General features: G+C 60.4%; 49 protein-coding genes and 2 pseudogenes (2 of these 51 only partly in view). 30 read left to right on the top strand and 21 right to left on the bottom strand.

The window, feature by feature from the left end; translation table 11 throughout:
- Nucleotides 1-150 carry the 5' portion of an IS21 family transposase gene (istA, locus tag QWI75_RS17340; protein WP_289266912.1) on the bottom strand. The gene continues 1,188 nt to the left of window position 1, outside the view, so the window shows 150 of its 1,338 coding nt (coding positions 1-150); the start codon lies at nucleotides 148-150; the stop codon falls past the left edge of the window.
- 75 nt (nucleotides 151-225) lie between these two features.
- Here istA and QWI75_RS17335 point away from each other — a divergent pair, with 75 nt between their 5' ends.
- The 7 genes from QWI75_RS17335 to QWI75_RS17305 all read left to right on the top strand — a co-directional run bounded on the left by QWI75_RS17335 (nucleotide 226) and on the right by QWI75_RS17305 (nucleotide 9,063).
- Nucleotides 226-1,758, top strand: a complete 1,533-nt coding sequence (locus QWI75_RS17335; protein ID WP_289270116.1) for an RHS repeat domain-containing protein — start codon at nucleotides 226-228, stop codon at nucleotides 1,756-1,758.
- A gap of 223 nt (nucleotides 1,759-1,981) precedes the next feature.
- Nucleotides 1,982-3,634: an RHS repeat-associated core domain-containing protein gene (locus QWI75_RS17330; protein WP_289270114.1), complete on the top strand. Its 1,653-nt coding sequence runs from the start codon at nucleotides 1,982-1,984 to the stop codon at nucleotides 3,632-3,634.
- The gene (locus QWI75_RS17325) at nucleotides 3,631-3,957 is read left to right on the top strand and encodes a hypothetical protein (RefSeq protein WP_289267250.1); all 327 of its coding nucleotides are present in this window, start codon (nucleotides 3,631-3,633) and stop codon (nucleotides 3,955-3,957) included. Before QWI75_RS17330 ends, QWI75_RS17325 begins: the two co-directional genes overlap by 4 nt.
- 48 nt (nucleotides 3,958-4,005) lie before the next feature.
- The gene (locus QWI75_RS17320) at nucleotides 4,006-5,496 is read left to right on the top strand and encodes an RHS repeat-associated core domain-containing protein (RefSeq protein ID WP_289270112.1); all 1,491 of its coding nucleotides are present in this window, start codon (nucleotides 4,006-4,008) and stop codon (nucleotides 5,494-5,496) included.
- 484 nt (nucleotides 5,497-5,980) lie between these two features.
- Nucleotides 5,981-6,394, top strand: coding sequence for a hypothetical protein (locus QWI75_RS17315; protein ID WP_289270110.1), 414 nt, complete (start codon nucleotides 5,981-5,983; stop codon nucleotides 6,392-6,394).
- A gap of 29 nt (nucleotides 6,395-6,423) precedes the next feature.
- Entirely contained in the window at nucleotides 6,424-8,814 is a 2,391-nt protein-coding gene (locus QWI75_RS17310) for an RHS repeat-associated core domain-containing protein (RefSeq protein ID WP_289270108.1), read from the top strand.
- 9 nt (nucleotides 8,815-8,823) lie between these two features.
- Entirely contained in the window at nucleotides 8,824-9,063 is a 240-nt protein-coding gene (locus QWI75_RS17305) for a hypothetical protein (RefSeq protein WP_289270106.1), read from the top strand.
- A gap of 142 nt (nucleotides 9,064-9,205) precedes the next feature.
- Here QWI75_RS17305 and QWI75_RS17300 read toward each other — a convergent pair whose 3' ends face one another.
- On the bottom strand, nucleotides 9,206-9,358 hold the full coding sequence (locus tag QWI75_RS17300; protein WP_289270104.1) for a hypothetical protein: 153 nt from the start codon (nucleotides 9,356-9,358) through the stop codon (nucleotides 9,206-9,208).
- Here QWI75_RS17300 and QWI75_RS17295 point away from each other — a divergent pair.
- The 7 genes from QWI75_RS17295 (at nucleotide 9,357) to QWI75_RS17265 (ending at nucleotide 15,930) form a co-directional block, all read left to right on the top strand.
- Nucleotides 9,357-9,713, top strand: coding sequence for a hypothetical protein (locus QWI75_RS17295; RefSeq protein WP_289270102.1), 357 nt, complete (start codon nucleotides 9,357-9,359; stop codon nucleotides 9,711-9,713). The genes QWI75_RS17300 and QWI75_RS17295 overlap by 2 nt on opposite strands.
- 170 nt (nucleotides 9,714-9,883) lie before the next feature.
- Complete coding sequence (locus QWI75_RS17290; protein WP_289270100.1) at nucleotides 9,884-10,825, top strand: IPT/TIG domain-containing protein; 942 nt, start codon at nucleotides 9,884-9,886, stop codon at nucleotides 10,823-10,825.
- Nucleotides 10,826-10,850: 25 nt separating this feature from the next.
- On the top strand, nucleotides 10,851-11,303 hold the full coding sequence (locus tag QWI75_RS17285) for a hypothetical protein (RefSeq protein ID WP_289270098.1): 453 nt from the start codon (nucleotides 10,851-10,853) through the stop codon (nucleotides 11,301-11,303).
- Nucleotides 11,304-11,374: 71 nt separating this feature from the next.
- Complete coding sequence (locus QWI75_RS17280; protein WP_289270096.1) at nucleotides 11,375-12,091, top strand: hypothetical protein; 717 nt, start codon at nucleotides 11,375-11,377, stop codon at nucleotides 12,089-12,091.
- 53 nt (nucleotides 12,092-12,144) lie between these two features.
- On the top strand, nucleotides 12,145-12,828 hold the full coding sequence (locus tag QWI75_RS17275; RefSeq protein ID WP_289270094.1) for a hypothetical protein: 684 nt from the start codon (nucleotides 12,145-12,147) through the stop codon (nucleotides 12,826-12,828).
- Entirely contained in the window at nucleotides 12,776-13,576 is an 801-nt protein-coding gene (locus tag QWI75_RS17270; RefSeq protein ID WP_289270092.1) for a hypothetical protein, read from the top strand. The genes QWI75_RS17275 and QWI75_RS17270 overlap by 53 nt, the downstream gene beginning before the upstream one ends.
- 1,013 nt (nucleotides 13,577-14,589) lie before the next feature.
- Nucleotides 14,590-15,930, top strand: coding sequence for a hypothetical protein (locus QWI75_RS17265; RefSeq protein WP_289270090.1), 1,341 nt, complete (start codon nucleotides 14,590-14,592; stop codon nucleotides 15,928-15,930).
- Between the two features lie 98 nt (nucleotides 15,931-16,028).
- On the opposite strand, the gene QWI75_RS17260 is transcribed toward QWI75_RS17265, so the two are convergent.
- The 3 genes from QWI75_RS17260 to QWI75_RS17250 form a co-directional block, all read right to left on the bottom strand.
- The gene (locus tag QWI75_RS17260) at nucleotides 16,029-16,232 is read right to left on the bottom strand and encodes a MoaD/ThiS family protein (RefSeq protein ID WP_289270088.1); all 204 of its coding nucleotides are present in this window, start codon (nucleotides 16,230-16,232) and stop codon (nucleotides 16,029-16,031) included.
- A 43-nt stretch (nucleotides 16,233-16,275) separates the two neighbouring features.
- The gene (gene galT, locus QWI75_RS17255; protein ID WP_289270086.1) at nucleotides 16,276-17,280 is read right to left on the bottom strand and encodes a galactose-1-phosphate uridylyltransferase; all 1,005 of its coding nucleotides are present in this window, start codon (nucleotides 17,278-17,280) and stop codon (nucleotides 16,276-16,278) included.
- Nucleotides 17,281-17,404: 124 nt separating this feature from the next.
- Nucleotides 17,405-19,612, bottom strand: coding sequence for a glycoside hydrolase family 57 protein (locus QWI75_RS17250; protein ID WP_289270084.1), 2,208 nt, complete (start codon nucleotides 19,610-19,612; stop codon nucleotides 17,405-17,407).
- 92 nt (nucleotides 19,613-19,704) lie between these two features.
- Here QWI75_RS17250 and QWI75_RS17245 point away from each other — a divergent pair, with 92 nt between their 5' ends.
- On the top strand, nucleotides 19,705-20,118 hold the full coding sequence (locus tag QWI75_RS17245; protein WP_289270082.1) for a VanZ family protein: 414 nt from the start codon (nucleotides 19,705-19,707) through the stop codon (nucleotides 20,116-20,118).
- 6 nt (nucleotides 20,119-20,124) lie between these two features.
- Here QWI75_RS17245 and QWI75_RS17240 read toward each other — a convergent pair whose 3' ends face one another.
- Complete coding sequence (locus QWI75_RS17240; protein WP_289270081.1) at nucleotides 20,125-21,096, bottom strand: aldo/keto reductase; 972 nt, start codon at nucleotides 21,094-21,096, stop codon at nucleotides 20,125-20,127.
- Nucleotides 21,097-21,233: 137 nt separating this feature from the next.
- Between QWI75_RS17240 and QWI75_RS17235 the strand changes: the two genes are divergently transcribed.
- The 4 genes from QWI75_RS17235 to QWI75_RS17220 all read left to right on the top strand — a co-directional run bounded on the left by QWI75_RS17235 (nucleotide 21,234) and on the right by QWI75_RS17220 (nucleotide 25,906).
- Complete coding sequence (locus QWI75_RS17235; RefSeq protein WP_289270079.1) at nucleotides 21,234-21,905, top strand: NlpC/P60 family protein; 672 nt, start codon at nucleotides 21,234-21,236, stop codon at nucleotides 21,903-21,905.
- A 299-nt stretch (nucleotides 21,906-22,204) separates the two neighbouring features.
- Nucleotides 22,205-23,743, top strand: a complete 1,539-nt coding sequence (locus tag QWI75_RS17230; RefSeq protein ID WP_289270078.1) for a DEAD/DEAH box helicase — start codon at nucleotides 22,205-22,207, stop codon at nucleotides 23,741-23,743.
- A 183-nt stretch (nucleotides 23,744-23,926) separates the two neighbouring features.
- A complete protein-coding gene (locus QWI75_RS17225; protein ID WP_289270075.1) occupies nucleotides 23,927-25,033 on the top strand; it encodes an aminoglycoside phosphotransferase family protein in 1,107 nt (368 codons plus the stop codon).
- Between the two features lie 111 nt (nucleotides 25,034-25,144).
- Nucleotides 25,145-25,906: a nucleotidyltransferase family protein gene (locus tag QWI75_RS17220; RefSeq protein WP_289270074.1), complete on the top strand. Its 762-nt coding sequence runs from the start codon at nucleotides 25,145-25,147 to the stop codon at nucleotides 25,904-25,906.
- 62 nt (nucleotides 25,907-25,968) lie between these two features.
- On the opposite strand, the gene QWI75_RS17215 is transcribed toward QWI75_RS17220, so the two are convergent.
- The 3 genes from QWI75_RS17215 to QWI75_RS17205 are packed head-to-tail and all read right to left on the bottom strand — an operon-like array spanning nucleotide 25,969 to nucleotide 29,808.
- Complete coding sequence (locus QWI75_RS17215) at nucleotides 25,969-27,432, bottom strand: sigma-54-dependent transcriptional regulator (protein ID WP_289270072.1); 1,464 nt, start codon at nucleotides 27,430-27,432, stop codon at nucleotides 25,969-25,971.
- Entirely contained in the window at nucleotides 27,429-28,754 is a 1,326-nt protein-coding gene (locus QWI75_RS17210; RefSeq protein ID WP_289270069.1) for a DUF1015 domain-containing protein, read from the bottom strand. Before QWI75_RS17210 ends, QWI75_RS17215 begins: the two co-directional genes overlap by 4 nt.
- 49 nt (nucleotides 28,755-28,803) lie before the next feature.
- Entirely contained in the window at nucleotides 28,804-29,808 is a 1,005-nt protein-coding gene (locus tag QWI75_RS17205; RefSeq protein WP_289270067.1) for a polyprenyl synthetase family protein, read from the bottom strand.
- Between the two features lie 261 nt (nucleotides 29,809-30,069).
- On the opposite strand from QWI75_RS17205, the gene QWI75_RS17200 reads away from it, so the two are divergent.
- The 5 genes from QWI75_RS17200 to QWI75_RS17180 all read left to right on the top strand — a co-directional run bounded on the left by QWI75_RS17200 (nucleotide 30,070) and on the right by QWI75_RS17180 (nucleotide 40,913).
- Entirely contained in the window at nucleotides 30,070-31,254 is a 1,185-nt protein-coding gene (locus QWI75_RS17200) for a DNA polymerase Y family protein (RefSeq protein WP_289270065.1), read from the top strand.
- A 56-nt stretch (nucleotides 31,255-31,310) separates the two neighbouring features.
- Nucleotides 31,311-34,367: a DNA polymerase III subunit alpha gene (locus QWI75_RS17195; protein WP_289270063.1), complete on the top strand. Its 3,057-nt coding sequence runs from the start codon at nucleotides 31,311-31,313 to the stop codon at nucleotides 34,365-34,367.
- Nucleotides 34,368-34,577: 210 nt separating this feature from the next.
- Entirely contained in the window at nucleotides 34,578-39,113 is a 4,536-nt protein-coding gene (gene gltB / locus QWI75_RS17190) for a glutamate synthase large subunit (protein ID WP_289270061.1), read from the top strand.
- A 127-nt stretch (nucleotides 39,114-39,240) separates the two neighbouring features.
- Nucleotides 39,241-40,671, top strand: coding sequence for a glutamate synthase subunit beta (locus tag QWI75_RS17185; protein ID WP_289270059.1), 1,431 nt, complete (start codon nucleotides 39,241-39,243; stop codon nucleotides 40,669-40,671).
- Complete coding sequence (locus QWI75_RS17180; RefSeq protein ID WP_289270058.1) at nucleotides 40,668-40,913, top strand: DUF433 domain-containing protein; 246 nt, start codon at nucleotides 40,668-40,670, stop codon at nucleotides 40,911-40,913. The genes QWI75_RS17185 and QWI75_RS17180 overlap by 4 nt, the downstream gene beginning before the upstream one ends.
- Nucleotides 40,914-41,046: 133 nt before the next feature.
- Here the strand turns inward: QWI75_RS17180 and QWI75_RS17175 are convergent, their stop codons facing one another.
- The 7 genes and pseudogenes from QWI75_RS17175 to QWI75_RS22900 form a co-directional block, all read right to left on the bottom strand.
- A complete protein-coding gene (locus QWI75_RS17175; protein WP_289270056.1) occupies nucleotides 41,047-41,733 on the bottom strand; it encodes a hypothetical protein in 687 nt (228 codons plus the stop codon).
- Nucleotides 41,734-41,788: 55 nt separating this feature from the next.
- Nucleotides 41,789-41,932 (bottom strand): annotated as a pseudogene (locus QWI75_RS17170) (transposase); the annotation flags it as partial.
- Between the two features lie 30 nt (nucleotides 41,933-41,962).
- Nucleotides 41,963-42,838 (bottom strand): transposase, encoded by an 876-nt coding sequence (locus QWI75_RS17165; RefSeq protein WP_289270054.1) that lies wholly within the window; start codon nucleotides 42,836-42,838, stop codon nucleotides 41,963-41,965.
- Nucleotides 42,839-42,899: 61 nt separating this feature from the next.
- A pseudogene (locus tag QWI75_RS17160) lies at nucleotides 42,900-43,497 on the bottom strand (transposase); the annotation flags it as partial.
- Between the two features lie 202 nt (nucleotides 43,498-43,699).
- Nucleotides 43,700-44,599: a toll/interleukin-1 receptor domain-containing protein gene (locus tag QWI75_RS17155; RefSeq protein ID WP_289270050.1), complete on the bottom strand. Its 900-nt coding sequence runs from the start codon at nucleotides 44,597-44,599 to the stop codon at nucleotides 43,700-43,702.
- Nucleotides 44,600-44,952: 353 nt separating this feature from the next.
- Nucleotides 44,953-45,222 (bottom strand): type II toxin-antitoxin system Phd/YefM family antitoxin, encoded by a 270-nt coding sequence (locus QWI75_RS17150; RefSeq protein WP_289270048.1) that lies wholly within the window; start codon nucleotides 45,220-45,222, stop codon nucleotides 44,953-44,955.
- The gene (locus QWI75_RS22900; RefSeq protein WP_370693583.1) at nucleotides 45,192-45,485 is read right to left on the bottom strand and encodes a type II toxin-antitoxin system RelE family toxin; all 294 of its coding nucleotides are present in this window, start codon (nucleotides 45,483-45,485) and stop codon (nucleotides 45,192-45,194) included. The genes QWI75_RS17150 and QWI75_RS22900 overlap by 31 nt, the downstream gene beginning before the upstream one ends.
- 437 nt (nucleotides 45,486-45,922) lie before the next feature.
- On the opposite strand from QWI75_RS22900, the gene QWI75_RS17145 reads away from it, so the two are divergent.
- From QWI75_RS17145 to QWI75_RS17135, 3 genes are all read left to right on the top strand, one after another.
- The gene (locus QWI75_RS17145; RefSeq protein ID WP_289270045.1) at nucleotides 45,923-46,846 is read left to right on the top strand and encodes a hypothetical protein; all 924 of its coding nucleotides are present in this window, start codon (nucleotides 45,923-45,925) and stop codon (nucleotides 46,844-46,846) included.
- A 186-nt stretch (nucleotides 46,847-47,032) separates the two neighbouring features.
- Nucleotides 47,033-48,943: an alpha amylase C-terminal domain-containing protein gene (locus tag QWI75_RS17140; RefSeq protein WP_289270042.1), complete on the top strand. Its 1,911-nt coding sequence runs from the start codon at nucleotides 47,033-47,035 to the stop codon at nucleotides 48,941-48,943.
- A gap of 74 nt (nucleotides 48,944-49,017) precedes the next feature.
- Nucleotides 49,018-49,500 (top strand): hypothetical protein, encoded by a 483-nt coding sequence (locus QWI75_RS17135; RefSeq protein ID WP_289270040.1) that lies wholly within the window; start codon nucleotides 49,018-49,020, stop codon nucleotides 49,498-49,500.
- A 68-nt stretch (nucleotides 49,501-49,568) separates the two neighbouring features.
- Here QWI75_RS17135 and QWI75_RS17130 read toward each other — a convergent pair whose 3' ends face one another.
- Together QWI75_RS17130 and QWI75_RS17125 are read right to left on the bottom strand one after the other, a co-directional pair.
- Complete coding sequence (locus tag QWI75_RS17130) at nucleotides 49,569-49,808, bottom strand: hypothetical protein (RefSeq protein ID WP_289270038.1); 240 nt, start codon at nucleotides 49,806-49,808, stop codon at nucleotides 49,569-49,571.
- A gap of 24 nt (nucleotides 49,809-49,832) precedes the next feature.
- A complete protein-coding gene (locus QWI75_RS17125) occupies nucleotides 49,833-50,330 on the bottom strand; it encodes a hypothetical protein (RefSeq protein WP_289270036.1) in 498 nt (165 codons plus the stop codon).
- A 315-nt stretch (nucleotides 50,331-50,645) separates the two neighbouring features.
- On the opposite strand from QWI75_RS17125, the gene QWI75_RS17120 reads away from it, so the two are divergent.
- Together QWI75_RS17120 and sigZ are read left to right on the top strand one after the other, a co-directional pair.
- Complete coding sequence (locus QWI75_RS17120) at nucleotides 50,646-51,113, top strand: ArsI/CadI family heavy metal resistance metalloenzyme (protein ID WP_289270033.1); 468 nt, start codon at nucleotides 50,646-50,648, stop codon at nucleotides 51,111-51,113.
- Nucleotides 51,114-51,156: 43 nt separating this feature from the next.
- Nucleotides 51,157-51,768 (top strand): RNA polymerase sigma factor SigZ, encoded by a 612-nt coding sequence (sigZ, locus tag QWI75_RS17115; RefSeq protein ID WP_289270031.1) that lies wholly within the window; start codon nucleotides 51,157-51,159, stop codon nucleotides 51,766-51,768.
- Nucleotides 51,769-51,922: 154 nt separating this feature from the next.
- On the opposite strand, the gene QWI75_RS17110 is transcribed toward sigZ, so the two are convergent.
- Nucleotides 51,923-53,107 (bottom strand): NnrS family protein, encoded by a 1,185-nt coding sequence (locus tag QWI75_RS17110; RefSeq protein ID WP_289270029.1) that lies wholly within the window; start codon nucleotides 53,105-53,107, stop codon nucleotides 51,923-51,925.
- A 117-nt stretch (nucleotides 53,108-53,224) separates the two neighbouring features.
- Nucleotides 53,225-53,692 carry a GNAT family N-acetyltransferase gene (locus QWI75_RS17105; RefSeq protein ID WP_289270027.1) on the bottom strand — a complete coding sequence of 156 codons (468 nt, stop codon included), beginning with the start codon at nucleotides 53,690-53,692 and terminating at the stop codon, nucleotides 53,225-53,227.
- A 263-nt stretch (nucleotides 53,693-53,955) separates the two neighbouring features.
- Here QWI75_RS17105 and QWI75_RS17100 point away from each other — a divergent pair, with 263 nt between their 5' ends.
- Nucleotides 53,956-57,087: a hypothetical protein gene (locus QWI75_RS17100; RefSeq protein ID WP_289270025.1), complete on the top strand. Its 3,132-nt coding sequence runs from the start codon at nucleotides 53,956-53,958 to the stop codon at nucleotides 57,085-57,087.
- Nucleotides 57,088-57,233: 146 nt separating this feature from the next.
- Here QWI75_RS17100 and QWI75_RS17095 read toward each other — a convergent pair whose 3' ends face one another.
- A protein-coding gene (locus QWI75_RS17095; RefSeq protein ID WP_289270023.1) for an IS5 family transposase crosses the window boundary here: on the bottom strand, nucleotides 57,234-57,671 show its 3' end. The gene runs 663 nt beyond the window's last position; only the last 438 of its 1,101 coding nucleotides appear in the window; its start codon lies off the right edge, out of view — the gene reads right to left on this strand; the stop codon is at nucleotides 57,234-57,236.

Below are 57,671 nucleotides of genomic sequence, written 5' to 3'. Positions count from 1 at the left end.
CCGCCGCCCAATCGCTGAAATGGACACCCGCTCCTCGTGAAACAACCGTCGAATCTCCGCCCATCGCTCCTGATCCACCATGCATGCCTCCCCAGATTGGTCCCCCTGGGCACGCATGATCGCCGACGCTCCCGTCTCGTCAAGTCCCATCTCCCTCCTCCTTCAGTTAGGAGGGTGGGGAAAATTCAATGACCACACCTGGGGATTATTGGATGACCGCTGACAGTGGAATACGACGAGATCGGGCGACGGGTGAAGCTCAGCGCCACGGGCCAAACGGATGTCACGTACACCTATGATAAGAACTCCCGGCTCAAGACCGTGACCCAAGGCACGCAGACCGTGACCTTGGCCTATGACGATGCGGGACGCCGAACCGGCCTGACCTATCCGAATGGGGTGGTGACCAGCTACGCGTATGACAACGCCAATCGGCTGCTCAGCATTAACCACATCAAAACGCCGACCACCATTGAAGCCTTGACCTATCAAAACGATGCCGCCGGGAACCGAATCAAGCTCACTCGCGCGAATGCGGCAGCGTCACTCATCCCCCAAGCAGTGACGAATACCGCCTTCGATGCGGCCAACGAACAGACCCGCTTTAACAGCGCCTCGACGAACCTTGTCTATGACAACAACGGGAACCTCACCTCCTTCACGGATGCCTCCGGCACGACGACCTACACCTGGAATGCGCGGAACCAGCTCACCGCGATCAGCGGGCCCAGTCTCTCCGCCAGCTTCGTGTATGACGGATTGGGACGCAGAACCAGCAAGACAATCAATAGTGCGACGACTGGATTCTGGTACGACGGAGCCGACGTGTTAGCAGAGCTCGCTGGTACCACGCCATCCGCCACTTACATCAGAAGCTTGAGCATCGATGAGCCATTCATTCGAAAGCAATCCGGAGGAGATGAGTTCTATCAGTTAGATGCGCTGGGCAGCACGTTAGCGTTAACGGACGGCTCCGGAACTTCGAACACGACGTACACCCAAGAGCCGTTTGGCAAGACGACCAAGACTGGCACGTCAACCAACGCTTTTCAGTTTACCGGCAGGGAGAATGATGGGACGGGTCTGTATTACTACCGAGCACGGTATTATTTGGCAAATCAGAACCGATTTCTTGCTGAAGACCCTTATGGTCTGGCGGGAGGGCTCAACCTTTATACCTACGCAGCGAACAGTCCTACGAGATACACCGATCCAACAGGAAACTGTCCTTGGTGCTTGGTTGGTGCTGGAATGGGTGCCGCGCTTAACATCTCGAGTCAACTTTTAATGAATGGCGGGAATTGGGCTACCATCGATATAGAGCAAGTGGGCTTCGCGGCCGCTTCTGGATTTTTGGGCGGTGGCTTAGGAACCATCACCCAGGGTCTTTCGGTTGGTGCCAACATCGTCGCCAATACGCTCGGAAGTGGAGTCATCGGCGCTGGCATGACCGCTACTCAAAATCTTCTACGTTCATGCAGAGCACAGCAGGCAAGTGTCCTTAATAGTGCACTCATGAGTGCTGCCTTCGGAGGAGCCGGGGCCACAGCTGGAAACTTAATCCAAGGAGGATATAACACGCTGAGGAATACACTCGCCGCATCAGCTTTGAATAATGCTTCCCAAGCGACGAGATTGCTTACGTCCTACCTAACTTCTACAGCCTTTTTCGCGCCTCCCAATTTGGCAAGCTTGCCAACCGTAGGCACGCTTTCGGGGAACTTGATATCAAATTTTATCTCTAATCTTAATCAATGAAAGTCAAGGAGAAAATGCGTCGCTTGTTAGTCGATATCATTATCAGCGCGTTCTTTGGTGGCATATTCGGTGGCATCATCGGAGTGCTGTCGTACGCGCTGTCATTTCTAATGCCTTGGTTAACCGACAGACAGAAGGCTGCCATAATTCCTGTGTCAATAGTAATCGGTTTCTGCCTCGGGATTTGCATGGTCTTTGTTCATGGCAAGGGAGATCGCACACGATGATAAACGGAATTCGTACATCCAGTGAATTGACCGGCGGAAAAATGGAGTTCCGAGTGGCTTCCGTCGGCGGTAATATTACCTGGACGTATGACACCGTGAGCAGCGGCCATCACCCACGCGTGCAAGAAACCACCACGCCCGGCACGGTGACGGTGGAATACGATGAAATCGGGCGGCGGGTGAAATTGAGCGCGACTGGGCAGACGGATGTGACGTACACCTATGACAAGAACTCCCGGCTCAAGACCGTGGCGCAAGGAGCACAGACCGTCACACTCGCGTATGACGATGCGGGACGCCGAACCGGTCTGACCTATCCGAATGGGGTGGTGACCAGCTACGGGTATGACAACGCCAATCGACTGCTCAGCATTAACCACGTCAAGACACCGACGACCATCGAAGCGCTGACGTACCAGAACGATGCGGCCGGGAACCGTATCAAACTCACCCGCGCCAATGCCGCGGCCTCGCTGATTCCGCAGGCGGTCAGCAACACGGCGTTCGACGCCGCCAACGAACAGACGCGCTTCAACAGTGCCTCCACAAACCTGGTCTACGATAGCAATGGCAATCTGACCTCCTTCACCGATACCTCCGGGACCACGACGTACACGTGGAATGCACGGAACCAGCTCACCGCGATCAGTGGTCCGAGTCTGTCAGCAAGCTTCGTCTATGACGGGTTGGGACGCAGGACCAGCAAGACGATCAACAGCACGACGACAGGGTTTTGGTATGACGGAGCTGATGTGCTTGCGGAACTCTCCGGTGGCACACCGACGGCAACCTACATCAGAAGCTTAAGCATCGACGAGCCGTTTATTCGGAGACAAACGGGCGGGGATGAGTTCTATCAGACCGATGGACTCGGAACAGCGTTGGCATTGACTGATGGCGCGGGGGCGTCTAGCACGACGTATACACAAGAACCGTTCGGGAACACTACCAGAACGGGTGCCTCAACCAACAGCTTTCAGTTTACCGGCAGGGAAAATGATGGCACGGGCCTCCAATATCACAGGGCGCGCTACTACCATCCGAAGTTGCAGCGGTTCATGAGTGAAGATCCTATTGATTTCTTTAGCGGTGATCTAAACCTCTACGGTTATGTAAAAAACAATCCCACTAATCTTACCGATTCCACCGGTGCCATCGTGGATACACTAGCAGATTTGGGATTCATTGGTTACGACATCTATAGGCTAGCTATCGATGGCAGAAAGCATCTCGGATCGAACCTAGCGGCGTTGGGACTCGATATCGGCGGGGCATTTACCCCATTTGTTACCGGATTGGGTGTTACGAGTCGAGTGGCGAAGAAGTTCCCAGATCTCCCTGCATCGATACCAGTAGGGCGGAGTGGTAACCCGATCAATGTTGTTGGGCCAGGTGGAAAGCCCCTTAACGTTCCTGCAGCCATTGGCGGGCGCACTTACTCTGGCCATGCCCTGGATCAAATGCAGGGCCGTGGGATACCACCGTCGGTTGTTGATAATGCAATCCACACTGGTACTACCTCGCCTGGGAAATATCCTGGGACAAATACTCACTATGACTCCGTAAACAACATCACGGCGGTAACCAATTCCAAAACAGGGAACGTAGTCACTGTACATCCGGGGCCACCGTCAGGAGGTTCACCGTGAATGAGCATGACAAGGAATATGACCTACGCCAGTTCAAGCGGATGCTCCAAGCAATTAACGGTTACAAAGAGGTTATGCAAAACAACAACCTTGAAGACCTTCGGAAAGTCATTGCAGATCTTGATGCTTTACGATCGAGTCTGGCTGTGAAATCAGAGTGGTTCGTAAAGCAGTTTGATCCTAGATGGGCAACCCTTGAAGAGGTGTACGCCATGCTACTGGACCATGACGAGACCCATCTAGACGAGATTGGAAGGAATCTCGTTGGTGAGGCAATAAACAACATCGAATCCCTCATTCAATCTGAAATCAGTAAGGGATGAAGAAATAGATTGATGTAATCCGAACGAACGCTCGGCACAAGGATCGATATGAGTAAGAACTCCCGGCTCAAGACCGTGACCCAAGGCACGCAGACCGTGACCTTGACCTATGACGATGCGGGACGCCGAACCGGTCTGACCTATCCGAATGGGGTGGTGACCAGCTACGGGTATGACAACGCCAATCGACTGCTCAGCATTAACCACGTCAAGACACCGACGACCATCGAAGCGCTGACGTACCAGAACGATGCGGCGGGGAATCGCATCAAGCTCACGCGCGCGAATGCGGCAGCGTCACTCATCCCCCAAGCAGTGACGAATACCGCCTTCGATGCGGCCAACGAACAGACGCGCTTTAACAGCGCCTCGACAAACCTCGTCTACGACAATAACGGCAATCTGACGTCGTTCACGGATGCCTCCGGCACGACGACCTACACCTGGAATGCGCGGAACCAGTTGACGGCCATCAGTGGACCAAGTCTTTCCGCCAGTTTCGTGTACGACGGACTTGGACGCAGGACCAGCAAGACCATCAACAGCAGCACAACGGGCTTTTGGTATGACGGAGGTGACGTCCTAGCCGAGTTGAGTGGAAGTACTCCAACCGCCACGTATATCAGAAGTCTTTCCATCGACGAACCATTTATTCGAAAACAATCCAGCGGGGATGAGTATTATCAGACCGATGCGTTGGGAAGTACGCTAGCTTTGACTGATGGTAGCGGGACATCCGGCACGACCTACACGCAAGAACCGTTTGGTAAGACCACCAGGAATGGCGCGTCAACAAATTCGTTTCAGTATACGGGGCGAGAGGAAGATGGCACTGGGACTCTGTACTACAGGGCTCGATATTATCAACCGCAATTGCAGCGCTTTATCCAGGAGGATCAAGTAGGTTTTTCGGGTGGAGACCCTAATCTATATGCGTATGTCCAAAATAATCCGATCAACGCGACTGATCCGAGCGGTAACTTCACGGTCGCATGTGTAGTTGGGTCCACTCTATTCGGAGCAGGCCTCGACCTTGGATTGCAAATTTATGACAACGTTCTTAGTGGAAGAAAGGTTCTATACGGTGCCGCCAGCGCTGCACTCCGAGGAGGTGGCAAAGGAGCTGCCGCCGGACTTTTATGCGGCCTCGGGCCGGCAATAAACTCTCTCCGCGGAATAGGCGCCATATCAGAGGCCAGTAGGGCCTTGGTCCCTCTTGCAGATGCCACACAAGCAACCGGGGCAGTCAGAAGTGTAGCTGGCTATGAGATTTGGGGTAACGCCGGACTGGTTGGGAATACCTACAATATAAATGTAATAGGATTATGGGCAACCGAAGGAGCGCAAGGCCTGCGGGCACTATCTGCTGCGCTCAGAGCAGAAGCGGCCGCAACAGGCGCTTCACAGATAAGTATCACTGGGAGTGCAATAGTGAACCAAAGTCTTGCGAATTTGAGCGGGGCCGCAGCGCGGCGCCTTGGCTTCGAATTAACTCACATCAATGCTGACATAATTCTCTTAAGAGCCTTCTTGCCGTGAGGTCAGTTATGACAAAAGAATCCAGATCCAAATCACTAAAATCCATATTTGAACGGAAAGGCGGAATCGGTAGATACACACTGATTTTTAGTCAAATGCAAGGCATGCAACAGCAAGTGATCTTACAGAAGGTTAGTCTAACTCATCAGGAAGTGCCAGTGATTGGCAGTTTTCGCAGTGCGAATGACTGGCTACTGATCACAACAGATAGGGTCATTTGGTGCGAGCGTGAGGACCTTAAGTCAATTCCATCTTCAGCTATCCTGAGTGTCTCGCCATCCCAATTTGGAGAGGTAAATAAACAAAAGATGTGTCGTCTGCTCATTCGCACGTTGGATTTCGGTGACGTGACATTGGACATTGAGGAAGGACCTCCGTTCTTTGGCATTTGGAATGTTCTAAAGAATTTCGCTACCAGGAATAAGAGGAAAGATGAAAGTGGTCGAATCTCATCTTAGCGTTAGAGGTTTCGATGGAGAGATTCGTGAACATCCCACGAACGTTTGCACAGACCCACGCCCTGGCGTGTCTGCTCACCGTCAGGATGTTGGCCTATGATGCTGACCCAGAGAGCTGCGTCGGAGTCAATAAGGAGCAAGCTATCAAGATCGCAAACAAAGAGGTCGACAAGTTGGGATTAGACCCACAGGACCTTGATATGGAAGTGGATAAGGGCAACGTGCGGTGGGATGAGTTCATGTCAATTCTAAGGGACAGTGGAGTAGCTGAATCGCGCGAGCAATACAAGCAGCACCAAGCCAAACTGCAAGGCCGAACCTTTTGGACTATTTTTTATCTCCCTAAGCGTATTGAAGGTCGAAGACCAAAAGGGGGAGGCGCGACTGTTCTCATTGATGCGAGAGACGGAGAAGTACTTATTGTTATACGTGGTGAATAGCAAATCATATGAACTCGAAGAATATGAATATGATTAAACTCTGGTGGCTGCCAGTCTTTGCTATGGCTTGGATTATCTTACCCACAGACTCGTCTTATTGCAGCGAGGCCCACTACGCCTACGACGACCTCGGCCAGCTCACCGCCGTGGTGGATCCGCTCTCCCGTCGGACGGAGTTTACGTACGACGGCATGGGGAACGTGTCGACCATTAAAGATCCTGAGAACAACACCACGACGTTCACCTATGAAGCGACCTATAACCGCCTCGCCACGATCACGGATGCCCTCTCGCCGGCCAATGTGACGACGTTTAGCTATAACGATACGGCTAGGACGACCACGATCACGGATCCGGAGAATAAGCAGACGGTCATCCAATACAACACGGCCGGCCAGCCGACCAGCATCACCGATCCGCTGACGCACGTGACGAGCTTCGGCTATGACGCGGTGGGCAACCTCGCGACGACCACCGATGCGCTGGGGAATGTCACGACGCGGTACTATGACACGGTGTCGCGGCTGCCCCATCTCGTCGATCCCCGGGGAGCCCTCACCCGCTTCAGCTACGATGACGTGAACCGGGTTACCGCCATTCAAGATGCGATGGGTGGTCTCACGCGGTTCACCTACGACTACAATGGCAATCTGCTCACTGTGACGGATGCGAAGAATCAGACGACGGCCTATACCTATGACGAGATGGACCGCTTGAAGACCCGGACCGATGCGCTGAGCCGGACGGAAAGTTATGTCTATGACAAGAACGGCAATCTGACCACGTTCACGGATCGCAAGAGTCAGCAAGCGACGTTCACCTACGATGCCTTGAACCGCCGGACGGGGGCCACCTATCCGGATAGTTCCGTGGCCTTTGGCTACGATGCGATCGGACGGCTCACCAGTGTCAGCGATTCCGTCGGCGGCAATATCACCTGGACGTATGACACGGTGAGCAACGGGCATCATCCCCGGGTGCAAGAAGCCACGACGCCCGGCACGGTGACGGTGGAATACGATGAAATCGGCCGACGGCTCAAATTGAGCGCCACCGGTCAGACGGATGTCACGTACACGTACGATAAGAATTCACGGCTCAAGACCGTCACCCAAGGTTCCCAGACCGTCACCTTGGCCTACGACGATGCCGGTAGAAGAACGTCACTCACCTATCCGAACGGCGTGGTGACGAGCTACGGCTACGACAACGCCAATCGGCTACTCAGCATTGATCACATCAAGACGCCGACCACGATTGAAGCATTGACTTATCAAAACGATGCGGCGGGCAATCGGATCAAGCTGACCCGGGCCAACGCGGCGGCCTCACTCATCCCAATAGCTGTGTCTTCCAACAGCTACGATGTTGCGAACCAGCAAACGCAGTTTAATGGCGTGACACAGACCTTCGATGCCAATGGAAATCTTACCAACGATGGGACGAAAACCTATACCTGGGATGCCCGCAATCGACTCACGGCGATCAGCGGGCCCAGTCTCTCCGCGAGCTTCGTGTATGACGGATTGGGACGCAGAACCAGCAAGACAATCAATAGTGCGACGACTGGATTCTGGTACGACGGAGCCGACGTGTTAGCAGAGCTCGCTGGTACCACGCCATCCGCCACTTACATCAGAAGCTTGAGCATCGATGAGCCGTTTATCCGGAAGCAATCTGGTGGGGATGAGTTCTATCAAACGGATGTATTGGGCAGCACGCTGGCCCTCACCGACGGAACGGGGACGGCGCAGACCACATACACCTATGAGCCGTTCGGCAAGACCACCAAGACCGGTGCATCGACCAACAGCTTTCAGTACACGGGGCGGGAGGATGATGGGACTGGGCTCTCCTACTATCGGTCGCGGTATTACCATCCTGGATTTCAGAGGTTCATGGGTGAGGATCCGATTGGTTTTCGTGGAGGTGATCCCAACTTCTATACGTACGTTTCGAATAATCCTATGAATCGCATTGATCCGAGAGGTGAAGCAATTCAACTGTTGACCCCGGACACATATGTTGATCTCTCATTTATTGCGTACGATTTATTCCAGTTGGCAATCGATGGGCGAAAAAACCGCGAAGAGAACATTTTCGCCCTCGGTGCAGATGTCGCTGGAGCTTTGACGCCAGGTGTGACAGGGCTTGGCTTAGGCGTTAGAGCGGCTAAATCTGCAGATAGAATCAACGATGCGGTAAAGAGGGCTGAAGATTTCTTGGGTAAGAATCCACGGGTCATCACGAACCAGCACGGAGACAAAATATTCTTATCAGAGGATGGCACTAAACGAATGCAATTCCACATTAATAAGACGCATCCACATGAGAGTCCTCATGTACATATGGATGAAAAGATCAATGGTGACTGGGTTAAATCAGGGCCTATCTACCCTGGCGGTGTACCACGTCGATAGAGAGGGCTTATGAGACTACTTGACCAGAGAGGAGACCGTAAGCTCGACAGCGTGACGATTTATCTCACAGCTGATGAGGCAAGAGAGCTGAGAAATGATTTGGATCGGCTTCTTGCAAATCCGCAGGAACATCATGCTCATGTTATGAGTGAAGATTATAGGAAGGAGATTACTGTCAGCATTTATGACGAGGCCAATCTCGAGGGTTTCGATGCGCGTTCAAAGAAGCTTATACGTGAAGACATATAGGTTCTCCCATCTGTGCACCCACGTAAAGTGGTGAGGCAACGATGCTGCAGCAGATAAAAGGAACCTCAAGGAGAGCAAGGCGTACAAACAATGGCTAAAGTTTGCTACGGAGGCAGGGAAGATTGGCGGGATTGCACTTGGCCTACTGTTCGAGCTCGTTGATCCTGCTGAAGCAGGTGATCTTGACCTCGATACGATCGACCTGAGCCGAAGAAAGAATGAGTTGCCCGACGGATTGCGTTTCCTCGTGCCCCAATGAGACTCGAAGGATCAGCACCACGGAGCAGACTGACATGACTAGTGAGAAAATTCGATTTGTCAGCAAATATCCTGTCAAGCGGTATCGGTGTGGTCTGCGAGCTGGCGATTCGGTCAAATTAAGGAAAAATATCGAGGTTACAGATCAGTCAGGTCAGCCAACAGGTATCATCTGTCGCAAGGGAGAGACTTGGGCTGTGCTGCAGGGTACAAAAGGCATAGTCTGGCTGCGCCAACAAGACGGTCAGATGCATACCTGGGACGATGACCAGTCCATCTATGAGACGTTTGAAAAGGTGGAGAGAACAACGGCCAGAGCGATTCGCGGAAAAAGCAACGAGTCGATCGCTTCACGAAAAGAGAAGAGACATGGCAAGAAGGATGGGCGTTAGTTTTGGACTGGATTGCGGCGAGACCGTAGGGGCGAAGAGGTCAACACAATAATTCTAAACCAAATTCTGGCCACCCAGGAAGACAGTAGGGAAGAAGCATTGAGCACTTCGAAGCTACGGTCTTTCACAAATAATTTCGAGAACACACGGCTTTAGCACAAGGCAAGCTGATGAAGCGAATCATTCGAGGAATGGGGAGCATTTTGATATTTGCGGTTCTCACGAACATTTTTTCAGTTGTCCGGGCGGGTGAGGCCCAATATGCCTACGACGACCTCGGCAGGCTCACCACTGTCGTCGACGAAGCGGGCAACACTGCCATCTACAACTATGACGCCGTCGGCAACCTGCTCGGCAGCGATCGCTTTACGCCGGGTGCAAGTGGAATCGGCATCTATACCTTGCTGCCAGGGAAAGGCGCGGTCGGTGCGCAAGTCAAGATTCAGGGCTATGGCTTTGATCCGACGCCGAGCAACAACATGGTGATCTTCAACGGCACGAACGCGACGGTCGTATCCTCGACAGCCTACGCCATTATCGTGACAGTCCCGGCCAGTGCCACAACGGGGACCGTCAGCGTCACGAATACGAACGGGAGCGCGAATAGCCCGCAGGCGTTCACCGTCCTTGGGGCGCCGACCATCACGAGTGTCACGCCGAGCAGCGTCGCACAAGGAACCCAACGCACGCTGACCATCGCCGGGACGCAGCTCTCGAACGCGACGGCAGTGACGTTTACGCAAGCGGGCCTCTCGGCCACGATTCTGACGGGGGTCACGGCCACATCCTTGCCGGTGAAGCTGGTGGTCGCCTCGACCGTGCCGCCGGGGACCTACGCCTTTACGGTCACCACGCCGGAGGGCACCGCCAACAGCGGCTCCGTGACGATCAGCATCGCGGCGCCGGCACCATCCTTCGCCCTCACCCGGAGCCATGTGAGCGTGGCGATGCCCTTTCCGTCGGTCTCCGCCACCGCCGCGCCCTCCGGGCGCGCGATGACGGTCGCGCCCCCGACCAGTGACTGGATGGTCTATCCCGATGTGCCGAGTACCAGTGCGCCCACCGGGCGCAGTATGACCGTTGGGCCGCCCGTCAGTGCAGCGATGCCCTAACGATGTGAACACAGAGGAGTTGTCTATGAACTGGTCGTGTCTTCGTAAGGTCATCCCGGTTCTTCTCGCGATCCTGACCGCTGGCCCGATGGATCCGGCCCCGGCGGCGCAGTTTAGCAGTGGCAGTACCGGCAGCCTCGGGGCCTTGGCCCCGGCCTCGAATACCACTGTGGTGCTCCCGGCCGACGGGATCTTGCACTACACGACGGTGACGATTCCGGCCGGCGTCACCGTCACGTTTCAACGCAATGCCGCGAACACGCCCGTGACGCTCTTGGCCCAAGGGGATGTGAGTATTGCCGGCACGATCAGCGTCAAAGGCGACGATGCGGTGCCCTACTCCGGCGACAATCCCAGCCCGCCCTCGCTCGGCGGACCAGGCGGCTTTGCCGGTGGGCAGGGCGGGACCAAATCGACCTCGAACAATAATGGGGCGGCGGGGCAGGGGGGCCGGGGGTGGCGCTCCAGGCATCTTTAATCCATGGTACACAACGACGACGGATGCGACCTACGGCGCGCCGGCGGATTTCGTGAGTCTGCTGCCGCTCTTTGGCGGATCCGGCGGGGGGCGGCGGCGGGCGCACTGCCAGCTATCCCTCGACCGCGGCGGGCGCCGGCGGCGGCGGGGCCATCGTGATCGCCTCCACCACCAAAATCACCGTGCAATCGACCGGCGTGATCAACGCCAATGGCGGGGCCGGCTACCGGGTGGCCTGCGACTGGCGAGCCGGCGGGGCCGGGAGTGGCGGGGCGATTCGCCTGGTCGCGCCCTTAGTCACCAACCTCGGGACGATTCAAGCCCTGGGCGGCACCCCCGGCTGTCCGACCGGCGGCGGGCCGGGCCGGGTTCGCATTGAAGCCTTCACGTTGGGTGCCATCTACGCGACGAATCCCGCGGCCTCGATCGCCGCGACGCCGGGGCCGGTGACGGCCTCGAGCGTGCCGGCGCTCACCAGTTTGCCGACCTTGCGCATCAGCACCATCGGCGGGGTGAGCACCCCCTCCGTGCCCGGAGGCACGTATACGACCGCCGATGTGACGATGCCGCCGGGCACCACCAATCCCGTGACGGTGACGATTGAGGCGACCAACACGCCGGTCCCCAGCACGTTCACGTTCGTGGTGCTGGCCCCGTTCACGACGGCCACCTCGGTCACGGCCAATTCTACCGGAACCTTTGCCAGCTCGACCGCCTCGGCCTCGCTCACGCTCCCCGCCGGGCAGACGAGTGTGCTGAACGTCTACAGCAATTTTGTGATGCCGTGATGGCACAGGATGACTTGATCAGGGAGGATTCAACGAAGAGGGGAGGGCTGACGATGGGGCTGAACTGGCGACACGGGGTTGGACTCCTGTTGACGATTTTCTGGACGGTCCCGGCTCTCGGCCAGACCTTCAGCAGTGGCAGTACCGGGGCGCTTGGCGCGTTCAACCCCGCGTCCAATACCACCGTGGTGCTCCCGGCGGACGGCATCTTGAACTATACGACGGTGAATATTCCCGCAGGGGTTACCGTCACCTTTCAGCCCAACAGCGCCAATACGCCGGTCACCCTGCTGGCGCAGGGGGATGTCACCATTGCGGGCACGATCAACGTGAGCGGCACGAATGCCGCGCCGGCCACCGGCAGCGGCTCGACACCGATCGCCGGCAGCAGCCCCGGGGACCGGGCGGGTTCGCGGGTGGCCAGGGGGCGTGCGCGGCGTGGGACCCGGGACGGGACCGCGGGGCGGGGGCCGGGCGGCGGGAACGGCGGCCAATGGTGGAGCGTGACCACCGGCGATGGGTTCTACGGCGCGGCCGCGACGTTTGTGAGCCTCATCCCGTTATTCGGCGGATCCGGCGGGGGTGGCGGGGCGGGCGATACCACGATCTGGGGCGCGGGCGGGGCCGGCGGCGGGGGCGCGATTGTCATCGCCTCGACCACTCAAATTACGATTTCCCTGGGGGATGCTCCGGGCCAACGGCGGGGCGGGCAATTACAGCTACAGTGGCAGTTGTGATCGGTACACGGGCGGCGCGGGGAGTGGCGGGGCCATCCGATTGGTGGCGCCGCAGCTCACGCACCAAGGGCTGGTGGAAGCCCTCGGGGGCACTGCGAGCTGTACGCCGTATCACGTCGGGATTCCGGGGCGGATCCGGGTGGAATGTACGACCTGCAGTACCCCGGGCACCATCAATCCCGCCGCGTCCGTCACGAATACACTGGGTCCTGTCTCCGCCGCCGGCACCCCGGCCCTTACCACCCTCCCCACGCTGACTATTAACACAGTCGGCGGCCTGACGGCGCCGGCAAGCCCGACCGGCGCCTATGCGACGGCCGATCTCACGCTCCCCGCTGCGACCATGAATCCGGTGACGGTCACGCTCACCGCGACCAACATTCCGGTCGGCACGATCTTTACCATCCGGGTGCTGCCCGAAGGCGAGCCGATGGTCCCCTTCTTGAGTACGCCGAGCACCGGCACCTTTGCAAGTTCCACCGCCTCGGCCCGTGTCAATTTGAAGCCTGGCAAGACCAATGTGCTCACTGCGTGTGTCGGCTATACTCAGGTCGCGGCCCTGCTGCCGTTCATTGATGGGGAACCGGTCGAGCAGCTCGTTGTCGCCGCCGGCATGGGGGAACCCTCGTCGCTCTCGGTCATCACCACATCAGGCAAAGAAGTCGCCGTGGCGCAGTTGCCTCAGGAGACCCAGGTTCAGATTGCCATGGCCTTCGAGCGGCTGCGCGAGAGGGAGAGCGAGCCATAAGCCTCAGAGGCGATCTCGTATGCAGAATGAGGACACAGCACTACTTAGTCAGTCTTCTCTGGGTGAATAGGCGGCATCCTCCACAGGTCATGCCTCGCTCGCATGGTCGGGCGAAGCGATCCATCCAAAACTTGATGGGGGAGATTGGCTAGGCCCGGCTAGCCGCCGGAGATCACGGGGCGAATCTCGATGCTATCGCCGTCGGCCACGACCTCGTATTCGGTCATGCGGCCGTTTTCTCCGATCACCAGATGAACTTCGGCGAGCAGGTTGAGGTCACGCGGCAGGTCCTGAGCATGATGTCGTCCCGGTGTCGGCGAATTGACGCCTCGCGCAGAAAGACATAGTTCAATGTCGGCAATGATTGTGCGGGGCCTGGTGCGTTCCCTCGCTGCAACCTAACTCGCACGGGCGAGGACGGGGACTTCTCTCTCAACCCGGTCTCCAACCGATCCTTCTCGACCTCCAGGTCATACTTCGCTTGCATGTTCACCCAGAGTCGATCTGTCGTCCCAAAGTATCTGGATAACCGAAGGACTGTAGTCGTTGACCCGAATGCTCATTTGACCGTGGCGGCTTCCCGTCAGTTTCTCCAAACGATTGCCTGGTGGCATTCATCAATCTTCTAACGACTCTGCTTCCTCCAGCGCCACAAATTTGCACAAAGCTCGTTTCTTCTATACAGCGATTCATCACGGACAATCTCCCAGCTCAGTTTGGTGACGCGCCTGCCTTGAGGAATGGCAAAACCTTCTCGGCTTTCATCACTATCTACGTCCTGGTTCAGTTCTTGGACGTTTGTTCACAGGGCATGCCGGTCGATCGGTCTGTTTCTTTTGGGAGTAGGGAGGGGAGGAGGGGCAAAGTCTGCCGCGACGTCGTGCGACTGAGCGAGAGATCCAAACTAGGCGCTCGCTCGTACTGATCATTGAGAGTAAATGTTCAGATGAATGGTTGTCGGTAGGTTGCGAGATCGAACGGAAGGGGAGAAGAGCCAGATGGAGAGAAGTTCTATGACGTTCGCCACTCAATCCCCGCTGGAGCGGGCGGCAACCTATCCGCTGCTGGACGCCCTTATTGAGCGCCGCTCTCGACGTTTTGGCAGGGGGATGCATCTGAACGGCGGACCCCTGGCCTATCAGAGCGCCCTGCCGCCCCAGCCCTTACAGGTGGAAGAGGAAGCCGCGCTGGCGTTTGCCGCGTGCGGCATCACGGGGTACGGGCTTGCTGATCTCCCTTATCAAGATGGGGCTGTCCTGGAGTCCGGAGGGGGGAATATCTTGATTCATTTCGTCGGTCGCCCCGTGGCGAGCGGCGATGCGGCCCATGCCGTGGTGTTGTTCGTGTTGAACGACGAGGGCGCCTGGATGCTCAAACGTCCTCAGGATTATCCTCGCCAGGCCCTGCCTGAGCTGATTCAAGCCGGACGGAACCATCAATTGGTCGAACTCTACGAACGACATCGAGTGCGGATCAGCGACCGGCGGCCGGACGTGCCTCGGACCCTGCCCTATGTGCCGCCGTTCAACAAGTGGTCCGCGAATCGGCCCGGCACCACCTATTTTCTCCCGGTCAACGACGTGACGGCTCTCTACATCAACATCCTCCTCTCGGCCTTCAGCGAGGACTTCGGATATTTCGTCGTTGATGATCGACATCGTTTCCAGCCTGCCGGCCTGGCGCGATTTGCCGGGAGCAAGGGCGGCCATCTGTCCGATGATCCTGAGCAAGGCCGTGTCGCGACTATCACCAGTCTGGAAACTTGGCTGTACGAGTTTGCCGCCATTGAGCAGGGAGGGATGCTGCAGAACCTTGGGCTGATGGCTCAAGCGCTGGGCCTGGGCGGATTTTCCCATTTTGCCGCGCATCCGTTCGCTTGGTTCCAAGCATTGGACTTTCGCATGGAGGAGATCCCCTTCTCGCGGACGATCGGCGCCGGCTGGTTGAGGACGGGGCTCTTGCGTATGCTCCATGATGACCTGCCTGTCCCGACGGGGGTGGGGCTGGAGCGAAACGGCCAGGCGCTGCTCAAGCCCTATTGCCCGCCCTATTACCGAACGATGGCAGAAGCGGTGCGCGCCTTCGTGGAGTACAAGTATGGGGCAGGCCGAGGGACATTGCGCGATGGGGGCGCAACGAGCGCCTGGCAGGATGGGGCGAGCGTGCAACAGGGCATTCCGGGCTATTCGGACCGGGCCATCGAGGCGACGATTGCCTACTGCGACTATGTCTACAGCCGGTATGGACGATTCCCCGCTTATAGTGGTCCATTCCGAACGGTGCTGGCCTATCAGGCCCATCATCTAGATCACACCTTCTATGACCGCTTCTACAAGCCGGGAGTGTACGCCTGACAAGGTAAAAGGACTGCGAAGAAGTTTCAAGAAAGAGGGTCGGAACCAAGCGGTGGGCCTCTGCCCGATTGTTGAGCAAGGCTTGCCGGAGACTTCAGCTACGTGCGGCTTCCGCCCGAGATCACGGGGCGGATTTCGATACTGTCGCCGTCGGCGACGACCTCGTCTTCGGTCATGAGGTCGCTGCCGCGGATCACAAGATGGGCTTCGACGAGCAGATTGAGATCCCGGAGCAGGTCCTGGACGCGCTTGGGCCCCTTGATCTCGATCTGTCTTTCGGGATGGCTGAGATGGACTTTCATCGGCTCGATCTTATGCCGCAACCTGGAATGGCGGCAAGAGGGGCTACAGCTCGGCTTCGCGCAGAAACTTCGCCGACTCCTCCGGCGAAACGGGGTTGATGTAGAAGCCGGTGCCCCACTCGAATCCCGCCACCTGGGTCAGCTTCGGGATGATCTCCACGTGCCAATGGTAGAAGGGACCGCTGCTCTCGTGGAGCGGCGAGGTGTGCAGCATCATATTGTAGGCGGGGCGGGCGAGCACGCGATCCATCCGCCGCAGCGTTTCGGAGAGGATCGGCGCCATGAACTCGAACTGCGCCTTCTGGCTCTCCTCATAGTAGGCCGCGTGGCGTTTGGGCAAGATCCACATTTCGAAGGGGAAGCGCGGCGCGTAGGGCGTGAGCGTGACGAACTCGGGATTCTCCGCCACGATGCGAGCGCCGTCGGCCAGCTCCTGCCGCACGATGTCGCAATACAAACAGCGTTCCTTGTCTTCGTAATGTTGGCGGCAGCCCTCCATCTCCTGCTCGGCGGCCGTGGGGACGACCGGCAACGCGATCAATTGTGAATGGGTGTGCTCCAACGTAGCCCCCGCCGCGGCGCCGCGATTCTTGAAAATCAGGATATAGCGAAACCGCGGGTCCTTCTTCAGGTCGAGCAGCCGGTCTCGGTAGGTCCACAAGAGGTCTTCGATCTGCTTGACGGGCATCTCCGCCAACGTCTCCTGATGGCGAGGCGTCTCGATGATGACCTCATGCGCGCCGACGCCGTTCATGCGATCGTACATGCCGAGTCCCTCGCGCCCCAGTTCGCCTTCCACGTGGAGCGCCGGAAACTTGTTCGGCACGACGCGGACGCTCCATCCCGGACTGTTGGGCTCGCTGCCCTGCGGGCGATAGGCCAGGATCTCCTTCGGGGTCAGCAATTCCTGCCCCGGGCAAAAGGGACACAACGACACCGGCGAGGTCTGGGGCGGCGGGGTGATGATGAAGTCGCGCGGCCGCACGCCGCGCTCGGTCGAAATGATCACCCACCGGCCGACGATCGGATCACGACGTAGTTCGGGCATTCTCCCTCCGCTCAATGAACAGCAAGTGCTGAGTGCTCAGTGCTGTGCTGAGTGGAACAGATGAGTTGTCTGTCCTCTCTTCGATCAATACTCAGCACTCAACTCTCAGCACTCAGCACTATGCTCAGACGCGCCACATCATAGCATCGAAATCCGACGTGGGCACTTCCAATGTCACCGGGTGCTGGTGCGGATAGCGCGCAACCTCCAGCCCTTCCCGCGTCACCAAAATGCTGAACGCAAACGACTGACCTGCCGTCAACTCGAATTCCCTGAATGGGACGGCCACTTCGATGATGCGCTGCCGTGCCAACCCCTGGAGTTCCCTGGCATATTCGAACGGCTCTCCCGGAACGCCGCGGGTCAGGAGGAACGTCCCTTCGGTCGGAGGAATCAGCGGAAACGTGACCTTGTAGGCGCGATCAGTAGTGCGGATGTCCCACTCGACGGACAGCGGAGGCTCCTGATCCTTCAAGGTGCGGTCAGGATCCAAGCGAAGGAACAACGTCTCCAAATTAAAGCCGAAGGCGATATGGGCGAAATACCGGGCCGGGCTCCACATGGCGCCGAGCGGCGGAGCGACCCGCAGGGTGCCGGCTCCGTACCATTCGAAGAAATCCGTCACCATGCCATCGAGCTTGGGCGAAATCAAGGCGGTCGGCAAGGCGACTAGGTCCTGCTGGGCGTGAGCCGGGGCAGGGGGGACAATCGGTTGGTGCAGGTGATCCGGGGCGATGAGGCCGGCCTTGGTCCACACGTTACGCAAGTGGGCGCGGAACAGGCGGTCGAACTCAAGCTTATAGTCCGTCTCGAACTCGTCGCCGTACCACCAGAACCAATCGCTTCCTTCTGCGGCATACAGCTCTTCCCAGGCCGCCTGTCTGATGTCGGGATCGAGCGACGGCGAGACCTCCAGGAGCCGCTGCCGGGTGTGCCGCAGTAATTCCCAGCCGCGCTGATCCTCCTCATGGCCGATCCAAATCGTGAAATCCGCATTGATCCATGAGCCGGAATGCAGATGAGGCAGCTTGGCCGGAGCGGGACAGGAGGTCAACGCGTCGGACAGGGTCTTGGTGTGGATTTCGAAGTGGCCCGGCTCGTCGGCGGCCTGTGCGGTCAGCTTCTGGTAGAGCAGCGAGAGGAACTCCTCGCCGCCGTCATGGTAATGCTCCCAGGGATTTTCGCCGTCGAGGATGACCGGGATCAGGAGGTCTTCCCGGGGCGACTCGTGCGGGATCGTGCGGAGCCGGCGGACCACGTCTTCCAGCGCGAGTTGTGGCAGGGTCCGATGGTAGCGAAAGCCGAAGGCGTCGGAAAAATCCCGGTCGCGGAAGACGGCGCGCAGGATTCGGCCCTGGTGCTGGATCTCATACGGTTGATACAACATGACCGAACGATGCCAGGGGCCCTGCTGCGTCTCGATCGACCGCGCGAGGATGCCTTCGTCCGTGGCGAACCAGCGGAGGCCGGCCTGGTGCAGAAGGGGGATCATCTCCGGGCAGACCGAGCCCTCGGACGGCCACAGGCCTTTCGGAGGCTCCCCGAAGACGAGCTGGTGGTATTCGACCGCCTTCCGGATCTGGGCCTCCGCATCTGCCGGGGCCTTGATCTGCGGCAGAGCCGGGAGATGCGGCAGCGAGCGCCGCGCGATCTCGGTATCGATCAGCAACGGCAGGATCGGGTGGTAGAACGGGCTCGTCGTGAGTTCGATTTGGCCGCGCGCCGCCAGTTTGCGATAGGAGGGCACGACCTCGCGCATGACGTCGAGCTGAAGGGCCAGCACGTCGTCCTTATCCTGTTCGGAAAACCCGCGCCCCTTCTTCCGCAGTTCGGCCAGGTGGGGGAAACGGTGCCGCGCGCCGTAGCCGAACCAGGCGAGATTATGCCAGACCTGCAAATCGAGCAGGTCCTGTGTCGTAAACCGCTTGGCCAGCGGTTCGAGATCCTGCGGGGCCACATGCAGCCCGCGCTTGACCAAGAGTTCCTGATAGCGCGGCGAGGGACGCACCATGGTCGCCCAGTTAGCCGAAAAAAAATGTCGGATCACGAAGGCGCGCTCTTCCGGAGACAACTCTGCGGCCGGTTTCCTGGCATGCTCCAGAAAGACGTCCGTGATCGCGCCGGCCGTCAGTTCCTCCAATTGTCTGAGCAGCGACGGGGTAAAGTTGAAAGTGGCGGAGATGCGGGGAAATTGATCAAGCAGGTAGACCATGTCGTAATAGGCCTTGGTGGCGTGGAGGCGCACCCAAGGCATGCTGGCCGATCCCGTGACCGGGTCGGTATAGTAGGGTTGATGCATGTGCCACAGGAAGCACAGCGCGGCGCGTTTCATGACCAGGCCTTTGTCATTGGTCGAGCGGCTGCTGTGGAGTATGTCATGGACGTAACAGGCTCGCAAACGTTCAACGGAAGGCTGCGCGACCGATGAATCATGAGCAGGTGTCGCCTCAGTATTCGCCGTTTGCCGCAGTCCGGCTTTTCGCCTATTGGGCGCCGCCGGTGGTGTATGCCGGAGCGATCTTCCTGCTCTCGGCCTTGCCCCATCCGGAGGAGGAACTGCCGTCGTTCCTTGGCGGGATCAGCGACAAGGTGCTGCACCTGATCGAGTATGCAGGCTTGAGCCTGTTGTGCTACCGTGCGTTCCGGTGGGCGGCAGGGGAATGGGGGGCGAAGCACGCGCTGTGGCTGGCCATCGTGGCGGCCACGCTGTATGGAGCCAGCGATGAACTCCATCAGGTCTTTGTGCCGCCCCGGGAAGCCGATCCGTGGGATCTGACGGCCGATGCGCTGGGCGCCCTGCTCGGGGCGGTGGGGTGGCGGCGCATAACGGAACCGTAGCGAACCTCACCAGGCATAGGCCTCGGGAGCCCGTCCTCCCGGACCAGGGAAGAGTTCGTCGAGCCGCTTGAGACTGTCCTGCGAGAGCGACAGGGACAAGGCCCGCATCGACCCGTTCAATTGGTCAAGGGTGCGGGGACCGATGATCGGCGCGGTGACGGCCGGCTGGTGGAGGAGCCAAGCCAAAGCGACGTCGGCGGGGCGCTCGCCCAATTGCGCACAGAGCCTGTCATACCCTTCCAGCCTCGCGCGGTTGGTTTCCACTTCCTTCCGCAGGTCCTCGTCGGCACGCCGTCCCGACGAAACAGGTTGCAAGGCGCCGGCCAGCAGCCCTCTCGCTAACGGGCTCCAAGGGATCAGGCCGATGCCGTAGGCCTCGCAGGCCGGAATCACTTCCAACTCGACCATCCGTTCGTGCAGGTTGTAGAGACTCTGTTCCGACACGAGGCCCAGAAAGTGCCGTTGCGCGGCGAGTTCCTGCGCTCGCGCGAGATGCCATCCCGCGAAGTTGCTGCTACCTATGTAAAGAATTTTCCCCTCGCGCACGAGCTGCTCCATCGCCTGCCAGATTTCCTCCCACGGGCATTCCCGATCGACATGGTGCATTTGATATAGATCAATATGGTCGGTCTTGAGTCGGCGCAGACTGTCCTCGCAGGCTCGTTTGATGTGGAGCGCTGAGAGTCGGGACTGATTCGGCCAGTCCCCCATGCGACCAAAGACTTTTGTGGCGAGGACGATCTTGTCGCGTCGTCCCTGTCCCTGAGATAGCCACCGCCCGACGATCTGCTCCGTGAGCCCCTCGCCGAGCTTCCACCCGTAGACGTTGGCGGTATCGAAAAAATTGATCCCCAGCTCCAGCGCCCGATCCATGATGGCGAAGCTGTCCTGCTCGCTCGTGAGCGGGCCGAAGTTCATGGTGCCGAGACAGAGCCGGCTGACTTTGACTCCGGCTCGACCGAGATGTACGTACTCCATGCGCTCCTTATAGTGCCTTTGCGGCGGAGTTGTCGAGAGGCGGGCGCTGCGGCTGGCCAACCGGATGTTTTCCTCAAGTGACGTGCATCTTTTGCCCGCTGAGCTATACTGGGCGGCGGTCATGACAGCGGAGGCACATGACGCGCGTTGGCTGGCATCTGGGTTCGGCGTTGTTGATTCTGGCGGTCGGCTGTGCCGGCCCGTCGGGAGACCGCTCCGGCCACCTGCCGGTTCAGGCGCGCGTCTGTTGCAAGGCCGGCGACACGGTGGCCAGGCAGCAGGCGGTGGCGAGGACCGCGGCCTCCCTTGTCGGCGTTCGCACAGTCGAGGTGAATGGGCGCCGGATCGCCTACGACTGCGCAGGCGTGACGCGCGCCATCTACCTCCGGCACGGCATCGACCTGTACGAAAACACGGATGAGAGCCAACAGGCTAACGGCGTCCGCCTGATCTATCAGCATGTGCGGCGGCACGGCCGCATCCATCACGGGCCGGTCGTCCGGCCGGGCGATCTCGTGTTCTTCGACAATACCTGGGACTACAACGGGGACGGCGCGGTCAACGATCCGCTCACGCATGTGGGGGTGGTCGAGCGGGTGGAAGCTGACGGTACGGTCCTGTTCATCAGCCGCGTGGCGGGCGCTGTGGAGCGGTATCGCATGAACCTAGCCTATCCGCATGTCCATAGGACGGCCGACGGCCGGATCCTCAACGATTATCTCCGCCGCAAAAAGTGGCGTGACCAGGACGGCACGCCTTACCTCACGGGCGAGTTGTTCGCCGCCTTCGGCACGCGCGTGGGGTCCTGATCCGGTTCATCACTGATGCTGTCCCATTTGACACGGAGGAATTTGTCCTGTATGGTGTGCCCATCACTGTCGAGACGGCCCGGCGACCGTGCAACCATAAATATTCCGGGCCTCGTCATCGCAGCGCGTTCAGATCCTCCTCGGAGCGGACTCCTTTCTGATTCTGCCTCCTTCGATTCTCTGACCTCGTCTCATGCGATGCTCATAGCAGGGTTCTCAAGGGTGCGCCTCCGAGCGATCCGCTGATCCGCTCTTGTGCCCGCGTAGCATCCTGCCTCACTTTCACCAAGGAGTGTTCTGTGTTGACTTCTGCTTCTTCCGTTTCTACCCCTGTGCCCTCCACCTCTGACGAAGCGATCGCGCCGGCCCAACCGGCGCAGGACGGAACGGTGACGTTCCGCTCGCTGGGACTTTCCGACGCCCTGTTGCGGGAGTTGGCCCAGGCGAAATTCACGGACCCGACGCCCATTCAGGCCAAGGCCATTCCCCCTGGGCTGGCCGGCCGCGACGTGCTCGGCTGTGCCCAGACCGGAACCGGCAAGACGGCCGCGTTCGTGATTCCCATGATCGAACGATTGGCCGGCGGGCCGGCCGGCCCGCCGCGCGGGTTGATCCTGACCCCGACCCGGGAGCTGGCGTTTCAAATTCAACGGGCGATCGGGTTGCTCGGGCGCAGCCGCCGGGTTTCCGCGACGGCCTTGGTCGGAGGCGAAGACCTCCGCATTCAGGTGCGCGGGCTGCACCAACGCCCGACGATCGTGGTGGCGACGCCCGGCCGCTTGCTCGATCACATGTGGAACGGGACGGTGAACCTGGCCTATTTCACGATCGTGGTCCTGGATGAAGCGGACCGCATGCTCGACATGGGCTTCGCGCCGCAGCTCAACCAGATTCTGGATGCCTTGTCTCCGGAACGGCAGACAATGCTGTTCTCCGCGACCATGCCGGACAATCTCGACGGGTTGGCGCGGGCGGGGTTGAAGAATCCCGTGCAGGTGATGGTCAATCCGCCGGCCACGGCGGCGCACACGGTCACCCACGAGGTGCACCATACGACGCACGACGACAAGATCAACCTGCTCTTGAACTTGATTCAGGACCCGGCTGGCAGCGTGCTCGTCTTCACGCGCACCAAACATCGGGCGGATCGGCTGGGAACCGCCTTGGAGCACAAGGGCCACCGGGTGGCGGTGCTGCATGCGGGACGGCGTCTCTCGCAGCGTCGCGCGGCGCTGGAAGGCTTCCGGCGCGGGACCTATCGCATTCTCGTGGCGACCGATATCGCGGCGCGCGGGATCGACGTGGCGAACATCGGCCATGTGGTCAATTTCGACCTGCCGAATACGCCGGAAGACTATGTTCACCGGATCGGGCGGACCGGCCGCATGAAGGCGATCGGGCGCGCCACCAGCTTCGTCACCGGTGAAGACCACTTCCAGCTTCGGGCGATCGAGAAGCTGCTCGGCAGACCGGTACCCCGCGCGGCGGGAAGTCCGGCGCCCCACTCCCACGGGCCCAGTTCCGGCCGTGGCCCCGCTCATCGAGGGGGCGGCCGTCCCGGTTATGGAGCCGGCGGATCGAGAAGGCACGACGGGCATCAGACGGGTGAATCGCACCGTCGCGGTGACGGTCAGCATCGCCGCGAGTTCAGCCGGCCGGTTGAGGGGAACCGATTTGCCGACGCCGGTCGAACGGGCCAGCCACAGCACAAGGGGTTTCCGCAGCAGGGCCAGATGCATCAAGATCACGCGCCGCGGCCCCATGCGCATGCGGCAGATCTGAACCATCAGGCCAGGCGGCCCCGCCGGCTGTTCATGCAGCCGAAGAACGGGAACTGAACCAGAGGAAATGAACCGGTCTCCGGGGCGTCGAGCCGACGCTCCGGAGACCGGTTCCCTTCTCCTTCCTGGCCGGCTCATCCGCCGGCTTCTCCCATCGACCGCCTTGTCCCGTTCGACCCTCTGCCGGATTTTGCAGTCCTGTTCGTGAACGACCGCACTTCAGGTATAATGCGCGTCCGTATGGGCACGACCAACCCCGCGGCTCCGGCGGCGCCGCTTGCTCCACCCGATCATCAACGAGTCGCGGATACCGTTCGGACGAAACTGCCGTTTCACGCCCGGTTCGGAACCCTGACGCCGCTCGCGGGCGACGCCTCGAACCGCCGGTACTTCCGCATTCACCTCGCCGGCGAGCCCAACGACCGGACGGCCTCGGTCATCCTCATGCAGCTCGCCGAGCCGGAAGCCTTCAAAGCCTCCGAGGAGGCGGTCAGCGGCACCGTTCAGATCGCCGAACTGCCGTTCACGAACATCCTCGCCCATCTGTCCGCGTTCCGCTTGCCGGTTCCCACGCTGCACTACTACGACCGCGAAGCAGGGCTGTTGTACCTGGAGGATTTCGGCGATCTGACGTTGCTGGAAGCTTGCGCCAAGGCGGACGCGTCCCGCATCGCCTCGCTCTATAAGCAGGCGATCGACAGTCTGGTGGTCATCCAAGTCAAGGCGACGGCGCCGACCAATCCCGCGTGCGTGGCGTTCCACCGGAAATTCGACGTCCCGCTCCTGATGTGGGAGTTCGACCACTTCCTCGAATACGGGGTGAACGCCCGGCGGCCCGCTCCGATGAAGGCGGAGGATGCGGTTCTCGTCCAGAACGAGTTCCGCAAGATTGCCGAGCTGATGGCCGCGCAACCTCACGTGCTTGTCCATCGCGATTATCACTCTCGCAACTTGATGGTGGACGGGAACCGGATCGGCATCATCGATTTTCAGGACGCATTGATGGGACCGGCGGCCTATGACCTGGCGTCTCTCCTGCGCGATGCCTATCTGGCCCTGGACGAATCGCTGGTTGACGAGCTGATCGCCTATTACTTGGACGGATTGGCCCGGCATGGACTGCGCATGGAGCCGACGGCGTATCGGCGCGTCTTCGACCTGACCAGCATCCAGCGCAATCTCAAAGCAGCCGGCCGCTTCGTCTACATCGACCGGATGAAGCACAATCCGAAATTTCTGGCGGACATTCCGCGCGTGTTGGGGTACGTGCGGCGCAATCTCGAGAAGTATCCTGAACTGGCGGCGCTGCGGCAGCACCTCGCGCCCTACGTGCCGGAACTCCAATGAATCGTCATGGGTCATCCGTCATTCGTCAATCGGGAAGACGATCATTCGAATCTTGTCCTTTCGATGTTGACTTCCGCTTGACGACTGACGCTTGTCGATTGACGTGATTTCATGAAAGCCATGATCCTGGCGGCCGGTCTCGGGACCCGCCTGCGGCCGCTGACGAACAGCATTCCGAAGCCGCTCCTGCCGGTCGGGGGCACGCCGCTCATCGTCTGGAACCTGTTGTTGCTCCGGCGCCACGGGTTCCGCGACGTGATCATCAACTTGCATCATCTGGGGCCGCTCATCGAACACGCGCTGGGCGACGGGGCGCGGTTCGGCATGCGGATCACCTACTCGCGCGAACCGGTGATTTTGGGAACCGGCGGGGGCATCAAGCAGGTGGAATCGTTTTTCAACGGCCAGCCGGCGCTGGTGCTCAACGGGGACACCCTGTTCGAGATGGATCTCAGCGAGCTGGTGGATTTCCACCATGCACGGGAGGCCGCCGCCACGCTGGTGTTGCGCGAAGATCCCGACGCGGCGCAATGGGGCCTCGTCGAAATCGACGGCGACCGGCGCATCCTTCGCATCAATGGCAAGGGAAAGGAAAGCCGGGAGGAGGTCTTTCCGCGCATGTTCGCCGGCATTCATGTGCTGCATCCCCGCCTGCTCCGCTCCGTGCCGGCCGGCCAACCGTCCTCGATCATCGACGCCTATCTGGAGGCGATCGCGCGAGACGAGCTCGTGCTGGGATTTGATTTGACCGGCTATTGGTCCGATATCGGCACGCCCGAACGCTACGCCCAGGCCGAGCGGGACGTCGCGACCAGGCGGATTTCGCTTGCCGCGCGCAACGATGCCTCGCTCGCCCATTCTCCAAGCCAATAACCGAATCGGTTGCGAGGGCAGGGGGCCGGAGCGCTTGAAAAGCTTGTCAGAACCACCCGGACTCAACTGTCGGCCGGCAGTTCCTTGTCGAGGTTCTTCTGTCTCATGAGGCGGGCGAGATAGGTGCGCTGCAGGTGGAGTTGTTCGGCGGCCTTGGTTTGGTTGCCGCCCGACTGTTTCAGCGCCCGCAGGATCAACATGCGGCTGTGTTCTTCCATCGACTGGTGGTACGGCAGATTCATATACGGAAAGGTCTGTGCGGAACTCTGGTCCGCCTGCTCGCGGACGGGCGCCGGCGGATGGGCCGGCTCTGTCGGCGTCAGCCCCAATGATTCCGGCTCGATCTCCTCGGAGGGACTTAGGACAACAGCCCGTGCGATCGTGTTGTCGAGTTCCCGGATGTTTCCCGGCCAGGCGTAGCTCAGCATGGCCGCTTTGGCCGAGGCGCTCAGCTTCATGCCCGCATGCTTCGATTCCAGGCTGTGGCGCTTCAGGAAAAACTCGGCGAGCGCCGGGATGTCGTCTGGGCGCTCGCGCAGGGGTGGAAGGGTAAAGTTGATCACGTTCAACCGGAAGTACAGGTCCTCCCGGAATTGGCCGGCCTTGACGGCCTGCTTCAGATCCCGGTTGGTTGCGGCAATGACCCGGATGTTGACGGAGATTGTTTTCGTGCTGCCCACCCGCTGAAACTCCCGGTCTTGCAGCACGCGCAGCAGTTTCGCCTGGAGCGGCAGGGACATGTCCCCGATCTCGTCGAGAAACACGGTGCCCCCGTCCGCCATCTCGATCTTGCCCTTATACAACCGGTCGGCCCCGGTGAAGGCGCCGCGTTCGTGGCCGAATAATTCGTTTTCCAAGAGCGTTTCCGTCAAGGCCACGCAGTTGATGACGACCAGCGGATTCTGGCGGCGCGGGCTCCATTGGTGAATGGAGCGCGCGAAGAGTTCCTTCCCCGTCCCGCTTTCGCCCAACAGCAACACGCTGGCGTCCGAGTTGGCCGCCCGTTTCGCGCCCTCGATGATCGTGGTGAATTTGGGGCTGCTGCCGACGATGGTGGAGTACCGGCTGTCAATCTCGCCGCGAAGCACGGCGACCTGGCGGCGCAGGGATTCCCGCTCGGTGGCCTTCTGAATCACGATCGCCAGATGGTCCTTGTCCAGCGGCTTGGTGAGAAAGTCGTAGGCGCCGAGCTTCATCGCCTCGACCGCGGTGGAGATGGTCCCGTGGGCGGTCATGACGATGACCGGCGGTTCCAGGTCGCCGGGCAGATGCCGATCCGATTGAGCGGATTCGACGGAGGTCACGCCCGGCTTGGGTTGTCCCATGCGTCGCAGCACGTCCAGCCCGGACAGGTAGGGCAGCTCGATGTCGAGCAACACCAGATTCGGCGCCTCCTGCTCGATCAGTTCGAGCGCGCGGCGGCCGTCCTTCGCCGTCACGACCTGATAGCCCCCGGCCTCCAGGCGATCCTGGAGCATCGTCAGGATATCGGGATCGTCGTCGACGACGAGGAGTTTGGCTTTCACCCCCGATCCTCCATCACGTGCAGGACAAGGCCCGTCACGGGCTTGGGATAGAAATAGGTGGACTTGTGCGGCATCCGCTCCCCGGCGACGGCCACGGCCCGGACCTCATCGACTTTGGTCGCATTCAGCAACAGCGCCCCCTCCGCGGTGCCCTTGGCGACCCAATCGAGCGCTTCAGATTCGTCCTTCGTGTAGACGATGGATTCCAAGTCCTGCTGAGTCGGACAGAGCTTCGCGATCACCTGTTGTTGCAGGATCGAGACGTCCAGCCGGTCGCGCGGCGAAGCCGTCTCCGGAAGGCGATGTTGCGGGCGCTGGACCAAGAGCCAGTATTCCCCGCTGCCTCGAACGGCCAGGCCGAAGCAGGGATCGGTCTTCCCTCTGTCGCGGAGAGCCTGGAGAAACGTCGTCCGCGCGGTTTCCTCCGCCGTTCCCTGCAAGCGGAATGGCACGGTCTCGAACCACGGCTCCAATAACGCCCTGAGTTGCGATGTCGGCGGCGCCGGCTTGGTCAAGACGCGATGGGTGGGCAGCACGGTCAACCCCGGATCTTCCAGCCGGGAGAACAGCATGAGCACCTGATCGTAGGGCTGAAGTTCCTGGGAGGCCCCGTTCTGCTTGCGGCGCAGGCGTTGGTAGTTCAAGGCCGTTTCGTAACGATGATGCCCGTCGGCGATGAACAGCGGGCGCGGCTGCATCAACTCCACGGCCTGACGCAAGACGGCGGGGTCGTCAATGACCCACAGGCTGTGCTCGTCTCCCGTTTCATCGCGGAACGCGGCGCGCGGCGCTTTGCCGGAAACGGCCCGTTCAAAAAGGCCGCTCACGGCCCCTTCCGGGTCCGAATACAGGGACCAGATCGGGCTGAAATTGGCCCGGCAAGCCTCGAGCAGCCGAAGCCGGTCCGTCTTGGCGGCGGCCCTGGTATTTTCATGCGGATAGATTTCCCCCGAATCGAGCTCGGCCAGTTTGAAGTTCGCCAGGAATCCGGTCAGTGTCTTCGTAGCGGACGAGCCTCGTTCGGGCGTCCGATAGGTGATCCGGTACAGGTACATGCAAGGGGAGGCATCCCGCTTGAGCACGCTCTGTTCCAGCCAATCCTGTAAGAATCGGGCGGCCCGGCTGTACCGGTTGTCCGTCTCCGAATCGGAAGCCTGCTCGAAGCCCAGTTCCAACCGGATCACGTTGTTGGGGTGCCGGTCGTGCAACGCTTTCTGGCCGGCCGCATCGATGACATCATAGGGGGGCGCCACCAGGTCGCGGATGGTCCCGAGACGTGCCTGGTCGAAATAAACACCTCGAAAGGGGACGACGTGTGCCATGGAACTCCTTTGTCGGGTCTCTCTGTCGGATCTCTGAGCGGGCGGAGGGTTACCGGTCGCGCGTCACCATGTACTCGGCCGCAACCATCAGCGCGCGCTTGGGGGTGCCGTCTTCAAATTGGTCGAGGTCGGCGATGGCGGCGTCCACGAAACGACGGGCCCGATCCACCGCGTAGACAATCGAGCCGTACTGGCGCATGAGCCCAATGATGCGAGTGAGGTCCTGGTCCGTCAGGGAGCGCGTCTCCATGCGATCTTTGATCATGCTCTTGTCGGATTCGGAACAGTGCCCCAACAGATGCAGCAACGGCAGCGTGGCCTTGCCTTGCCGCAGGTCCTGTCCGAGCGCCTTGCCTAGACAGTCCCCATTGGCCGTATAGTCCAGCGTGTCGTCCGCCACCTGAAAGGCAATGCCCAGGTGTTGGCCGAACCGGAACAGGGCCGTCTGTTGGGCCGGGGAGGCGTCTGCAATGATGGCGCCCATGCGGCAGGAGGCCGCGATGAGCCCGGCGGTCTTGTGCTCGACGATCCGCAGATAGTCCGCTTCGGGCATCGAGGGGTTGCCGTTGTAATACAACTGAAGGACCTCGCCCTCCGCCATTTTCCAGCAGGCGTCCGCCAGCACCTCGTTCACGATATGGCTGCGGAAATCCACGATCTGGCGCATGGCCTTGGAATAGAGATAGTCCCCGACCAGGATGCTGATCTGATTGCCCCAGACGCGGCGGGCTGTCCGGCGCCCACGGCGCAGGTCGGCATCGTCCACCACGTCATCATGGAGCAGGGTGGCGGTGTGGATATATTCCACCAAACAGCCGAGCAGGTGGTGATCCGCCCCGGTATAGCCGCAGAGGCGGGCACAGAGCAGGAGCAGCAACGGACGCACCCGTTTGCCGCCGCTGCTCAGGATATGGCCGGCGACGGTGTTGACGAGGGCGACCGGGGAATTGAGGTTTTTCTGGATCTGCTCTTCAACGCCTTGGAGCTCGGAACGGTAGGCGTCCCAGACATCGGCCATCGTCTGGATCGTGGAAATGGACGGCTGATCCGACATGGCGCGTGATAGTAGGCCAGGGAGCAGGGCAAGTCAAGCTGGGAAGGCCGGTTTCAGGACTTCTTCGAGTGCGGTTCTGTTGCCGATTCATGCGCGAGGCACGCATCGCGCGGCCGTGCTCGTGCTTCCGTGCCGCGGTCCTTACGTATTCGCTGAGGGCTAGCCGCGATGTGCACATTCTTGACAGTCGCTGCTTCGCAATGTAACCATTGGATACATTCCAAAATGAGCCGAGCCCATCTCTGAAAGCGTGCGCTGCGTATGGAACGGCAGATCCTGCGTTTTCACGTGCCCTCGTTCGGCATTGCGCTGGCGCGAGCGGACGATGCGTCGCTAAACGGCCGGCCCGTCGCCTTGGTCTCCGTGCATACGCCGCGCGCCAGGTTGTGCGAAGTGTCTCATGAAGCGTTCGCCGAGGGCCTGTCGCCGGGTATGCCGGCCGATCTCGCGCGGCACTTCTGTCCCTCGCTGCGGATTGTGCTGCCGCATCCCTTTCGTGTGCGTGTGGCGCACGAAAAGTTGCAACGACTCCTGGCTGACTTGACGCCTCTGTGGGAACCGGTCCGGCCCGGGTCGTGGTTCCTGGATTTGACCGGCACGGCCCGCCTCCATGGTCCGGCGGTGGACGCTGGTGCCCGCCTTGAGCGGGAAATGATGCGCCGTCACAATCTTGCCGGCGTGATCGGAATCGGCTCGAGCAAGCTCGTGGCGCACCTCGCGGCCACGACGCTGGAACGGCCGCCGCAGCTCCGTCACGTCGAGCCCCATATGGAACGGGCGTTCCTGGCGCCGCTCTCGCCCGACCTACTGCCTGGCTTGCGTCGCCTCCATGCCTCCCGGGTGCTCGCCCTCTTGGATGACTTGAACCTGCGCACATTGGGCGCCATTGCCGAGGTGTCGTTGTCGGCGATGGAAGGTGTTATGGGGCCGGCCGCCAGGCTCCTGTATGAGTGGGCGCAGGGGATCGACCTGTCGCCGGTGCATCCGCCGGCCACGCAACCGGCTCTTGAGTGGTCCTGTACGCTGGATCCGGAACAGATCGATGACCAGGTTCTGTTGGGACGTTGTTGCGCAGGCATTGAATACCTGTGCCGGAGGTTGCGCCGGCAGCAGCGGGTCTGCCGGCATCTGGCGCTGATCGTGCGGTATTGCGATCAGCAGGAGGTCCGTGCCGATCGGACGGTGGAGGGGACCTGCTGGGAAATGGACCTGCTTCCAATCCTTACGACACTGTTTTTCCGGTGCGTGCGCCGGCGGGTGCGGGTGCAACGGATCATTCTGCGAGCGGAGCAGGTGGGGCCGCCGGCGGAGCAACTGGCACTGTTCGATCATGAGCCGATCTCGGAGGCCGCGCAGCGGATAAGGTGGCAACGGCTCTGCGCGGCGCTCGATGTACTTCGCGACCGGTTCGGCGAACGGGCGATTTGGTGGGGCCGCACGACGTGAAGCCGAGGATGACGCACGACATGGGGCGTCTCAATTGAGGCACGCGCGGGGACAAGGTGGCCGAGTTCGTTCATCTGCACGTGCATTCGGACTATTCGCCCATGCTGGGGGTCGCGCCGGTCACCGAGCTCTGCCGAGCGGCCCGCGCCCAGGGGGCGGACATGCTGGCGCTGACCGATACCAACGGGCTGTATGGAGCCGTGCGGTTTATCGAAGTGGCCAGCCAGGCGGGGCTGCGGCCGATCCTCGGCGCAGAACTGACGACGGCCGAACATCGGGCGGTGCTCTTGGCGAAGACGCCGGAGGGCTACGCCAACCTCTGCCGGTTGCTCTCCGATCGCCATTGCGATCCGTCGTTTGATTTCATTGCGGCGGTGGCCGCCCGCCGGACCGGCCTGATCCTGCTGACCGATCATGAGCAGGTGTTGACTTCCTGGGCCGAGCAATCCTGTGAGGACCTCTATGTTGAGCTGACGCCGGGCCACAGGATGCATCAGGCGCTGCTCGTGAGCCGCCGCCTGGGTCTTCTCCCGGTCGCGACGAACCGGGTGTATTGTGTGAGGCCGGAGGAGTTTGCCGTGCATCGCCTGTTGCGCGCCATCGCGTTGAATACCACGCTTTCGCGACTGGCGCCGGACGCCTGTTGCGCGCCGACGCAGTGGCTCATGCCGCCGGCGGCGATGGCCCGGCACTTCCCGCACGTGCCCGAGGCGTTGGAAAACAGCCGGCGCATCGCTGAGGCCTGTCATGGCGATTGGGCCTTCCGCGACACGATCTTCCCGACGTTTCGCTCTCTGTCGGATGACGAGGCCTGCGCCCTGTTGCGCCGGAAGACCTACGACGGGGCGCGCCTCCGGTACGGCGGCCTGCTGTCTTCCGAGGTCCGCGCCCGCATCGAAAAGGAACTCGACATCATTCGGCGGAAGGGTTTCTCGCATTACTTTCTCATCGTGGAAGAGATCGTCAGGCAAGCGGCGCGTACCTGCGGGCGCGGCTCGGTTGCGGCGTCGATCGTCTCATACTGTCTGCAGATCACGCACGTGGATCCGATCCGGCACAATCTCTTTTTCGAGCGGTTCTTGAATCCGGGCCGCCGGGATCCGCCGGACATCGACATCGATTTTCCCTGGGATGAGCGCGACCCTATCGTGAAGGGGGTGTTCGAGCGATACGGGGCCAGGCAGGCCGCGATGGTCGCGAACCAGAATACGCTCGGATGGCGAGCGTCGCTGCGCGAGGTGGCGAAGGTCTACGGCATGCCGGCCGAGGAGATCACACGGGTGTCCTCGCTGGTATCGCGCCGAAAGGATGTGCTCGATGCCGAGGATCGGGCGGCCGCCGGAGACGAAGATCGGGATTGGACGGCTCGTCTCAGCCGGGACCTGCGGCTCGCTCCCCCCTGGCCGGAGATTCTCCGGCTGGCGGGGCAGGTCCAGGGGCATCTCCGGCACCTGTCGGTGCATTGCGGCGGGATCGTCATCGTGCCGGACGACATCCGCCGATATGTGCCGGTGGAGATCGCGGCCAAAGGGGTGCCGGTCATCCAATGGGAAAAAGACCAGACGGAAGATGCCGGGCTGGTCAAGATCGACCTGTTGGGGAACCGCTCGCTGGCGGTCATCCGTGACGCGCTGGCATCGATTGAAAGGCACCACGGCCGCACGATCGACGAGGCGGCGTGGGATCCGCTGCAGGACGCCGCCACGCAAGAGGCAATTCGACGGGGCGACACGATCGGCTGTTTTTACATCGAATCGCCCGCGACCAGGCTCTTGTTGAGAAAACTCTGGGGCGGCATGCCCGCTTCTAGATTGGCGCAGCTCGACGTGTTCGACAATTTGGTGATCGTCTCTTCGCTCGTGCGGCCGGCGGCGAATCCGTTCATCGAAGCGTTCATCCGGCGCGCGCAGGGGGCGTCTTACCGGCCCTGGCATCCGCGGCTCGGATCCATCCTGGACGAGACCTACGGCATCATGGTCTATCAGGAAGACGTGACGAAAGTCGCGATGGCGGTCGCGGATTTTTCGGTCGAGGACGCCGACCAGCTTCGCAAGGTCCTGAGCAAGAAACACAAGCAGAAACAGCTCCACGACTACTACATGCAGTTTTGCGCGGGCGCGGAGCGAAACGGCCTGCCGGCCCAAACGATCGCGGCGCTCTGGAGCATGATCATGAGCTTCGCGGGCTATAGCTTTTGCAAGCCCCATTCGGCCAGCTACGCGCAGGTCTCGTTCAAGTCGGCCTACTTGCGCGTGCATTATCCCGCCGAGTTCATGGCGGCCGTCATCAGCAATCAGGGCGGGTTCTATTCCACCTATGCATACCTCTCGGAGGCCAGGCGAATGGGCCTGACGGTGCTGCCGCCGGACGTGAACGCCAGCGATTGGGCCTATACCGGCCTGGGACGCACGATCCGGATCGGGTTGATGCAGGTCAAGACACTGGCCGAGGCGACGGGACGACGGATCGTGGCGGAGCGGGCGAGCGGCGGCTCATTCCGGTCCTTCCAGGAGTTCCTCTCCCGGGTGAAGCCGGAGCAGGGCGAGGCGCGGGCGTTGATCCGGGCCGGCTGCTGCGATTCTCTGGCCGGGGAACTGACGCGCCCCGCCTTGTTGTGGCGGTTATACGCGGACGGCTCGGGCGCGGCGCCCTTGCCCATTCCGGAAGAGTACGCTCCGGCGCGGAAGGCGGCGCATGAGGTTGAGACGCTGGGGTTTCCCATAAGCAGGCATCCGTTGGATCCCTATCGCGAGCAGGGCGAGCGGCTGGGCGCAATCCCCGGTTCGGCGATGGCCCGCTATGCCGGGCGGCGCGTGAGGATGCTGGGTTGCCTGATCACCGAAAAATTCGCCGAGACCAAAGACGGGCTGCCGATGGAGTTTGCCACGTTCGAGGATCAGACGGCGCTCTATGACGCCACGCTGTTTCCCAAGGTGTACCGCCGCTGTTGCCATCTGCTGTTCCCCAACCGTCCCTATGTATTGTTCGGGGTCGTCGAGGAGCAGTTCGGCGTCGCGACCTTGACGATCGAAGAACTGCAGCCGCTGGGCCGGCTGCGAGAGCCGCCTTTCCTGCGCAACGGACGGAGTTGCCGGGGATACGAGGGACGATGAGATGGGGACAGGTGGTTTAAGGGAAATCTTCCTGCCCCGGTCGTCGGCTGTTCCCTTGACAGCTTCGCGCGCCATCCAGTAAGTTCTTGCTCATCCTGGACAGGCATGTCCGCCTCAGAAACGATGCCCGAGGACGAGGCGTGTTGGCGTGTCTCGGTCGAAGGTCATGAAGAAAACTCCCGCCTTTTGAAGAGGATAGATCATCCGCCTATGAACATTCCCGGATTACCGCCCAAACAAGGCCTCTACGATCCCGGTTTCGAAAAAGACGGTTGTGGCATCGGTTTCGTCGTCAACATCAAAGGGCACAAATCGCACGATATCGTCCGGAAGGGCCTCCAGGTCCTGGAGAATCTGACGCACCGAGGGGCGCAGGGCTGCGATCCCTGCACCGGCGACGGGGCCGGCATTCTCCTTCAAATCCCGCACGAGTTCTTCCGCCGCGCCTGCGCCGATGTGCGGGTGAAATTGCCGGGAGCCGGGGAGTACGGCGTCGGCATGCTCTTCCTGCCGTCCGATCAAGAATCCCGGAAACAGTGCGAGACCCTGTTCGAGCGCGTGATTGCCGCCGAGGGGGCCAGGCTGTTGGGCTGGCGAGACGTGCCGGTGAAGAGCGACGCCATCGGCGTTGTCGCCCGCAGGACCGAGCCGGTGATGCGGCAGGTCTTCATCGCCCGCGATATCCTCAACGAAGCCCAGTTCGAACGCAAGCTCTACGTCATCCGCAAGCAGGTCGAGCGGGCGGTGCGGGAATCCGCCATCCCGCAGCGCGACTATTTCTATATCTGCAGCCTCTCCGCGAATACGATCGTCTATAAAGGCTTGTTGCTGCCGGAGCAGATGTCGCAGTATTACCAGGACTTGAGCGATCCGAACGTGACGAGCGCCCTCTCGCTCGTGCACTCGCGGTTCAGCACCAACACGTTCCCGACTTGGCCGCTGGCGCATCCGTACCGCTACATCTGCCACAACGGCGAGATCAACACGCTCAAGGGCAACGTCAACTGGATGAGGGCCCGCCAGGGCCGGCTGGAGTCGGAGGCGTTCGGCAAGGACCTCGAAAAGCTCTATCCGATCGTTTACGAAAAACAAAGCGACTCGGCCTGCCTGGACAACGCGCTCGAATTCCTGGTGCTCGGCGGCCGATCGTTGCCGCACTCGATGATGATGCTGATTCCGGAGCCCTGGGTGGGCAATCCCCATATGGATCTCGACCGGCGCGGGTTCTACGAATACCACGCGGCCATGATGGAGCCCTGGGACGGTCCGGCCGCAGTCTGCTTCACCGACGGCAAGATGATCGGCGCGACCTTGGACCGGAACGGATTGCGGCCCTGCCGGTATCAAGTCACGACCGACGACGTCGTGACCCTCTCGTCCGAGGCGGGCGTGTTGCCGGCCGAGGCCAAGCACATCCGGCAGAAGGGCCGATTACAGCCAGGGCGCATGTTCCTGGTCGATACGGTCCAGGGCCGCATCATCGGCGACGAGGAAGTGAAGGCGGACATCGTCGGGCGCAAGCCGTATCGAGCCTGGGTGACGCAGTACCGGGTGTCGCTCGATGAGTTGCCCGAGCCGATCAACGTTCCGCAGCCGGACCATCCGACCATCCGACAGCGGCAACAGGCCTTCGGCTATACCATTGAAGAGATCAAGATGGTCATCACGCCCATGGTGGTGAATGGGGAGGAAACCGTCTCCTCGATGGGCACCGACACGCCGCTGGCCGTGCTGTCGGAACGGCCGCAACTTCTGTTCAAGTATTTCAAGCAACTGTTCGCGCAGGTGACCAATCCGCCGATCGATCCGATCCGCGAAGAACTGGTCATGTCGCTCGTGACGAGCATCGGCCCCAAGCCCAACCTGATGGTCGAGATGCCCGAATCCTGCCGCCGCATCCGGGTGAAGCAGCCGATTCTCACCAATGCGGATCTGCAGAAGATCCGCGAGATGGAAGATCCGCACTTCAAAAGCAAGACGCTCAAGATGCTCTTTCCCGTGGCGGAGGGGCCGGAAGGTCTGGGCGCGGCCGTCGAGGACCTCTGCCGGCAGGCTTCGCAGGCGATCAAGGACGGCTACAAGTTCCTGATCCTGAGCGACCGCGGGGTCAACGAGGAATGGGCGCCGATCCCGAGCCTGCTCGCCGTCTCCGCGGTGCACCACCATTTGGTCCGCGAAGCCACCAGGACCGAAGTGGGCTTGACGGTCGAAACCGGCGAGCCGCGCGACGTGCACCATTTCGCCTGCCTGATTGGTTATGGGGCCGGCACGGTGAATCCCTACCTGGTGTTCGAAACCTTGGTGGACCTGGAGCGCGACGGCTATCTGCCGGAAGGCCTCGATGCGGCGACGGCGGAGGGCAAGTTCATCAAGGCGGTGAACAAGGGCCTGCTGAAGATCTTCTCAAAGATGGGTATCTCCACCGTGCAGTCCTACTGCGGCGCGCAGATCTTTGAAGCGATCGGGTTGAACAGCGAGCTGATCGACCGCTATTTCACGGGCACCGCGTCCCGCATCCAGGGGATCGGCCTTCGCGAGATCGGCGAGGAGACCCTGCGCCGCCATCGGCAGGCCTATGAGCCGGTGGCGATCCACCAGTTGGATTTCGGCGGCGAGATCCACTACCGCGCGCAGGGCGAACATCACAACTGGAATCCGGAGACCATCTATAAGCTCCAGCACGCCACCAAGCACAATGACCCCAAGACGTTTGCGGAGTTCTCCGCCCTCGTGAACGACGAGAGCAAGCGGCGATCGAATCTCCGCGGGCTGCTCGACTTCAAGTTTACCGAGACGCCGGTCCCGCTGGACGAGGTTGAGCCGGCGAAGGAGATCGTCAAGCGCTTCAACACGGGCGCGATGTCGTTCGGCTCGATCAGCAAGGAAGCGCACGAGACTTTGGCGATCGCGATGAACCGGCTGGGCGGCCGGAGCAACACGGGCGAAGGAGGGGAAGATCCCGAGCGGTTTATCCCATTGCCCAACGGCGATTCGAAGAATTCCTACATCAAGCAGGTGGCCTCCGCGCGGTTCGGCGTCACGGCCCATTACCTCGCGAACGCGCGCGAGTTGCAGATCAAGATGGCGCAGGGGGCGAAGCCGGGCGAAGGCGGGCAGTTGCCCGGCCACAAGGTGGACGAGAACATCGCGCGGCTGCGGTTTGCCACGCCCGGCGTCCAGCTCATTTCGCCGCCGCCGCACCATGATATTTATTCCATCGAGGATCTGGCCCAGTTGATCTTCGACCTGAAGAACTCCAACCCTGATTCAGCCGTGTCCGTGAAGCTGGTGGCCGAGGTCGGCGTCGGCACGGTGGCGGCCGGCGTGGCCAAGGCCCATGCGGACAAGGTGCTGATCAGCGGCGATTCCGGCGGCACCGGCGCCTCGCCGCTCTCCTCCATCAAGTATGCGGGGGTGCCTTGGGAACTGGGCCTGGCGGAAACCCACCAGACGTTGGTGCTCAACGACCTGCGCGGGCGGATCAAGGTCGAAACGGACGGGCAGCTTAAGACGGGGCGCGACGTGGTCATCGCGGCCTTGCTCGGGGCGGAAGAGTTCGGCTTCTCCACCGCGCCGTTGATCGTCGAAGGCTGCATCATGATGCGCAAGTGCCACCTCAACACCTGTCCGGTGGGCATTGCCACGCAGGACCCGGAGCTGCGCAAGAAATTCACTGGCCAGCCTGAGCACATCGTGAACTATTTCTTTTTCGTCGCGGAGGAGATCCGGCAGCTCATGGCCAAGCTGGGCTTCCGCACCTTCAACGAGATGATCGGCCGGGTAGACCGGCTCAAGGTGCAGAAGGCCATCGACCATTGGAAAGCCAAGGGCCTCGACCTCACCCCGTTGCTGGCCAAGCCGGAGGTGGGGCCGGAGATTGCGACCTATTGCGTGCAGGAGCAGGACCACGGCATCGCGAACATTCTCGACGTGAAGCTGATCGAACTTTGCAAGCCGGCCATCGAGCGAGGCGAGAACGTCACGCTGGATCTGCCGATCCGCAACGTGAACCGGACCACCGGCACGATGCTCTCGAGCCAGATCGCCAAAAAGTACGGCGCGGCCGGCCTGCCGCCCGATACGATCACGATCAAGTTCAAGGGGTCGGCCGGCCAGTCGTTCGGGGCGTTTCTATCGCCGGGCCTCACCCTCTACCTCGAAGGCGAATCCAACGACTACCTGGGCAAGGGATTGTCGGGCGGCAAGATCATCGTCGTGCCGCCGAAAGGCTGTACCTATCAACCGGAAGACACGATTCTGATCGGCAATACCTCGCTCTACGGCGCGACCAGCGGCGAATGCTATTTCTACGGCATGGCGGGGGAGCGGTTCGCAGTGCGGAACAGTGGGGCCAAAGCCGTCATCGAAGGGACCGGTGACCACGGCTGCGAATACATGACCGGCGGCGTAGTGGTCGTGCTCGGACGCACGGGCCGGAACTTCGCGGCGGGCATGTCCGGGGGGGTGGCGTTCGTCCACAACGAGGACGGCAAATTCGAATCCCGCTGCAACATGGGCATGGTGGAGCTCGAACCGGTTTCCACGGCAGAAGACAAGGCCCTCCTCAAGGGGCTGGTCGAATCCCACGCCAAGCACACGGGGAGCAAGAAGGCCAAGCGGCTGTTGGAAACCTGGGACACGGTGCTGCCGAAGTTCATCAAGATCATGCCGGTCGACTACAAGCGCGTGTTGGCCGAGCGGAAGGCGGCTGCGGCCAAGGCCGGCGGCGCAAAGGGGAAAAAATAGGTCACGCGTCATTTGTCAACCGTCATTCGCGGGAGAGGGTTTCGTCCGATTGACGAGTGCCAATGACGATTGACGCCTCTCAGCATTCAGGACTTAGCACTCAGCACTGAAATTAGGATACAAGACGATGGGTGATCCCAAGGGTTTCATGAAGTTCAAGCGGGAGGGGCCGGCGCGCCGGGCGGTGGAGCTGCGCGTGCTCGATTGGAAGGAGCTGTACGAGCCCTTCCCTGAGGACAAGCTCAAGGCGCAGGGCGCGCGTTGCATGGATTGCGGCGTGCCGTTTTGCCAGAGCCACAACGGTTGCCCGGTGATCAATCTGATTCCGGAATGGAACGACCTGGTCTACCGGGGCCGTTGGCAGGATGCGTTGAAGGCCCTGCATGCGACGAACAATTTTCCCGAGTTCACAGGCCGCCTCTGTCCCGCGCCCTGCGAATCGGCCTGCGTGCTGGGCATCAACGCCGACCCGGTCTCGATCCGAGTGATCGAATGGAACATCATCGACCGCGGCTTCGACGAAGGCTGGGTGCAGCCGGTGTTGCCGGCCGTGAAGACGGGCAAGTCCGTGGCGATCATCGGCTCAGGGCCGGCCGGCCTCGCCGCCGCGCAGCAGCTTGCGCGCGCCGGCCATGATGTAACGGTCTACGAAAAGGCGGACCGGATCGGCGGGTTGCTTCGATACGGCATCCCGGACTTCAAGATGGAAAAATGGGTGCTCGACCGCCGCTTGGATCAGATGCGGGCCGAGGGCGTCACGTTCGTGACTGGGACCGTCGTCGGCAGGGACATCACGGGCGAGCAGCTCCGCCGGCAGTACGACGCCGTCGGCCTCACGATGGGAGCCGAGCAGGCGCGCGAGCTGCCGGTGCCAGGACGGGAGCTCAAGGGCATTCATCTCGCGATGGACTATCTCACCCAGCAGAACAAGCGGGTGGCGGGCGACACGGACTTGGGCGAACCGATTACGGCGAAGGGCAAGCGCGTGGTCATCATCGGGGGCGGCGACACCGGGTCGGATTGTCTGGGCACCGCGCACCGCCAAGGCTGCATCGAGGCGCACCAGTTCGAGCTGTTGCCGGAGCCCCCGCCGCAACGGGCCGAGTCCACGCCCTGGCCGCTCTGGCCCATGCAGCTCCGGACCTCCCACGCCCACGAAGAGGGCTGCGACCGGCAATGGAGCGTCTCCACCACCAAGTTTACAGGCCACAACGGCCATGTCACCAAGCTGCATGCCCATCGCGTGGCCTTCGAGAACGGAAAATTCACGCCGATTCCGAACACCGAGTTCACGATGGACGTGGATCTCGTGCTGCTCGCGATGGGGTTCACGGGGCCGGTCAAGAACGGGTTGCTCGACGGTCTCGGCGTGCAGTACGACCCGCGCGGGGCGGTCGCGACGGACGAGCGGTTCATGACCAACCTCGACGGAATCTTTGCCGGCGGCGACACCAAGCGCGGCGCCTCGCTGATCGTCTGGGCGATCGCCGAAGGGCGCAAGATGGCGACGGGGATCGATGCCTATCTCCGAGCAGGCAAATCGGCGAAAGTTTCATGAACCTCGCCATCGACGAGAAAGAATTGAAGCAGCTCCCGATCACCATCGATCCGGAGATTGTCAGCGGAACCCCCGTGTTCAAGGGAACCCGCGTTCCGGTGGAAGCGCTCCTCACCAACCTCGAAGCCGGCCTCTCGCTCGATGAATTTCTAGATAATTTCCCAACCGTCACCCGCCAGCAAGCGATCCAAGTGTTGGAATTCTCCAAGGTCACGCTTCTGAAGCTCGCGAAATCCGCTTGAACATTCTGCTCGATGAGTCAGTGCCGCATGTGGTGCAAAAGCGCCTCGGGCGTCGCCGCGGTCGGGCGAACGTCCCCCACCACCCGCGCGAGCTGCTTCTGCGCGCGTCGGTGTACGTGCGGGGGTTAGTTTGCTATTCATCTGAAATGAACGTCAGAAACGCGCGTCCGAGGTCGGTTGTGCGACGCTGAACCATTCCATGCCCCGTCATGGTGACGTTCAGAAATTGCCCTTGCAGCACGAGCCCACGACCTTGGAGATCGCGCACGACCTGCACGTATAGCTCGCGCCGCCCACGAAGAATCGGGACGCAATGCTCTAAGACCGCTGATGGGCCACCCATTCCCCAGCCCGGATATTGAACATGATTCTTTTCCATCCAACGAACCGGGTCGTTGAGCACGGCGAGGACGACCAGGTGAGTTGGCGTGAGCTCATCAATGAAGCGAATGTACATGAGCTGAATTTGATCCTCGGGCGCCCCTGGAAGCACTGAGTGCGATACGGCGTTCTTTAGCGCCCGCAACTTCTCTTCGTGATGGTTTCGAAGGGCAACCTGCGTCGCTTCGAGAGCGACGGTGACAAACATCTCGTTCTTTGAGAGATTTTCGGGCGTCAGGTAAGAGACTTTGCGCTGAAGCACTGAGATAGCGTCGGCGACCTCCTCGAACCATTTCTGACGCCGGCGTTCGAGCGGCGGTGCAAATACTGTCTCCATCAAGATGGAGGCTGGACCGCCTGCTGTAGGCACCGCGCTGGCTATGGCCTTCACAACGGCGTGTGCGGCATCACCTTTCGTTTTCTTCGGCGGTCTCTCCATCGCGCTCCTATAGCAACCTAACTATTGATTGGGCGTCTCATGTCGTGTCTAGAAGTCATTTCAAAACCTTCCGAAGCGTGATCAGGGCACAGGCCAGATGAAAGAAGCCCCCATAAGTGTCCATCAGGCGATCATACCGGACGGTCAGTCGCCGGAAGTTGCCCAGCCAGCCGATCGTGCGCTCCACGATCCAGCGGCGCCGGTAGCGGCGAGAAGAGCGGTCACGGGGTCAGGTCTTGTTATGTGCATTATCGGTGTCCTGCCGATTCACGATCCGGCTGATGGTCGAATAGTGCAAGCCCACCGCCTGCCCGATCTCGGACAAGCTGTAGCCGTGGTCCACGTGGGCACGGCGGATGACCTCGTTGCGGCGCGTGCGGTCGGTGCCGAGTCGGGCGGAAAACAGGTGGCTGAGCGTCGGCCGGGCGGCAAATCGTTGCTCTCGGGGAATCTCCTGAAGGGCGCGCTTGTCCTGTAAACCCACCCGAAGCTGGTCGATGAACCGCTCGCTCCCGAGCAGCACCTGCCCCTGCACGTGCTCCCACGGGGAGCCCTGACCCATGCCCTCGGCGACGAAGGCGCGATACTTTCGCTGAGCGGCCAGGCGCTGGTGGCCGAATTGGGAGAGCAGCCAATCCACGGCCAGAAACGGTGGCGTGGCGGCGAGGCCAGCTGTGGCCCGGTAGCTGGACCATGCATAAGTCTCTGGTTTGCGGGTGCTTTTCGCGCGCACCGGATTGAGGACCACGTACCGGCACAGCTCCAGCAGATAGCTGTCCCGGTCCACCACAATGGCCTTGAAGCGGCCTTGGAGCACATGGCCCACTCGCCGGTGGCGGCGGTTAAAGGCTTGGGTATACACGCCGTTGAGCTGGCGCATGGCCTTCGAGAGATTCGCCTCCGGCGTTTCCACCAGCAGATGGTAGTGGTTGTCCATCAGGCAATAGGCGTGAAGCAGCAGGTGAAAGCGGTCGACCACACGCGCCAGCACATCGAGAAACCGCTGCCGGTCCTGGTCGTCGAGAACGATGGCGTGGCGGGCGTTCCCCCGAGCGGTGACGTGGTACAGCGCCCCCGGAAATTCAAGGCGAAGCGGGCGGGCCATGCCACCAAATCTAGCTCATCGGCACGCACAAAACAAGATCTGACCCCGATCGATTCAATTTCTCGCTCCCGAGCAGCACCTGCCCCTGCACGTGCTCCCACGGGGAGCCCTGACCCATGCCCTCGGCGACGAAGGCGCGATACTTTCGCTGAGCGGCCAGGCGCTGGTGGCCGAATTGGGAGAGCAGCCAATCCACGGCCAGAAACGGTGGCGTGGCGGCGAGGCCAGCTGTGGCCCGGTAGCTGGACCATGCATACGTCTCTGGTTTGCGGGTGCTTTTCGCGCGCACCGGATTGAGGACCACGTACCGGCACAGCTCCAGCAGATAGCTGTCCCGGTCCACCACAATGGCCCTGAAGCGGCCTTGGAGCACATGGCCCACTCGCCGGTGGCGGCGGTTAAAGGCTTGAGTATACACGCCGTTGAGCTGGCGCATGGCCTTCGAGAGATTCGCCTCCGGCGTTTCCACCAGCAGATGGTAGTGGTTGTCCATCAGGCAATAGGCGTGAAGCAGCAGGTGAAAGCGGGACCACACGCGCCAGCACATCGAGAAACCGCTGCCGGTCCTGGTCGTCGAGAACGATGGCGTGGCGGGCGTTCCCCCGAGCGGTGACGTGGTACAGCGCCCCCGGAAATTCAAGGCGAAGCGGGCGGGCCATGCCACCAAATCTAGCTCATCGGCACGCACAAAACAAGATCTGACCCCGATCGATTCTTTCTCTGTTCGGATTCCGATAGGTGGGTGAGTGCCATCGAACTGTGTTGCGGGCTAACGCCTGGCATCACCCGCCGCGACGAGACGTGATAGCGGCAAGTTAACGAATGACTCCAAGCTGACTCGCGGTCGGGTGCATGCCGTTGTTAGCCCGCGCCGCCACGTACCTCCGCTACCATTAAATCTCGCTGGATTCTGATCCATATTTCCCGAAGTTGTCTCGCGAACTCCTTATCATCGGGAATGTCCTGATGAATTGTGAAGTAACTTTTCAGTCTTGACACTTGCTGCGGTTCAAGTTCTTTCACTTCTTTAACACGTTGCCATGAATTTCTTTGCTGATAGAGTAAGAAAACGATCTCATTTGGTTTATCCTTCGTAAGGTTACGGTAATTGATGATGGTATCCACGTAATCTTGAACTTTGTTGCGCCAAATGTCCCGCTCCGCCGGTCTTTCTTCAAAAATGTCGAAGACAAGCACGAGGCGCTTGCTTTGATCATTTATGATCGGCTTCAAGAACCATTCAGAGCGATGTATATCCGCTCCCCGTTGAAACTCGATCCCTTCTTGCTTTGCGATTGAGAATAAGCGTTTCCATCGGTCGGATTCGTACCGCCCGTAAACCGGATACCAGATCACGCGCTTGCCAGTTATACCAGCCCAAACTAAACGGTCTACATTTTGTTCGAACGTTGAGTCATCACGAAAATCCACGCTCTGGCGATTGGAGAGGAACCCTGGTAGCTTTGCATCTCGAAGAAGTACCGGAATCAACTGTAACTGCCCCTGATTCGAAAGTGAGACGGCTCTGGAATATTCATCTTCAACCCAACCAGATGACAAACTCTCAGGAGTTACCACAAGAGCCACGGCGCGGCTTGTTTCAAGACCATTTTCAAGCGCCCTGACAAATTTATCGCCGGGGCGTATTTCATCTTTATCCAGCCAAACACGAACCCCGCGGAGCTGTAGAGATTCCTTGAGGCTTTCTACCCAATTATGGTCCTGACTTTTATAAGATAAGAAGACATCGAACTGGGACATTGTTTACCCCTCGCTTTCTACAAGCAGGCTAACTATTGAGTATGCTGACCGGTATAGTACGCACTAACTGACTGCACGTTGGTGCGGGATTCTTGCGTATGTTCCATCACATGTCAACGCTATCCATCGCGACGCTTTAGAGTGTTATACCGACCGGCATAGTTCCGTTATGCCTGCGATACCTGCAGAGGATACAAACCCAGATCTGCCCAGTGGGGGGCAATTACGGGGGGCAGGCGCCTTAACTCTGCATGGATTGTATTCTCGGTGCCAGCGCCGCCGAACGTCTGAGGTGAAGCGTGCACGGCTGCGCTTGTTCGCGGGGCAGCCGACCACGTGGTGGCAGCGCACGGTCACTTTACTTCTTCGAGCTTGACACCACGGCCCGCTCGCAAGCTTTCCCGCGCCTCTTCCACGCGCCGAAGAAACCGCGGGTCGTGCTCCAGCCGATACTCGAACCAGTCGTCTTCCGACTTGAAGCCGATCAGGACCCCGGCCGGTTTGCCGTGTCGGGTGATCACGATTTCTTGCTTCTCCGCCTCGCGGAGCAAGTGCGACAGATCATCCTTCACCTCGGAAAGCGGAACTTCCTTTATTCGAGTCTTCCGAATTGGGCGAGCCATGTTTCTGCCTCCGATTTGGCTACGATGGCCAATACTTCAACGGTCGAGCCGGACACGTCGTAAAACACACGGACCTCCTCGATCCTGAGCCGGTACTGTGGCCTCGAAAGGCCACGAAGCCGTTTGATTCGGCTGCGGCTGGTCTTCGTCGGTTCGTGCCGGAGATGTGTTTCGAGTGCCTCCCGTATGGCCGTCCGGAGATTCGCCCTTAGTTTTCGTAGATCTTCAATGGCTTCCGGGGCCAGGATGATGTCAAAACGCATTCTGGCCAGATCATAGCCGGGATGCTCCGAAGCATCAAGGTGTGTACGCTAACAAATAAGTCTCAGTCGCGGACGGAGCGCGGAGCGCAAGGCCCGTCGAGCACTCTTCATCCCGGTAGTCTCCCATCTGTCTGATCCCTGTATCCGATCCGATAATGCTCCAATAATGTCTCTGTATCGATTCCGATACCTTCACAAGGCGTTCGCTGAGCCACACGATCTAGCTCATACGCCTTTTCCCTTTGTCATAACAAGCGCTTCCATCGAGTCCGCATGGGAACTCTTAGTGGTATGCCGATTGCGTTCCGCACCGGTAGTATTTTCAGCGTTGAACAAGACTCCATTCGAAGTCAGTTCAAAGGGAACCGGCTTCGGCAGTTCTATCGAGCGGTGCGCAGGACGCCCGAAGCATGATTCCGACAAGGAGGGCCTTCGCCATGAAACGGGCCTACGAACCAGTCGATGTGATAGCGTTGCTTGGGTTGGTTGCCCTATTGGTCGGCGCCTATCTCTTATTGACCGCTCCGGCAAGTGGGGCCGTGCCGCCGGCCGATCCGGTATCGGGGCTGGCCATGGAACAGGAACGGGGTATCATGGCAGCCATGTATTGGGTACAGCCCGCACTCGGCGAGGCGATCGTCGAAAAGGCCCTGCTTGAACGGGACCAGTCCCGTTCAATGAACATGGCGGTTGCCGACTTGAACCGTGCGCTGCTGAGGCGCGATCGGCATGATCGGATTGAGCGGCGCCCCTTGGCCTATCTGGACGTGGTCGCCACCCAGGACGCCATGATGGAAGCGAACCATCTCGCTCGGGTGCAGGCCGTGATGGGCCGTTCCATCGTCAACTGGACGCAACGGGGCGTCCGGATTGGGCTCATGCCGTCCACGGAACAGTCTGAAGCCTACACGAGGCGCATGATTGGGAAAACCCAAGCCCAGGGCATGATGCTGGAGGATGAATTTGATGCGACCAGGCAGCCCAATCTTGGAGCGGCCATCGTGGAAGCCGGCCGGGACTGGGAGGCCTACGCCGGCGACACGCAGGAACATCTGGGCCGCGCGATCGTACAGGTGGTGAAGGTCCAGGATGAATACGCCCAAGCGCTTGCGCGCAATCAGGAGCAGTTGGCGGCACTGGTGAGCGCCGTAGCCAGGACCGAGGCGCGGGCCGATCTGTTCGCTCGGTTGATGCAACTGGACCCGGTGGCCACGCCGACGTCCTTCGCGGAGGCCGAACCAATCTCGACGCCGAGTCGGCCGAGCACGATGCTCGTGGCCCTGTGGTCCGGTCTGGCCGGATTTGCGGTCTTCCTGAGACTGTTTCTGTCCGTTGCTCGGGTTGAAGGCCGAGCCGCATAGACACGTTGGAGCGCCTGGTCGCAAACGCATGGCGGTTGAGATCACCGTGGAGCGTCAAGGCAATTCGAAACGGTGATCTCGGGCTGCCGAAGCTTGTGGGTAACGCGGTCCGTCCCCTTGCGATTCGGTCTCTTGTTTCAAGGACGGTTCGCGTTTAGCATGAACCTTTATCGTTGACTCATATTCATGCCGGCCTCGCTTGATCACATCCATCCCGGCACCCCGATGGGGGCCAATCTCATCGCCGATGGCGCCACGTTCCGTGTCTGGGCGCCGCAGGCCCGCTCCGTCCATGTGCTCGGGGATTTCAACGGCCGGCTGCGGAACGACGCAAGCCTGCTCACGCGCGACGCGCAAGGCCATTGGCTGGGCTTCATCCCTGGCGTGCAGGACCGACAACGCTACATGTTCTACATCGTCGGCGAGGGGGGCGAGGGGCCCAAGCGGGACCCCTATGCCCGCGAGTTGGAAACGCCCTTTCCGAGCGAATGCATCATCCGCAGACGGGATTTCCCGTGGCACGAAAGCGGGTATGTCACGCCTCGTTTTGACGAGTTTATCCTCTATCAACTCCACGTCGGGACCTTCTTTACGCCGAACCTGCCCGACAAGGGCGGGACGTTCCTGGACGTGGCGCGCAAGATTCCGCATTTCGTCGAGTTGGGCGTGACCGCGCTGCAACTGATGCCGATTCAGGAGTTCCAAACGCAATTCAGCCTCGGCTACAACGGCACCGACTATTTTTCGCCGGAGATGGATTTCGCCGTGGGGGACGATGCGCTCCCTCCCTATGTCGAGCAGGTCAACCGGCTGCTGGATGCGAAAGGTCTGAGGCGGTATCGGGTGGAAGAGCTGCATGGCGAGATGAACCAGCTCAAGGCGCTGGTGGATCTGTGCCACCTGCACGGGATCGCCGTGATCCTCGACGTGGTTTATAACCATGCCGGCGGCGACTTCGGCGACCAGAGCCTCTATTTCTTCGACCGGCAATCCACCCAGGGCGGCCATCGCAACTCCCTCTACTTCACGGACAAAGGGCATGCCGGCGGCCTGGTGTTCGACTTCGCCAAGCCGGAGGTGCGCGACTTTCTGATCCAGAACGCTAAGTTCTTTCTGGATGAATACCGGATGGATGGCTTTCGTTACGATCAGGTGAGCGTGATCGACCATGACGGGGCGCCGCACGGCTGGCGATTCTGCCAGGACCTGACCTCCACGCTGCACACGCACCGGCCGAGCGCCTTGAACAAGGCGGAGTACTGGAACGTCAATCCCTACGTCGTGAAATCGCCGCCGGAAGGGGCTGGGTTCGACACGAGCCTGACGGACGGGTCGCGCATCGCGATTCGCGATGTCATCGGGAACGCCAGCGCTCCGGACGAGCGGCCGCTCAACATGACGGGGTTGGCGAACAGCCTCTGGCCGGACGGGTTTTACGAAGCCTGGCGCTTCGTGCAGGGGCCGGAAAACCACGACATTGTATTGAAAGGGCGGGAGCAGCGGATTGCCAGGCTCGGCGATCCCGGAAACCCGCGGTCATGGTATGCCCGCAGCCGGGCTCGGGTCGCCACCGGGCTCAGCCTGACCGCGCCCGGCATCCCGATGCTCTTCATGGGGCAGGAGTTTCTCGAAGACAAACAGTGGTCGGACAATTTCGAGTTTGACCGCAACCTGCTGCTCTACTGGGCAGGCCTGGACCGGGGCGACAAACAGATGCTGGATCACCTGCGGTTCACAAGGGAACTGATTCACCTGCGGCGGCGCCTGCCTGGCCTGCGAGGGCAAGGGTTTCGCGTGACGCACGTGCACGACCAGAATCGGGTGCTGGCCTTTCACCGCTGGGTGGAGGGCCAAGGACATGACGTGCTCGTGGTGCTGCATCTGGCGACGTTCCATCGCTTCGGCTATCGAATCGGGTTCCCCGGCGGCGGAACCTGGCGGGAGATCTTCAACAGCGACGTGTACGAGAACTGGGTCAATCCCGATGTCGCAGGGAACGGCGGGCAGGTTGTCGTCGAGCCGCAGCCGCTGCACGGGTTCGGTCATTCCGCTTCGCTCGTCCTCCCCGCCAACAGCCTGTTGGTATTTGCCCGGTGAGCCGGGCCTCCTGTTGACATTCTTGGTCTCCGGTGCTGCAATGCGCGGCACTCGATGGGAACTATAGGGAAGCGATGACAAACAGGCTTGGACCGGCGTTGCTATGGCTGTGGCTTGCCGGTTGTGTCTCGACCGGGAATTCACATCTGGCCGACAACCAGACGATGGCACAGATCACAGTCGGCAAAACGACCAAACTGCAAGTGGCCAGCCTCCTGGGCGATCCGTCCAATCAACGGAGCATCGAGATGGGAGGTTGGACGAGAGAATGGTGGGGCTACCATTATGCAAGCGCCAAGATTAATCCGCTGGAATATCTATTGTTGTACGGTTTTCTCTACAACGGCTTCGGCCAGTACGATACCCAATACGACCTCGGGGTCTACTTTGATCACCGCGGTATCGTCAGCAGTCTGTCGACCATGAAGACCGACTACGAGATGGGTAGCCCCTTCACGTCTCCGAGAGTCTCGACCGTGGCCGGCACCATGATGGGATTCCCAGAGACAACCAGGGACCCGGTTCGGTTTGAGATCAAAATGGAGTCTCGGTACTGAGGACGCGGTCCCGCAGGTGAGACGGCCGTGCTCCCCTCGGCAAAGCTGGGTGTGAGTCCCGTTGTCGATCAGGGCCGGACTGAATGAGTTGCCGCTCTCTTCTTGTGGTCCGGCAGCCGGATCATATAACGCCCTTCCGCGCCGAACGTCACCAATACCTCTCCCCGGCGGCTCAACCGATCGACTTCGAGAAAGACCTGGCTCCAGGACAGATCGGGGAGGCTCTTCGCCAGGGTATCCAGATCGCAGCCGTGCGCGCGTTTCACTTCACCAAGAATTCTGTGGGTCACGAGCGTGTGCGAGGCCATGACCAAACCCTCCTTCCAAGCGGGTCACTCCACTATCATCAAGGCACCTATCCGAAGCATCCCTGTCGCGGCCGGCGCTCGTTCCATCCGGCCGGGATAGACGATGGCATATTCCTCGTCGGGCATCGCCTCTTGTGAGAAGCCGGCCAGCTCCTCGGCCGCGTCATCGCCCAACCCGTAGGCACGACTGGCCAACATCTTGAGAAACACTCCCATTTCCCGTTTCGCCCCCCACCGATCGCCGCGGCTCACGGCGTCACGAACCCGATCTAGTTCCTGTCTGTACGGCGTAAAATCGTACGCAGGATATTTCTCTGTGAAGTACGTCGCGAGTTTGTCTTCGAGGTCATCCACCCAAGTGATAGGCGGAGAAAGACGTTCGGTTGGTGCAGCGGTCGCCAACGGGAGGGAAGAAGTCGCACCGGCCTCTCCGTCGTGCGCTCCCAGCCAGAGAATAATGACAGGAAGCCCAAGAATCAGTGCCAAGCGGGGAAGGAGAGTTCGACGGGTGATCGTTTTCATGAGGACCCTCGTTCCGAAGGATCCACATCAGGGAAACGACGATCAGCGGCATAGCATCCGGCGTCGGAGTGAAGGGACCGAAATGAAATCCGTGGCACAGAATCACGGACAGGCGCACGCGCAAGAGACGCCAGCCACCCTCACTGGAACGTCAGGAGAGTATGCTACGCCGATCGAGAGGCTTGGTCAACCGGCGGGCAATGCGAAACGGGAGGAAAACAGTAGAAGCCTACACCTTGCGTCCTTTTTCGAAGTCCTTCGTCTCTTAGGATAAGGCGAGGGAATGGTCCCTCGCCGGAACCGAGGAGACCCCCCATGAGATCTCATCTCTCGCTCGATGTGCGCAACGTGCCGGCATCGGTGTCGTTCTATCAAAAAGTGTTCGGTGTGGCCCCTCAGAAGGCCACGTCCGACTATGCCAAGTTCGACCTGATCAACCCCGCGCTGAATCTTTCGCTTGTTTCCACCACTGGCGCGATCAGTTCGGTGAATCATTTGGGAATCGAAGTCGAGACCGTCGAGGAGATCGCGGCCTGGAAAGCACATTTACAGGAACAGGGCATTCTCGAAAGGGTCGAAGACAACGTCGCCTGTTGCTTCGCCAAGCAGGACAAACTGTGGTTCACCGATCCGGACGGCAATGCATGGGAAGTCTTCACGGTCCACGAACAATTGCAGGTCACGGGCTCCCCCAAGAACACCGGCTGCTGCGTGCCGAAACACCAGGCCGCGCCGGGGACGGTGGCCGACGTTCGTAACGAGCCGGTGACTTGCGCTTCGTAAGCTGGGCGCAGTACCGTAGGCAGATCAACGGCGGAGGGCCATCATGGCGGAGGTGGTGACGGAGATCTGGCAACAAGTCCACGACAGCCTTCGCGCCTTTATCGCGAAGCGGGTGGCGAATGAGGCTGAAGCGGAGGACATTTTGCAGGAAATCTTTCTGCGGATTCACCGGCGCCTCGACAGCGTGAACGATCCGCGCCGTCTTGTCTCCTGGGTCTATCAGATTACGCGCCACGCCATCATCGACCATTATCGGGCGAACGGGAAACGGATGGAACGGCCGGTGGGCCTGGCCGGCGAGCTGGAGGCTCTTCCATCGTCCGCCTCGCACAACGAAACGGCAGAGGATTCCGGCGAGCCTCGCGCGGAGCTGGCCGGCTGTCTCCGCCCGATGATCGCGCAATTGCCGCAAGACTATCGGGAGGCCGTGACGCTTGTGGAATTGGACGGGTTGACGCAACAGGAGGCGGCCACACGGATGGGACTCTCGCTCTTCGGCATGAAGTCGCGCGTGCAGCGCGGCCGTCGGCGGTTGAAACAGATGCTCGACGATTGCTGCCTTATTCATCTCGACGGCCGCCGGGGCGTGGCGGATTTCGAAGCACGGGCGCCGGAGTGCAGTCCCTGTGGAAACGCTAAGGCCGGGATACGCTAGTGTAGTGCGTCTAACGCTTCTTGACATCTCCCGTTCGCCCTGAGCTGGTCGAAGGGTTATGGTCCCGACGGCTTCGGTTCGTGCATCGACAGGTCTCAGCACGAACGGGCGCGTAAAGCCATTACTGACGCACTACACTGGCCTCTACCTCCCGTCACTCATCCAGGCTCGGCCGCAAGAGCATTGGCCCGTAGACGGCGGCGAACAGCAGATAGGCCCCGCTCCAGCAGACTGCCGCCGCTCCCAGCACAAGGTTGACCGGGAGTCCGGTTGTCGGTCCGAAGACCCGCAGCAGCGCGCCTAGATTCACCAACAGGTACATGCAAACCGTCAGGGGGCCCGCATGGCGAGGGCGTCCCGTATGGCCAAGGCTCGCGCGGGTCATGACCGCCAAGGTCATCGCACCCACCGAGCCGGTCGTGAGCGCGTGCAGTGCCTCCGTGGTCGGCAGCCCCACCCCAAGACCGGCGCCTCCCAGGACGATCAGAGAGATTGCCAACCAGCCGTAGCCGACATGCAGCATCAGTACCAGCGGCTCGCGCCAGGTTAGCCAGCCGTACCAGTGCAACAGACGCCCTAGGTTGGCGAGTCCAGCGGCGAGCAAAATCCATCCCGTGGCCATGGTTTCCGGTTGAATCGTCCAGGCAACGGCGCCGACGCCCGTCAGCGCGAGCGAGGGGACATCGAATCGGGAGGAGGCCCCGGGCCGCTGTGGCATCCTGTGTTCCGCTAAATATTCTCTTGTGAAGTTGGGCGTAAGGCGCCCGCCAATGAAGGTGAGGAGGACCATCAGCAGCGAAAGGGCCATGCGCATGGCAAGATCCGATTCCGCGCCGCTCAGAGCCAGGAGGTGAAACAGGATGTTGGCGCCGGCATAGAGGCTGATCACCACTCCCACCGGCGCATGTGCCCAACTTCCGGCCGTGGACAGTTCCCGCCAGACGTAGCCTGCCATGACGATCAGAAACGCGGCATCAATTGTGGCAGTCCCGAAAGGAGGAAGCAGTGAGACTGCGATGACCAAACGTCCACCCACCCATAACAGAGACAACCATATCAGCGGGGCGCCCATGACCGGCGGGCGGTCGGTCCAGTTGGGAATAGCCGTCAGCAAAAAGCCCGTGATCACCGCGGGGAGGAAGCCGAAGACCATCTCGTGCACGTGCCACTCCCGAGGCGCATAAAGCACGTTCGGGCCGCCGGTTCCCGCAAACATCGCAACCCAGGCCGGGACCGCCAAGCCGGCAAACAGCGCCGCGCCGAGAAAAAACGGGCGAAAGCCGTATGAAAAAAACACCGGTCCCTGTGCTCCTGATTGCTCACTTGCTTTGTCAGTCATCGATCGTCGGTCCTCGGTTCTCTTGTGTTATCCGTCCAGGGTCGTCAGGATCCTTCTTCAGAGCGTGTAGTTGCCATTCAGTTCTACGAGGTCGATCCAGCCGACGGGGGCAGTGGCCTACGCGGACTGCGGCTGGCGATATTTCGCAAAGCAGATGAGATCGAGGTGATGGTAATGGTCTGGGAGGATGGTTTCCGACTTGTATCCCAGGCTGAGGAAAAAGTGAATGTTCCGCGCCGTGCGGAGCATCGTGCAGGCATAGAACTTATGGGCATCGGTGGTGACTCGCTCAATTTCCTGCATCAGGGCTTTCCCCACGCCGTGACCCTGGTGGGCGGGACTGACCGAGAGCAACCGGATCACGCAGACTCCTGCCACGGTCCAAAAGCGCACCGATCCCGCGATCGCACCGTCAACTTCCGCCACCAGCAGTCGTTTGTCCTGCGCGTCCTGTTTGAGGCTCTCGACCGTTTCCTTGGTCCAGGCCCTGACTTCGTAGACATTGGCATATTCGCCGAAGGCCGCCTGTTGCACCTGGAGCACGGACGAGAAATCACGTTCAGTTCCCGGTCGAATGACAATCATGGGCTGCACGTTCCGGCCGGCTCCCTTCCTTGCAAGAGTTCATAACCGAAGGCTGTCTGATTAGCAAGGTGGCTTGTATCTGTTTGTCTGCACACCAGTATCTGATTGGATACGCCCTCCACTGTCTCGGCTGTTTCAGATCCAACGGAAATAGTCGTAAGCAGCAGAGTTTAGAGTCTGGAGGGGATGGCATAGCCCATGCACTTTTTGAGGGTATCCCGTAACGAACTGCTATTCCCCGACCTCGGACAGCGGGGCCGCCCATGCCTTCCGACGAGAAGCAAGAGCCGAAACTCCCGCTTCAAAACGTGGTGCTCTTGGCGGGTGCTGTCGCCGGAGCCATCTGGCTGTATCAAGGCCCACTCAAGAGTTCGCGTCCGGTCGAAGAACTGTCGAGTGAAAAGCTTGAGGTCATTGGTGATCGGCGGGTACAAGCCAGATTATGGCAAGATCCGTTTGATGCCGTGGCCAGGCACATCGAATCGGAAAGGCGCTCAGGCGAGGCGACGCATGGTTCCGATCGGACGCGACATGGACACGGATTAGAGGACCTCGCCAAGGAAGTGGCCCAGTCGAGCTCTGCGCAGATCCACGTCCTGGTGCTCCTCACCGACGGCGCTCCCTATGCCGACCCTTCGGAATCGCGCTTGCGCCAGCGTTATGCCTTGCTGGCCGGGTTGGAACGAGCCGGTTACGTGCCCAGGGACGGGGAGCACCTGCGGTTCTTTCGGTGGGATGCGCCAAGGGACCCGGCCAATCTCTCGTATGCCTATTGGCATGCGGCCGCGGTGCCGATGGAATGGTATCAGTCGACCGACGATCCGACTACTCAAGTGTTAGCGTTGTGGATCAAAGATCAAGACCTCGGTGACTGTCCCCTTTCAAGCCTCAGGGCCATTCGTGCCGAAATGTTCACTAGGCTCAAGGGTCTGGAACGGACCGTGTCATTCAAAACAGTCGGCCCGCGCTTTTCAGGGACGCTTCATAGTATGGTGACCGAGGCGAAGGACAACTCGTCGGCTTCTGCGCAAGGCTGCCCGAAGAGCGTGTCCGACCCGGCGACGCTGGAGATCTATTCTCCCTGGTCAACGGCTCCAGAGATCTTCATTACAGGCAGATCGAAGGAGGCACCGACTCCTGGTCTGAGCCAGATCCTTAGAAAGGCACAGGTTGCCTTTTTTAGAGCCGTTCAGACCGACGATCTGTTGATCGGCGAGTTGGTGGAGGAATTAGGAACGAGAAGGGGGATCAGGGTGGGGGCAGCCTGCACAGGGAAAGAATCATGTGACCGGGTCGCGATCGTGTCGGAGTGGGACACCCTCTATGGGAGGGCGTTACCGGAGATATTTCAAGAGGCGGCGCAAACGGGGCAGGACGCCGGGCAGATTCGCCGGTTTAGCTACCTCCGGGGATTGGATGGAGAATTGCCGAGAGAGAAAGTGAAGAATGGGGCGGGAGACTCGCCGCAGGAAGCCGACAAGGCCGCGCTCTTGCTCAAAGATCAGCGAAAACATATCGAACAACTGGAACGACCCGAAGGGCGAAGCCAGTTTGACTATGTGCGGCGGCTGGCGCAGAGCATGAAGGACGATGAGGAGCGACTTCGAGCGGACTGTCCATTGCTCAAGCGGGACTGCGCCGATTTCAAGGCGATCGGGGTGTTGGGGAGCGACGTCTACGACAAGCTGCTGATCCTCCAGGCCCTGAAGCAAAGGTTTCCGCAGGCTATCTTCTTTACCACTGATCTCGATGCCCGCCTGTTCCACCCAAGCGAGTTGCGATGGACACGAAACCTTGTGGTGGCTTCTCACTTCGGATTGGCCTTGCACGACAGGCTCCAGGGAGGCATCCCGCCCTTTCGGGACACCTACCAAACCTCGACATTGTATGCGGTCTTGCGAGCGTTGGACGCCCTGCAAGAGACCGGTTCGTGCCGAGTAGAATCTTATGGTCCATTCCTTGAGCGGTACAGCTATCGGAAACCCGGGTCCAGTAAGGCCATGTATTGTGAGGCGAAGTGGCGGCCGCGGTTGCATGAAATTGGGCAAAACGGCCCCGTTGATATCAGCATTGCAGCCGACCCTTCCGTCCAGAATGCTGCTATCCAGCCTCTCCATCAGCTTCGACCCCCCGCGGTATCGGCCGCGACAGCACGTTGGCATCTCATGCTGTTCCTTGCTGCGCTGGTGGTCGGGTGGATTCTCCTCATTCCGGCCAGTCAGACCGTCTATCAGTGGACTCGCCATGTGTGTATGACAGTGATGAATCGTCCCCGAGCGGGAATCGGTGTCTTGCTGGCGTTCGCGGCCATCGGAGCGTTCGTCTGGTGGCTGGCGATTCCATATCTCGTATTGGACGGAGATAAAGGCGAACCCTTCTCCATGTTTGACGGTGTGAGCATCTGGCCGAGTCAGGTACTGAGGGGATTGGTCGTGGTGCTTGCCGCCCTGTTCATTGGGCGAATTTGGAGCCGCCTTCGGGAAACGAGCAGAGACGTGGAACACGAATTTGCCCAGTTACTGCGCGGAGCCAGGCTCGAGAATGGGAGCGCAGATCAACCACTGGAGAAGCGAACCGAGACCTCTTTCCGCATGCGCCTCGCCCGTTGGTGCATGAGCGATCGGCTGCGGAGTGTCAGCGGCTGGGCGCTTGACCGGGTGCCTAAAGAGCCGGCTCAGTTGTGGGCGGAATACACAGAGCGGATGGCGTGGCCCTATTTGGGTCAACGGGTTGTCGCGTGGAGCGCGATATTCTTCCTCATCGGAACGGTGGTCATGGGGATATGCGGACGCCCCTTTTCGCCCTTTCGAGGAGAGGTATCGCGGCACGTGAACGCGATACTCATCTTGATGGCCGTCATCGGAATGGTGCTTGTGATTTTCGTGGTCCTTGATGTGACCCGTCTAACGGGAGCCTTTGTCCGAAAGCTTGTGTCGAAAGAACTCGGAGCGGTCGATCCGGAAATGTCTCTGATGAAACTGCAACTGATCGCGCGGCTCACTGCTCGAATCGATCTATTCATCTATTATCCGGCGGTGCTGATGGCCCTGATGCTCCTGGCTCGTGCCGATTATCTGGACAACTGGGATTTTCCAGTGGGATTGATGATTGTGGTCGGACTCAGCGCAGTCTACGTCGTTGCCAGCGCCGTGATGTTGCGAGGAGCTTCCGAAGAGGCTCGCCGTCATGTACTCCACGAGATCTCAAAGCGGCAACTGGCCGGGTTGGAACCAAACACCCACCAATACCTCACGCAGATCAAAGAACGTATCGCCATGCTGAGGGAAGGCGCCTTCAGGCCCTATACGGAACTGCCGGTCTTTCGTGGAGTCGCTCTGCCCTCCGGCGCTTACGGGGTGGTGGCGGTTATCGAATTCCTGGCCAGCAACTTCTAGCAGGGTGTTGAAAAACCCCCATGCACGACGACAATTTCCCCCCTTCACGATGAACTGGCAACGGCTTCTCGTCGGCCGAGGGAGCCTGGCTGTCGTCTTGTGGCTTGTTGGTGATCACCACCCATGATCGTTCCTCTTTGGAGAGATCAGATCACCGGCGCTGCCGCCCGCCACTTGCTGCTGCGGAGCAGGTTGTACGCGGCGCCGACGAGATAGGCCGCATGCTGCGTCCGGGCGAGGCCCCGAAAACGGGTTTTGCGCAAGCCACCGATCGTTTTGCACCAGCCGAAGATTTCTTCCACGCGCTTGCGGATCCGTTGGCTCAGCGCGTAGCCCACCGTGCGGGTGGTCCGGCCATCAAGGCCCGGCGTGCGCCGTCCCGCCACCTGCGCCAGATGCGGACGAATGTGGCGCCGGCGCAACTGGCGCACGAAGTCCGTGCAATGATAGCCCTTGTCCGCTCCACGCGTGCGGGGGCGAATCCCCCGGCGGGCTTGGCGGCGCAGCATGGCCAGCGCCATCTCCCGTTCGACCGTCCCCGTGGCCGGCGCGATCTGCACCTCCACGCACAGGCCGTGCCGATT

The organism is Nitrospira tepida (genome assembly GCF_947241125.1).
GTDB lineage: Bacteria > Nitrospirota > Nitrospiria > Nitrospirales > Nitrospiraceae > Nitrospira_G > Nitrospira_G tepida.
The sequence above is the reverse complement of the archived record's forward strand: the minus strand, read 5'-3'. Positions and strand labels throughout refer to the sequence as shown.

What these genes read in the sequence shown, in the direction of transcription:
- QWI75_RS17330 (WP_289270114.1), top strand. Translation starts at nt 1,982, where the DNA reads ATGATAAACGGAATTCGTACATCCAGTGAATTGACCGGCGGAAAAATG.
- QWI75_RS17320 (WP_289270112.1), top strand. Translation starts at nt 4,006, where the DNA reads ATGAGTAAGAACTCCCGGCTCAAGACCGTGACCCAAGGCACGCAGACC.
- QWI75_RS17310 (WP_289270108.1), top strand. Translation starts at nt 6,424, where the DNA reads ATGATTAAACTCTGGTGGCTGCCAGTCTTTGCTATGGCTTGGATTATC.
- QWI75_RS17305 (WP_289270106.1), top strand. Translation starts at nt 8,824, where the DNA reads ATGAGACTACTTGACCAGAGAGGAGACCGTAAGCTCGACAGCGTGACG.
- QWI75_RS17295 (WP_289270102.1), top strand. Translation starts at nt 9,357, where the DNA reads ATGACTAGTGAGAAAATTCGATTTGTCAGCAAATATCCTGTCAAGCGG.
- QWI75_RS17300 (WP_289270104.1), bottom strand. Translation starts at nt 9,358, where the DNA reads ATGTCAGTCTGCTCCGTGGTGCTGATCCTTCGAGTCTCATTGGGGCAC.
- QWI75_RS17290 (WP_289270100.1), top strand. Translation starts at nt 9,884, where the DNA reads ATGAAGCGAATCATTCGAGGAATGGGGAGCATTTTGATATTTGCGGTT.
- QWI75_RS17285 (WP_289270098.1), top strand. Translation starts at nt 10,851, where the DNA reads ATGAACTGGTCGTGTCTTCGTAAGGTCATCCCGGTTCTTCTCGCGATC.
- QWI75_RS17275 (WP_289270094.1), top strand. Translation starts at nt 12,145, where the DNA reads ATGGGGCTGAACTGGCGACACGGGGTTGGACTCCTGTTGACGATTTTC.
- QWI75_RS17270 (WP_289270092.1), top strand. Translation starts at nt 12,776, where the DNA reads ATGCTCCGGGCCAACGGCGGGGCGGGCAATTACAGCTACAGTGGCAGT.
- QWI75_RS17265 (WP_289270090.1), top strand. Translation starts at nt 14,590, where the DNA reads ATGACGTTCGCCACTCAATCCCCGCTGGAGCGGGCGGCAACCTATCCG.
- QWI75_RS17260 (WP_289270088.1), bottom strand. Translation starts at nt 16,232, where the DNA reads ATGAAAGTCCATCTCAGCCATCCCGAAAGACAGATCGAGATCAAGGGG.
- galT (WP_289270086.1), bottom strand. Translation starts at nt 17,280, where the DNA reads ATGCCCGAACTACGTCGTGATCCGATCGTCGGCCGGTGGGTGATCATT.
- QWI75_RS17250 (WP_289270084.1), bottom strand. Translation starts at nt 19,612, where the DNA reads ATGAAACGCGCCGCGCTGTGCTTCCTGTGGCACATGCATCAACCCTAC.
- QWI75_RS17245 (WP_289270082.1), top strand. Translation starts at nt 19,705, where the DNA reads ATGAATCATGAGCAGGTGTCGCCTCAGTATTCGCCGTTTGCCGCAGTC.
- QWI75_RS17240 (WP_289270081.1), bottom strand. Translation starts at nt 21,096, where the DNA reads ATGGAGTACGTACATCTCGGTCGAGCCGGAGTCAAAGTCAGCCGGCTC.
- QWI75_RS17235 (WP_289270079.1), top strand. Translation starts at nt 21,234, where the DNA reads ATGACGCGCGTTGGCTGGCATCTGGGTTCGGCGTTGTTGATTCTGGCG.
- QWI75_RS17225 (WP_289270075.1), top strand. Translation starts at nt 23,927, where the DNA reads ATGGGCACGACCAACCCCGCGGCTCCGGCGGCGCCGCTTGCTCCACCC.
- QWI75_RS17220 (WP_289270074.1), top strand. Translation starts at nt 25,145, where the DNA reads ATGAAAGCCATGATCCTGGCGGCCGGTCTCGGGACCCGCCTGCGGCCG.
- QWI75_RS17210 (WP_289270069.1), bottom strand. Translation starts at nt 28,754, where the DNA reads ATGGCACACGTCGTCCCCTTTCGAGGTGTTTATTTCGACCAGGCACGT.
- QWI75_RS17205 (WP_289270067.1), bottom strand. Translation starts at nt 29,808, where the DNA reads ATGTCGGATCAGCCGTCCATTTCCACGATCCAGACGATGGCCGATGTC.
- QWI75_RS17200 (WP_289270065.1), top strand. Translation starts at nt 30,070, where the DNA reads ATGGAACGGCAGATCCTGCGTTTTCACGTGCCCTCGTTCGGCATTGCG.
- gltB (WP_289270061.1), top strand. Translation starts at nt 34,578, where the DNA reads ATGAACATTCCCGGATTACCGCCCAAACAAGGCCTCTACGATCCCGGT.
- QWI75_RS17185 (WP_289270059.1), top strand. Translation starts at nt 39,241, where the DNA reads ATGGGTGATCCCAAGGGTTTCATGAAGTTCAAGCGGGAGGGGCCGGCG.
- QWI75_RS17180 (WP_289270058.1), top strand. Translation starts at nt 40,668, where the DNA reads ATGAACCTCGCCATCGACGAGAAAGAATTGAAGCAGCTCCCGATCACC.
- QWI75_RS17175 (WP_289270056.1), bottom strand. Translation starts at nt 41,733, where the DNA reads ATGGAGAGACCGCCGAAGAAAACGAAAGGTGATGCCGCACACGCCGTT.
- QWI75_RS17165 (WP_289270054.1), bottom strand. Translation starts at nt 42,838, where the DNA reads ATGGCCCGCCCGCTTCGCCTTGAATTTCCGGGGGCGCTGTACCACGTC.
- QWI75_RS17155 (WP_289270050.1), bottom strand. Translation starts at nt 44,599, where the DNA reads ATGTCCCAGTTCGATGTCTTCTTATCTTATAAAAGTCAGGACCATAAT.
- QWI75_RS17150 (WP_289270048.1), bottom strand. Translation starts at nt 45,222, where the DNA reads ATGGCTCGCCCAATTCGGAAGACTCGAATAAAGGAAGTTCCGCTTTCC.
- QWI75_RS22900 (WP_370693583.1), bottom strand. Translation starts at nt 45,485, where the DNA reads ATGCGTTTTGACATCATCCTGGCCCCGGAAGCCATTGAAGATCTACGA.
- QWI75_RS17145 (WP_289270045.1), top strand. Translation starts at nt 45,923, where the DNA reads ATGAAACGGGCCTACGAACCAGTCGATGTGATAGCGTTGCTTGGGTTG.
- QWI75_RS17140 (WP_289270042.1), top strand. Translation starts at nt 47,033, where the DNA reads ATGCCGGCCTCGCTTGATCACATCCATCCCGGCACCCCGATGGGGGCC.
- QWI75_RS17135 (WP_289270040.1), top strand. Translation starts at nt 49,018, where the DNA reads ATGACAAACAGGCTTGGACCGGCGTTGCTATGGCTGTGGCTTGCCGGT.
- QWI75_RS17130 (WP_289270038.1), bottom strand. Translation starts at nt 49,808, where the DNA reads ATGGCCTCGCACACGCTCGTGACCCACAGAATTCTTGGTGAAGTGAAA.
- QWI75_RS17125 (WP_289270036.1), bottom strand. Translation starts at nt 50,330, where the DNA reads ATGAAAACGATCACCCGTCGAACTCTCCTTCCCCGCTTGGCACTGATT.
- QWI75_RS17120 (WP_289270033.1), top strand. Translation starts at nt 50,646, where the DNA reads ATGAGATCTCATCTCTCGCTCGATGTGCGCAACGTGCCGGCATCGGTG.
- sigZ (WP_289270031.1), top strand. Translation starts at nt 51,157, where the DNA reads ATGGCGGAGGTGGTGACGGAGATCTGGCAACAAGTCCACGACAGCCTT.
- QWI75_RS17110 (WP_289270029.1), bottom strand. Translation starts at nt 53,107, where the DNA reads ATGACTGACAAAGCAAGTGAGCAATCAGGAGCACAGGGACCGGTGTTT.
- QWI75_RS17105 (WP_289270027.1), bottom strand. Translation starts at nt 53,692, where the DNA reads ATGATTGTCATTCGACCGGGAACTGAACGTGATTTCTCGTCCGTGCTC.
- QWI75_RS17100 (WP_289270025.1), top strand. Translation starts at nt 53,956, where the DNA reads ATGCCTTCCGACGAGAAGCAAGAGCCGAAACTCCCGCTTCAAAACGTG.